The sequence below is a fragment of the Kitasatospora sp. NPDC030952 genome (assembly GCF_055571335.1).
Window position 1 is genome coordinate 56,292 of record NZ_JBVIFM010000024.1, and the last position, 54,300, is coordinate 110,591.

53 protein-coding genes and 2 pseudogenes (2 of these 55 running past the window's edge) are annotated in these 54,300 nt (G+C 74.3%); 32 read left to right on the top strand and 23 right to left on the bottom strand.

All coding sequences use genetic code 11. The annotated features are described in order from the left end of the window. Both ACZ47G_RS32110 and ACZ47G_RS32115 read right to left on the bottom strand, forming a co-directional pair. Positions 1-521, bottom strand: partial view of a chitosanase gene (locus ACZ47G_RS32110; RefSeq protein WP_465748750.1) — the 5' portion only. 379 nt of this gene lie to the left of the window's left edge; the window shows 521 of its 900 coding nt (coding positions 1-521); its start codon is at positions 519-521; its stop codon lies off the left edge, out of view. A gap of 461 nt (positions 522-982) precedes the next feature. Next, entirely contained in the window at positions 983-2,221 is a 1,239-nt protein-coding gene (locus tag ACZ47G_RS32115) for an alginate lyase family protein (protein WP_465748752.1), read from the bottom strand. A gap of 215 nt (positions 2,222-2,436) precedes the next feature. Here ACZ47G_RS32115 and ACZ47G_RS32120 point away from each other — a divergent pair, with 215 nt between their 5' ends. After that, entirely contained in the window at positions 2,437-2,580 is a 144-nt protein-coding gene (locus ACZ47G_RS32120) for a hypothetical protein (RefSeq protein WP_465748754.1), read from the top strand. Next, on the top strand, positions 2,570-2,734 hold the full coding sequence (locus ACZ47G_RS32125) for a hypothetical protein (protein ID WP_465748756.1): 165 nt from the start codon (positions 2,570-2,572) through the stop codon (positions 2,732-2,734). Before ACZ47G_RS32120 ends, ACZ47G_RS32125 begins: the two co-directional genes overlap by 11 nt. Before the next feature lie 88 nt (positions 2,735-2,822). Here ACZ47G_RS32125 and ACZ47G_RS32130 read toward each other — a convergent pair whose 3' ends face one another. After that, positions 2,823-4,109 (bottom strand): DUF5685 family protein, encoded by a 1,287-nt coding sequence (locus tag ACZ47G_RS32130; RefSeq protein ID WP_465748758.1) that lies wholly within the window; start codon positions 4,107-4,109, stop codon positions 2,823-2,825. A gap of 213 nt (positions 4,110-4,322) precedes the next feature. Here ACZ47G_RS32130 and ACZ47G_RS32135 point away from each other — a divergent pair, with 213 nt between their 5' ends. From ACZ47G_RS32135 to ACZ47G_RS32145, 3 genes are read left to right on the top strand one after another with little or no spacing between them, the layout of a single operon-like run. Continuing rightward, a complete protein-coding gene (locus tag ACZ47G_RS32135; RefSeq protein ID WP_465748760.1) occupies positions 4,323-4,886 on the top strand; it encodes a helix-turn-helix domain-containing protein in 564 nt (187 codons plus the stop codon). After that, the gene (locus ACZ47G_RS32140) at positions 4,883-6,388 is read left to right on the top strand and encodes an MFS transporter (protein WP_465748762.1); all 1,506 of its coding nucleotides are present in this window, start codon (positions 4,883-4,885) and stop codon (positions 6,386-6,388) included. Before ACZ47G_RS32135 ends, ACZ47G_RS32140 begins: the two co-directional genes overlap by 4 nt. 28 nt (positions 6,389-6,416) lie before the next feature. Continuing rightward, a complete protein-coding gene (locus ACZ47G_RS32145; protein WP_465748764.1) occupies positions 6,417-7,103 on the top strand; it encodes an alpha/beta fold hydrolase in 687 nt (228 codons plus the stop codon). Positions 7,104-7,432: 329 nt separating this feature from the next. Here ACZ47G_RS32145 and ACZ47G_RS32150 read toward each other — a convergent pair whose 3' ends face one another. Continuing rightward, a complete protein-coding gene (locus tag ACZ47G_RS32150) occupies positions 7,433-8,842 on the bottom strand; it encodes a DUF2252 domain-containing protein (RefSeq protein WP_465748766.1) in 1,410 nt (469 codons plus the stop codon). Between the two features lie 189 nt (positions 8,843-9,031). Here ACZ47G_RS32150 and ACZ47G_RS32155 point away from each other — a divergent pair, with 189 nt between their 5' ends. Further along, positions 9,032-9,475 (top strand): ribosomal maturation YjgA family protein, encoded by a 444-nt coding sequence (locus tag ACZ47G_RS32155; RefSeq protein WP_465748768.1) that lies wholly within the window; start codon positions 9,032-9,034, stop codon positions 9,473-9,475. Positions 9,476-9,487: 12 nt separating this feature from the next. On the opposite strand, the gene ACZ47G_RS32160 is transcribed toward ACZ47G_RS32155, so the two are convergent. Further along, a complete protein-coding gene (locus tag ACZ47G_RS32160; protein WP_465748770.1) occupies positions 9,488-10,270 on the bottom strand; it encodes an SGNH/GDSL hydrolase family protein in 783 nt (260 codons plus the stop codon). A gap of 222 nt (positions 10,271-10,492) precedes the next feature. On the opposite strand from ACZ47G_RS32160, the gene ACZ47G_RS32165 reads away from it, so the two are divergent. Both ACZ47G_RS32165 and ddaH read left to right on the top strand, forming a co-directional pair. Next, a complete protein-coding gene (locus tag ACZ47G_RS32165; protein ID WP_465748771.1) occupies positions 10,493-11,416 on the top strand; it encodes a 4Fe-4S domain-containing protein in 924 nt (307 codons plus the stop codon). A 241-nt stretch (positions 11,417-11,657) separates the two neighbouring features. Continuing rightward, the gene (ddaH, locus tag ACZ47G_RS32170) at positions 11,658-12,482 is read left to right on the top strand and encodes a dimethylargininase (protein WP_465748773.1); all 825 of its coding nucleotides are present in this window, start codon (positions 11,658-11,660) and stop codon (positions 12,480-12,482) included. 79 nt (positions 12,483-12,561) lie between these two features. Here the strand turns inward: ddaH and ACZ47G_RS32175 are convergent, their stop codons facing one another. From ACZ47G_RS32175 to ACZ47G_RS32195, 5 genes are all read right to left on the bottom strand, one after another. Next, the gene (locus ACZ47G_RS32175) at positions 12,562-13,215 is read right to left on the bottom strand and encodes a LutC/YkgG family protein (protein WP_465748774.1); all 654 of its coding nucleotides are present in this window, start codon (positions 13,213-13,215) and stop codon (positions 12,562-12,564) included. After that, the gene (locus ACZ47G_RS32180; protein WP_465748775.1) at positions 13,212-14,630 is read right to left on the bottom strand and encodes a lactate utilization protein B; all 1,419 of its coding nucleotides are present in this window, start codon (positions 14,628-14,630) and stop codon (positions 13,212-13,214) included. Before ACZ47G_RS32180 ends, ACZ47G_RS32175 begins: the two co-directional genes overlap by 4 nt. Beyond that, positions 14,627-15,388 carry a (Fe-S)-binding protein gene (locus tag ACZ47G_RS32185; protein ID WP_465748895.1) on the bottom strand — a complete coding sequence of 254 codons (762 nt, stop codon included), beginning with the start codon at positions 15,386-15,388 and terminating at the stop codon, positions 14,627-14,629. Before ACZ47G_RS32185 ends, ACZ47G_RS32180 begins: the two co-directional genes overlap by 4 nt. Before the next feature lie 92 nt (positions 15,389-15,480). Beyond that, positions 15,481-16,662 (bottom strand): globin domain-containing protein, encoded by a 1,182-nt coding sequence (locus tag ACZ47G_RS32190; RefSeq protein WP_465748777.1) that lies wholly within the window; start codon positions 16,660-16,662, stop codon positions 15,481-15,483. 169 nt (positions 16,663-16,831) lie between these two features. After that, the gene (locus ACZ47G_RS32195; RefSeq protein ID WP_465748779.1) at positions 16,832-17,275 is read right to left on the bottom strand and encodes an RrF2 family transcriptional regulator; all 444 of its coding nucleotides are present in this window, start codon (positions 17,273-17,275) and stop codon (positions 16,832-16,834) included. Positions 17,276-17,575: 300 nt separating this feature from the next. Between ACZ47G_RS32195 and ACZ47G_RS32200 the strand changes: the two genes are divergently transcribed. The 3 genes from ACZ47G_RS32200 to ACZ47G_RS32210 all read left to right on the top strand — a co-directional run bounded on the left by ACZ47G_RS32200 (position 17,576) and on the right by ACZ47G_RS32210 (position 21,098). Next, complete coding sequence (locus tag ACZ47G_RS32200; protein ID WP_465748781.1) at positions 17,576-19,186, top strand: YVTN family beta-propeller repeat protein; 1,611 nt, start codon at positions 17,576-17,578, stop codon at positions 19,184-19,186. Between the two features lie 116 nt (positions 19,187-19,302). Beyond that, positions 19,303-19,959 carry a helix-turn-helix transcriptional regulator gene (locus ACZ47G_RS32205; protein WP_465748783.1) on the top strand — a complete coding sequence of 219 codons (657 nt, stop codon included), beginning with the start codon at positions 19,303-19,305 and terminating at the stop codon, positions 19,957-19,959. A gap of 8 nt (positions 19,960-19,967) precedes the next feature. Then, positions 19,968-21,098, top strand: a complete 1,131-nt coding sequence (locus ACZ47G_RS32210) for an aminotransferase class I/II-fold pyridoxal phosphate-dependent enzyme (RefSeq protein WP_465748785.1) — start codon at positions 19,968-19,970, stop codon at positions 21,096-21,098. Positions 21,099-21,162: 64 nt separating this feature from the next. Here ACZ47G_RS32210 and nagB read toward each other — a convergent pair whose 3' ends face one another. Both nagB and ACZ47G_RS32220 read right to left on the bottom strand, forming a co-directional pair. Beyond that, complete coding sequence (nagB, locus tag ACZ47G_RS32215) at positions 21,163-21,945, bottom strand: glucosamine-6-phosphate deaminase (protein WP_380461201.1); 783 nt, start codon at positions 21,943-21,945, stop codon at positions 21,163-21,165. Between the two features lie 302 nt (positions 21,946-22,247). Continuing rightward, entirely contained in the window at positions 22,248-22,655 is a 408-nt protein-coding gene (locus ACZ47G_RS32220) for a hypothetical protein (protein WP_465748787.1), read from the bottom strand. Positions 22,656-22,984: 329 nt separating this feature from the next. Between ACZ47G_RS32220 and ACZ47G_RS32225 the strand changes: the two genes are divergently transcribed. The 3 genes from ACZ47G_RS32225 (at position 22,985) to ACZ47G_RS32235 (ending at position 26,518) form a co-directional block, all read left to right on the top strand. Further along, positions 22,985-23,770: a serine/threonine protein kinase gene (locus ACZ47G_RS32225; protein ID WP_380461199.1), complete on the top strand. Its 786-nt coding sequence runs from the start codon at positions 22,985-22,987 to the stop codon at positions 23,768-23,770. Further along, a complete protein-coding gene (locus ACZ47G_RS32230; protein WP_465748790.1) occupies positions 23,767-25,317 on the top strand; it encodes a serine/threonine-protein kinase in 1,551 nt (516 codons plus the stop codon). Before ACZ47G_RS32225 ends, ACZ47G_RS32230 begins: the two co-directional genes overlap by 4 nt. A gap of 91 nt (positions 25,318-25,408) precedes the next feature. Continuing rightward, positions 25,409-26,518, top strand: a complete 1,110-nt coding sequence (locus tag ACZ47G_RS32235) for a calcium:cation antiporter (protein ID WP_465748792.1) — start codon at positions 25,409-25,411, stop codon at positions 26,516-26,518. 297 nt (positions 26,519-26,815) lie between these two features. Here ACZ47G_RS32235 and ACZ47G_RS32240 read toward each other — a convergent pair whose 3' ends face one another. After that, complete coding sequence (locus ACZ47G_RS32240) at positions 26,816-27,874, bottom strand: LPXTG cell wall anchor domain-containing protein (RefSeq protein ID WP_465748794.1); 1,059 nt, start codon at positions 27,872-27,874, stop codon at positions 26,816-26,818. Positions 27,875-28,345: 471 nt separating this feature from the next. Between ACZ47G_RS32240 and ACZ47G_RS32245 the strand changes: the two genes are divergently transcribed. The 3 genes from ACZ47G_RS32245 to ACZ47G_RS32255 all read left to right on the top strand — a co-directional run bounded on the left by ACZ47G_RS32245 (position 28,346) and on the right by ACZ47G_RS32255 (position 31,254). Then, positions 28,346-29,659 carry a geranylgeranyl reductase family protein gene (locus tag ACZ47G_RS32245; RefSeq protein ID WP_465748796.1) on the top strand — a complete coding sequence of 438 codons (1,314 nt, stop codon included), beginning with the start codon at positions 28,346-28,348 and terminating at the stop codon, positions 29,657-29,659. A gap of 203 nt (positions 29,660-29,862) precedes the next feature. Then, the gene (locus ACZ47G_RS32250) at positions 29,863-30,522 is read left to right on the top strand and encodes a TNT domain-containing protein (RefSeq protein ID WP_465748798.1); all 660 of its coding nucleotides are present in this window, start codon (positions 29,863-29,865) and stop codon (positions 30,520-30,522) included. A gap of 99 nt (positions 30,523-30,621) precedes the next feature. Beyond that, positions 30,622-31,254, top strand: a complete 633-nt coding sequence (locus ACZ47G_RS32255; RefSeq protein ID WP_465748800.1) for a GNAT family N-acetyltransferase — start codon at positions 30,622-30,624, stop codon at positions 31,252-31,254. Between the two features lie 19 nt (positions 31,255-31,273). Here ACZ47G_RS32255 and ACZ47G_RS32260 read toward each other — a convergent pair whose 3' ends face one another. Next, positions 31,274-31,663, bottom strand: a complete 390-nt coding sequence (locus ACZ47G_RS32260; protein WP_465748802.1) for a VOC family protein — start codon at positions 31,661-31,663, stop codon at positions 31,274-31,276. After that, positions 31,660-32,715 carry a hypothetical protein gene (locus tag ACZ47G_RS32265; RefSeq protein ID WP_465748804.1) on the bottom strand — a complete coding sequence of 352 codons (1,056 nt, stop codon included), beginning with the start codon at positions 32,713-32,715 and terminating at the stop codon, positions 31,660-31,662. Before ACZ47G_RS32265 ends, ACZ47G_RS32260 begins: the two co-directional genes overlap by 4 nt. 218 nt (positions 32,716-32,933) lie before the next feature. Between ACZ47G_RS32265 and ACZ47G_RS32270 the strand changes: the two genes are divergently transcribed. From ACZ47G_RS32270 to ACZ47G_RS32285, 4 genes are all read left to right on the top strand, one after another. Continuing rightward, complete coding sequence (locus ACZ47G_RS32270) at positions 32,934-33,377, top strand: HAD family hydrolase (protein WP_380461550.1); 444 nt, start codon at positions 32,934-32,936, stop codon at positions 33,375-33,377. A 67-nt stretch (positions 33,378-33,444) separates the two neighbouring features. Further along, positions 33,445-33,906: a hypothetical protein gene (locus ACZ47G_RS32275; RefSeq protein WP_465748806.1), complete on the top strand. Its 462-nt coding sequence runs from the start codon at positions 33,445-33,447 to the stop codon at positions 33,904-33,906. Positions 33,907-33,940: 34 nt separating this feature from the next. Continuing rightward, complete coding sequence (locus ACZ47G_RS32280; protein ID WP_465748807.1) at positions 33,941-34,237, top strand: PRC-barrel domain containing protein; 297 nt, start codon at positions 33,941-33,943, stop codon at positions 34,235-34,237. A gap of 3 nt (positions 34,238-34,240) precedes the next feature. Continuing rightward, positions 34,241-34,825 carry a type 1 glutamine amidotransferase domain-containing protein gene (locus ACZ47G_RS32285; RefSeq protein WP_465748809.1) on the top strand — a complete coding sequence of 195 codons (585 nt, stop codon included), beginning with the start codon at positions 34,241-34,243 and terminating at the stop codon, positions 34,823-34,825. A gap of 144 nt (positions 34,826-34,969) precedes the next feature. On the opposite strand, the gene ACZ47G_RS32290 is transcribed toward ACZ47G_RS32285, so the two are convergent. The 4 genes and pseudogenes from ACZ47G_RS32290 to ACZ47G_RS32305 form a co-directional block, all read right to left on the bottom strand. Beyond that, positions 34,970-35,824 (bottom strand): ATP-dependent DNA ligase, encoded by an 855-nt coding sequence (locus ACZ47G_RS32290; protein ID WP_465748897.1) that lies wholly within the window; start codon positions 35,822-35,824, stop codon positions 34,970-34,972. 96 nt (positions 35,825-35,920) lie between these two features. After that, positions 35,921-36,790, bottom strand: a pseudogene (gene ligD, locus ACZ47G_RS32295) (non-homologous end-joining DNA ligase); the annotation flags it as partial. A gap of 276 nt (positions 36,791-37,066) precedes the next feature. After that, a complete protein-coding gene (locus tag ACZ47G_RS32300; protein ID WP_465748811.1) occupies positions 37,067-37,486 on the bottom strand; it encodes a VOC family protein in 420 nt (139 codons plus the stop codon). A gap of 25 nt (positions 37,487-37,511) precedes the next feature. Next, a complete protein-coding gene (locus ACZ47G_RS32305) occupies positions 37,512-38,396 on the bottom strand; it encodes a helix-turn-helix domain-containing protein (protein WP_465748813.1) in 885 nt (294 codons plus the stop codon). 132 nt (positions 38,397-38,528) lie between these two features. Here ACZ47G_RS32305 and ACZ47G_RS32310 point away from each other — a divergent pair, with 132 nt between their 5' ends. After that, entirely contained in the window at positions 38,529-38,963 is a 435-nt protein-coding gene (locus ACZ47G_RS32310; protein WP_380461555.1) for a CBS domain-containing protein, read from the top strand. 209 nt (positions 38,964-39,172) lie between these two features. Here the strand turns inward: ACZ47G_RS32310 and ACZ47G_RS32315 are convergent, their stop codons facing one another. Then, positions 39,173-40,060 (bottom strand): helix-turn-helix domain-containing protein, encoded by an 888-nt coding sequence (locus ACZ47G_RS32315; protein WP_465748815.1) that lies wholly within the window; start codon positions 40,058-40,060, stop codon positions 39,173-39,175. A gap of 142 nt (positions 40,061-40,202) precedes the next feature. Between ACZ47G_RS32315 and ACZ47G_RS32320 the strand changes: the two genes are divergently transcribed. Beyond that, complete coding sequence (locus ACZ47G_RS32320) at positions 40,203-40,787, top strand: pyridoxamine 5'-phosphate oxidase family protein (protein WP_465748817.1); 585 nt, start codon at positions 40,203-40,205, stop codon at positions 40,785-40,787. A 247-nt stretch (positions 40,788-41,034) separates the two neighbouring features. On the opposite strand, the pseudogene ACZ47G_RS32325 reads toward ACZ47G_RS32320, so the two are convergent. After that, positions 41,035-41,421 (bottom strand): annotated as a pseudogene (locus ACZ47G_RS32325) (transglycosylase family protein); the annotation flags it as partial. Positions 41,422-41,898: 477 nt separating this feature from the next. Here ACZ47G_RS32325 and ACZ47G_RS32330 point away from each other — a divergent pair. From ACZ47G_RS32330 to ACZ47G_RS32355, 6 genes are all read left to right on the top strand, one after another. Next, complete coding sequence (locus ACZ47G_RS32330) at positions 41,899-42,444, top strand: universal stress protein (RefSeq protein WP_465748819.1); 546 nt, start codon at positions 41,899-41,901, stop codon at positions 42,442-42,444. Between the two features lie 131 nt (positions 42,445-42,575). Continuing rightward, positions 42,576-44,030 carry a MocR-like pyridoxine biosynthesis transcription factor PdxR gene (gene pdxR / locus ACZ47G_RS32335; protein WP_465748821.1) on the top strand — a complete coding sequence of 485 codons (1,455 nt, stop codon included), beginning with the start codon at positions 42,576-42,578 and terminating at the stop codon, positions 44,028-44,030. Positions 44,031-44,226: 196 nt separating this feature from the next. Further along, the gene (locus ACZ47G_RS32340; protein WP_465748823.1) at positions 44,227-44,736 is read left to right on the top strand and encodes a hypothetical protein; all 510 of its coding nucleotides are present in this window, start codon (positions 44,227-44,229) and stop codon (positions 44,734-44,736) included. A gap of 554 nt (positions 44,737-45,290) precedes the next feature. Next, a complete protein-coding gene (locus tag ACZ47G_RS32345) occupies positions 45,291-46,697 on the top strand; it encodes a family 2B encapsulin nanocompartment shell protein (protein WP_465748825.1) in 1,407 nt (468 codons plus the stop codon). Positions 46,698-46,932: 235 nt separating this feature from the next. Continuing rightward, positions 46,933-47,862, top strand: coding sequence for a hypothetical protein (locus ACZ47G_RS32350; RefSeq protein ID WP_465748827.1), 930 nt, complete (start codon positions 46,933-46,935; stop codon positions 47,860-47,862). A 156-nt stretch (positions 47,863-48,018) separates the two neighbouring features. After that, entirely contained in the window at positions 48,019-48,789 is a 771-nt protein-coding gene (locus tag ACZ47G_RS32355) for a bestrophin-like domain (RefSeq protein WP_465748829.1), read from the top strand. A 64-nt stretch (positions 48,790-48,853) separates the two neighbouring features. Here ACZ47G_RS32355 and ACZ47G_RS32360 read toward each other — a convergent pair whose 3' ends face one another. Beyond that, entirely contained in the window at positions 48,854-51,235 is a 2,382-nt protein-coding gene (locus tag ACZ47G_RS32360) for a glycosyl hydrolase family 18 protein (RefSeq protein WP_465748831.1), read from the bottom strand. Positions 51,236-51,570: 335 nt separating this feature from the next. On the opposite strand from ACZ47G_RS32360, the gene ACZ47G_RS32365 reads away from it, so the two are divergent. From ACZ47G_RS32365 to ACZ47G_RS32375, 3 genes are all read left to right on the top strand, one after another. Next, positions 51,571-52,206 (top strand): class I SAM-dependent methyltransferase, encoded by a 636-nt coding sequence (locus ACZ47G_RS32365; protein WP_465748833.1) that lies wholly within the window; start codon positions 51,571-51,573, stop codon positions 52,204-52,206. Next, complete coding sequence (locus ACZ47G_RS32370) at positions 52,203-52,859, top strand: hypothetical protein (RefSeq protein WP_465748835.1); 657 nt, start codon at positions 52,203-52,205, stop codon at positions 52,857-52,859. The genes ACZ47G_RS32365 and ACZ47G_RS32370 overlap by 4 nt, the downstream gene beginning before the upstream one ends. 163 nt (positions 52,860-53,022) lie before the next feature. Further along, the gene (locus ACZ47G_RS32375; RefSeq protein ID WP_465748837.1) at positions 53,023-53,610 is read left to right on the top strand and encodes a TerD family protein; all 588 of its coding nucleotides are present in this window, start codon (positions 53,023-53,025) and stop codon (positions 53,608-53,610) included. A gap of 59 nt (positions 53,611-53,669) precedes the next feature. Here the strand turns inward: ACZ47G_RS32375 and ACZ47G_RS32380 are convergent, their stop codons facing one another. After that, positions 53,670-54,300 carry the end of an ABC transporter permease gene (locus ACZ47G_RS32380; RefSeq protein ID WP_465748839.1) on the bottom strand. 1,034 nt of this gene lie beyond the right edge of the window, so 631 of the gene's 1,665 nt are visible here — the last part of the coding sequence; its start codon lies off the right edge, out of view — the gene reads right to left on this strand; the stop codon is at positions 53,670-53,672.

Sequence of the window (54,300 nt, forward strand, 5' to 3'; positions counted from 1 at the left end):
ACCTGGTCGTCCTGGACCTGCCGGAAGGCCGGGTCCTGGGCGGCCTGCCGCCAGGCGGCGATGTAGTCGGCCTCGGGCAGGCCGCTGGTGTCGCCGCTGCCGGCGGCGGCCAGGCGTTCCAGTTCGGGGATGAAGCGGGAGAGCGGGTTGTCGGGGGAGACGGCGGTGTAGGCGCGGACCACCTTGAGGGCGTCGCCGTCGTTGGTGGTGAACCCGGCCCGGCCGGCGGTGACGCCCCGGCCGTCGTTGATGTTCTCGGCGTAGCCGTACTGGATCTCGGTGGTGCTGTTCTCGAAGACGCTGACCAACTGGTCGGCGCGGCGGCGCTGGTCGGGGGTGAGCCCGCCGGCGGCCACCCGCTGGGCGGTGGCGGTGGCGGTGGCGGTGGCGGTGGCGACGACGGTCGGGCCGGCTGGGGCCTCCGGCGTGGCCTGCGCCGAGGAGGCGGCGCAGCCGGTGCCGGCGGTCAGCAGGACCACCGCGGCGACGGCCGCGAGGCGGTGGGTCCGGGAAACTCGCATGGGCCTGCTCCGATCTCCGGGGGTGCAACCGCCGGAGGCAGTGGGGTGGCGCGGCAGCTCGTCGCGGTGACGCCGTGGGGGACGAGCGCGAGCTCGCGGCAGCAGATTAGAGGCCGGGGCGGGCGGCAGTCCATATGGTAAGGAAACTTTCCTAATAAAATTGCGTAAGGGCCCGCACGACTCCGCATGGGCCCCGCACGGCCCCGAGCGGAGCCGCTCGGTCGTCGCCGAACGGGTCGCGCCGGTGATACCAGCCGACCGGGACGAGGCCTACGAGACGGGCGACTTGGGCGCCGACACCACCGTCCGACGCCTGGACGACGCCCGGCTGCTCGGCCGGCCGGCCCCCAAGCCGGTGGGCCGGCACGCCGAGCTCTCGGCGGACGACCTACTGGCAAAAAACTGGTCCGCCCGGCGTCTGTCGCCCGCCGTCCGCCGCCCACTTGGAGCGGCGCCCGGGCTCAGGGCGCGTCGGTGTGGGTGAGGGTCTCCCAGCCGATGAAGTAGTCGGCCCCGAAGGGGCTGTGCGCCGCCACGTACTGCTCCGTCTGCGGCATCGCCAGGCCCTCGCGCAGGTGGTACTCGTTGTAGGCGAGTTGCACGGCCGGCCCCAGGCCGGTGTTCACCGAGCCGTCGCACAGCCAGTCCGGGGCGCTCGCGCCGTTGTCGTAGGCGGTGTGGAACTCCAGGGCCTTGACCAGCCGTTCGCGCCCCTCGCCCCACAGGTCGAGGCCCTGCAGCCGGGCCGTCTCGGCGGTCTGGGCGGCGGCCTCCAGGCCCCAGCCGGTGTGGCCGAAGTCCCGGCAGGTCTCCTGCGAGAGCCCGTCCACGAAGGTGGACTGGCCGTTCCAGTACTTGACCAGCGCGGACTGTCCCTGGATCCCGGCCTTCGGCGGCGGCACCGGGAGGTCGCCGTCGGAGGAGAGGTAGACGTAGGCGGGCAGCCGGTGCCGCCACAGGTCCGCGGCCCGGTCGAACAGGCCGTGGTCGTCGAGGAAGACGGCGATGCCCATCAGGGCGTCGGTCTGGATCAGCTCCCAGTTGCCGTTCTTGCGCGGGCTGCCAGGGGTCAGCAGCGGCACGTAGACGGTGCGCAGCATGGTGGCGAAGCGGTCGACCGAGCCCGCGGACCAGCCGGCGTCCGTGTGGCGGATCAGCTCCGCGGCGCGGGCCCAGTTGTTGCCCGACCAGCCGGTCTGCAGCGGGGCGTTGGTGTTGGTGTGCTCCCGGATGACGCCCGACCAGGCGTCCATGATGGCGATCGCCTTGTCGGCGTGGCGCCGGTCGCCGGTGAGGGCCCACTGCAGGGCGTGGGCGTAGGCGGCCATCGAGTCGTCGCGCTCGTCCGAACAGCCGTTGTTGGGGTGGGAGCTGGAGCCGCACTCGACGGTGGCGCGCGGCTTGGGCTGCCAGTCGAGCGAGGCGTACTTGCCGGCCCGCAGATCCGCGAGGGCGGAGGTCCAGGGCTCGACACCGTCGGCCAGTTTGCCCTTGACGAAGGCGAGTTGCCGCGCGCCGACCAGCACTCCGGGGTGCTGGAAGGCGGCGGCGGGCCGGCTGCCGACCGTCGGGGTGCGGGCTTCGGCGGGGGCGCCGGCGGTGGGCAGGAGCAGCGCGGCGAGGGTGGCGCCGGCGATCAGCGTTCGGACAGCGCTGCGGGCGGTGCTGCGGGTGGTGTTCCTGGTGGTGGTACGACCCATGGGAAGTCACCTCTCGGCGGGGGAGGAGGTCGTGCTCAGGTTCGGGGGTGGGAAGTTAGGAAACCTTCCTAACTGCCTACCGCAGGGCATTGAACCACCAACGCGTGAACACGCCAAGCCGCCCCGCGCCGCGCGCCCTTGCGGGGCCGGGCCCCGTGCGTCCCACCAGTCCCTCGTTTATCGCCCGTTGATCGCCGCCGCCTACCGTCGGTTCCATGGACGACAGGACGGCCGAGTGGCCGGGGGCGGCGCCCGAGGGGCGGATGACGGAGCAGGACACCGAGCGGTTCCGGCAGTTGCTGGCCGGGCTGGAGAACTCACTGGCGGCGGACCGGGAGGTGGCCGGGCGTGACGCCTGAGGCCGCCGAGCCGGTTGACCCGGTGGCGGTGCTGCCGCTGTGGCGGCGCGGCGCGGAACACCAGGACGCGGATCGGCCCGGGGTGCTGCGGGGGCACCCCGGGCCGGTGGAGTGGCTGTCCGATCAGTCGGCGGCGGCGCCGGACGAGCGCTGACGGATCGAGCGCCGACAGCTCGAATGCTGACGGAGAGGTTGCGGGCGGAGAGGCCGCGGGCGGAGCTGACGGGGCAGGCGGCGGCTCACTAGCAGTCGCAGCCGCAGCCGTCGCAGCCGCAGTTGTCGCAGCAGTCGCACCCGCACTTGCAGCAGTCGCAGCAGTCGCCGCAGCCGCTGCAGTCAGAGGCGTCGCAGCAGTCGCAGCAGTCGTGCCGCTCGCAGAAGCCCTTGCGGCGCTCCCGGGTGAACGGGTCGTCGTGCTCGCAGCAGAGCAGCTGGCAGGAGCAGGCCATCAGTGCCCACACCGCGCACCCGGCGAGCAGGTTGCGCGGCTGCGGCGGCTTCCCGCCGGGCGGCGGGAGGAAGCCCGGCCCCTGGGGTACCCACGGGGGTACGGGCGCCTGGTCCGGGGCCTGACGCGGCGGAGCGTCCTGCGGGTGCTCGGCGGTGACGCCGGTGGCGGCCCCGCCGGTGGCCCCGCCGGCGGCGCCGTGGCGGCAGCTCCTCCCGCGCCCGGCCCGGCCGAAGACCCGGTCCACCGCGCTCTCCGTCTCGTGCCCGAGCAGGACGTGCACCAGGGCCCGGTCGGTCAGTTCGACCTCGCGCAGCGCGAGCCGGATGCCGTGCACGGCGTCCCGGCAGAGCCGCTCGGCCTCGGCGCGGTCGGTGCCGGTGGCGGTCAGCGGGTTCCAGGCGCCCGAGGCGGCGTCGGCGTCCTGGTCCTCGGCGGCGTCCAGGAGGTGGGCGAGCCGGCCGAACAGCCGCCCCGCCTCGGCGAGCGGGGCGGCGTTGCCGGGCCGCCCGGCGATCACGGCGGTGTGGGCGAAGGCGGCCGAGGTGGCGGTCTCGGTGGGCTCGGTGACCAGCAGGACGGAGCTGCCGGGCAGCAGCGTGCGCTCCAACTCGCCCTGCCGGGAGGCGGCGTCGAGCAGTACGGCGGTGTCGAAGCCGACCGTGGAGGCGCTGCCCGCGCTCTTGCGGTCCCAGCGGCGGGTCACCGCGCGGGCCCCGGCGGCGACCGGCCGGCGGGCGAACACGCCGTCCCGGTCCTCGACGTGGTCGCGGATCTTCACCGAGGCGAGTGCCAGCGAGACGGCGGCGGCCAGCCGGGCACCCTCGCCCTTGGCCACCGAGGCGGTCCGCATGCCGCGTAGCGGGCAGGGCCCGGCGGTGCGGCGCCAGGAGGAGTCCTCCCGCTCGGCCTGGGCCTCGACCAGGACGGAGATGATCAGCCCGTCGTAGTTGGTGGCGGTCCGGGCGAGCTGCCCGTGGTCGTCCCGCAGAGCGAGGCAGAGCCCGCAGAGGTGCGCCATCCAGGAGGTCTGGAGGCGCTCGGACAGTCGGTGCCTGCACGGCCTGATGATGCCGAACACGATCGTTGGTCCCCCTCGCCGATGGGCCGCTGACCGGCCACTTTGTCGGCGGACATCATATGAGCATGCTGCGGCCGGGGCTCCAGGGACGGGTGGGGCCGGCCGAATCGGAGCTGAAGCGAAGCCGAGCCGTCGTCAGACCGTCACCGGGTCCGAGGGAACCACGTCGGAAAGTCGGGAGAACGATCCCATATTCGGGATAGCATCGCGGATATGGGAATCGACACCGCCGCCGATGAGCGGCTGGCACAACGGCTCGCCGAGTTGCGGGTCGAACGCGGCTGGACCCTGGAGGAGTTGGCCCGGCTCGCCGACGTCAGCCGGTCCACCCTGTCCCGGGTGGAGCGGGCCGAGGTCAGCCCGACCGCCGCGCTGCTCGGGCGGCTGTGCGCCGTGTACGGGCGGACGATGTCCCGGCTGCTCGCCGAGGTGGAGTCCGGCCCCGCCCGGCTGGTCCGCGCCGAGGACCAGCACTCGTGGCAGGACGAGGCCACCGGCTTCGTCCGCCGCGCGGTCTCCCCGCCGCACGGCTCGCTGCACGCGGAGATCGTCGAGGGCCGCCTCCCGGCCGGTGCCGACATCGCCTACGACCGGCCCTGCCTGCCCGGGCTGGAGCACCACCTCTGGCTGTTCGAAGGGCAGTTGGAACTGAGCCTGGACGGCGAGCCGCAGCTGCTCGGCCCCGGCGACTGCCTGCGCTACGGCTCCGGCACCAGCCGCTTCCGCAGCCTCGGCCCCGGCGCGGCCCGCTACGCCCTCGTGGTGGTCGAACCGTGAGCGCCGCCGACGGCCCCACCGGGCCGATAGCCGAGCGCCCGGTCGCCGCACCGCCGAAGGAGCGGTTCGACGCCGCCGGGCGCCGCGTGCTGCTGGTCTGCGTCGCGGGTGGCTTCACCACCCTGCTCGACCAGTCCGTGCTGAACACCTCCATCCCCGCCCTGCGCGAGGCCCTGCACGCCCAGCCCGCCCACCTCCAGTGGATCGTCGCCGGGTACTCGCTCGCCTTCGGCCTCGCGCTGATCCCCGGTGGGCGGCTGGGCGACGTCAAGGGCCGCAAGTGGTTCTTCGTCACCGGCCTCGCCCTGTTCACCCTGGTCAGCCTGGTCTCCGCGACCGCCGGCGACCCGGTGGTGCTGATCGCCGCCCGGCTCCTCCAGGGCGTCGGCGCGGGCCTGGTCAACTCCCAGATGATCGGCACCCTGCAGGACGTCTTCGACGGCCAGCTGCGCGCCCGCGCCCTCGGCATGTACGCCGTGACCGGCAGCCTCGCCTTCGCCCTCGGCCCGCCGGTCGGCGGCCTGGTGCTGGCGGCGGCCGGCCCGGAACTCGGCTGGCGACTCACCTTCCTGCTCAACGTCCCGTTCGGGCTGGCGACCGTCCTGCTGGCCGTCCGGCACCTGCCCAAACCCCGCCCGGCCGCCCGGAACGCCGATCTCGACCTGCTCGGCCTGCTGCTGGTCGGCGCGCTCACCCTGGTCCTGATGCTGCCCTTCGTCCAGCCGCCCGGCCCTGCGGGCTGGCTGGCCTTCGCGGCCGGCGCACTGGCGCTGATCGGCGCGCTCGTCGGCTGGCAGCGCCGCTACGCCCGCACCGGCGGGAACCCGCTGGTCCACCCCGCGCTCACCCGCTCCGCGCCGTACGCGCTCGGCACGGCCACCGCGATGGCGCAGTTCGGCTCCTCGCTGGCCGCCTCGCTCGTCCTCACCATGTTCCTCCAGGACGGCCTGGGCCTGTCCCCGATGGGCGCCGCCCTGGTCTCGCTGCCCTCGGCGCTGGCCATGGCGACGGCCTCCGCACTCGCCTGGCGGGTGGTGCAGCGGCTCGGCCGGCGCACCGTCACCATCGGGATGACCGGATCCGCACTGGCCATGCTGCTGAGCGGCGCCGTCGCCCACTGGGCCCCCGCCGCCGTGCTGCCCTGGCTGCTCGCCCTGCTCCAACTGCTCAGCGGCGCCTCGGTCGGACTGATGGGCTCCACCAACCAGGCCTACGTGCTGCGCCACGCGCCCGCCGAGGCGGCCGGGGTGAGCGGGGCGATCCTGCAGATGGCGCAGCGGATCGCGGCGGCCGTCGCGGTCTCCGCGCTGTCCGGGGTCTACCTGCGGGAGACCGCCGGGGGCGGCGGCCACCGCTCCGCGTACCTGGCGGCCAGTCTGGTCTGCGCCGCGGTGGCCGGACTCGCCGTGCTGGCCTCGGTGTTCGCCGGCCGGGCCACCGGCGGGGAACGGGCGCCCGGGGAGCCGGCCGCGCTGAGCCGAGGGCGAACAGCCGTCCGCTGACCGCCGACCGTCGCGTACGGTGGCGGGCATGACGACAGTACGGACGGTCCGGCTCCCCGAGGTCACGCTCGCCTACCGGGAGAGCGGACGCCCCGACGGCCCGCCGCTGGTGCTGCTGCACGCCCTCGGCGAGCGCGCCGCCGACTGGGACACGGTGCTGCCCGACCTCGCCCCCGACCACCACGTGTACGCGCCCGACCTGCGCGGCCACGGCGACAGCGGCCGCACCGCCGAGTACGGCCTGGAGCGGATGCGAGAGGACGTGCTCGCCTTCCTGGACGCGCTCGGCCTGGACCGGGTCGACCTGGTCGGCCACTCGATGGGCGGGGCGGTCGCCTACCTGCTCGCCCAGGCCGCGCCGGAGCGGGTGAACCGGCTCGTCCTGGAGGAGATCCCCGCCCTGTACCCGCGCCCGGCCAGCGTGCCGCCCGAGGGCGAGCAGGAGCCGGCGCACTTCGACTGGGCGATGGTCCGGGCGATCAAGGCGCAGCTCGACGACCCCGACCCGGCCTGGCGGGCCGGGCTGACCCGGATCACCGCCCCCACCCTGGCGGTCGCGGGCGGGGCCGCCAGCTACATCCCGCAGGAGCGGATCGCCGAACTCGCCCGGCTGGTCCCGGACTGCCGGCTGGTCACCATCGAGGCCGGGCACCTGGTGCACAGCGCTCGGCCGGCCGAGTACATCGCCGCCGTGGCACCGTTCCTGACGCCCTGACGCCCTGACGCCCTGACGCCCTGACGCCCTGACGCCCTGACCGTCCTGGCCGGCCCGGCCGTTCACCCGAAGAGGATCGCCCGCCCGCTCGCGAGACTGGCCCGGCAGGCCCGGTACAGCTGGTGCCAGGCGAAGACCTCTCCCGCCATTCCACGCCCTCCGCCGCCAACGCCCGGTGCAGCACCTCGGCCTCGGCCCGCAACTCCGGGGCGCCGAGCGCCCCCACGCTGATCGTCAGTCCCATGGCCCGACAATCCAGGGCCTGTCTTCGAACCCCCGTCTGCGGGAGTTCGAGGACAGGCCCTGGCCCCGCCCTACGACAACCGTCCTCAGACCCCCTGCTCGGCGGGGAGGCGGCCGTTGCGGACGGCGGTGAGCAGGTCGGCGTGGTCGGCCTCGGTGCGGTCGGCGTAGGCGACGGCGAAGGCGGCGATCGCCTCGTCGAGGGCCTCGCCCTTGCCGCAGTAGCCCGCCAGCAGGCCCGGGTCGGCGGTGTGGGCGTGGGCCCGGGCGAGCAGGGCGCCGGTGATCCGGGCGTAGTCGTCGAGCTGGCCCGGGAGCAGGGCGGCCGGGTCGACGCTGCCCTTGCGGTTGCGGAACTGCCGTACCTGGTACGGGAGTCCGTCGACGGTCGTCCAGCCGAGCAGGGTGTCGCTGACCACCTGCATGTGCTTCTGGCCGAGCACCACGCGCCGGCCCTCGTGCTCCTCCGGCGGCTGCCCGGGGCCGCCCAGGTGGGGCAGCAGGGCGGACGGCCGGGCCTCCTTCACCTGGAGCACCAGCGGCTGGTCCCGGTGGTCGGTGAGCAGCACCACGTACGAGCGGGTGCCGACGCTGCCGGTGCCGACCACCCGGAACGCCACGTCCTGCACCCGGTAGCGGGACAGCAGGGTGCGCACCTCGGCGGGCACCGTGGCCACGTACGGGCCGAGCGACTCGGCCACCGCCCGGGCGGTCGCGTCGGTGACCCGGGTGAGCACCGGCGGGGCCGCCGTGAAGCGCCAACCGCCGTCCGCGGTACGGGTGGTGCTGCGGGCGGCGAACCGGGCGCTGGTGTTGCCGAGGGCCTTCGTCCCGACCTTCCGCAGCACCTCGGCGAGGTCGTGGGCCTCGGTGAAGACCACCAACTGCTCGTCGGCCACGGCGTTCCAGGCGTCCAGGGCGGGCAGCTTGGCCAGGGTGCGCATGGTGCGGCGGTAGGAGGCGGCCGCGTGCTCGGCGGAGGCCCGGGCGGTGGTCTCGTCGGCCCCGGTCTCCCGCCCGGCCAGCACCAGGCTGGTGGCCAGCCGCTTGAGGTCCCATTCCCAGGGGCCGGGCACGGTCTCGTCGAAGTCGTTGATGTCCATCACGAGTTGGCCGCGCGCGTCGCCGTACAGCCCGAAGTTGGCGGCGTGGGCGTCCCCGCACAGCTGAGCGCTGACGCCGGTCACCGCCGTGCCCGCGAGGTCGGCGGCCATCAGCCCGGCCGAGCCGCGCAGGAAGGCGAACGGGGTGGCGGCCATCCGGCCCACCCGGAGCGGCACCAGCCCGGGGATCCGGCCCGCGTTGGAGGCCTCGATCGCCGCCACGGCGGTGGGCCGGTCGGGCGCGGGCGCGAACTCCGCGTGCCGCTCCCGGGGGACGCGCCCGCGCAGTGCCTTGCCCTGTTCGCGGGCCCGCAGGGCCCGGCCGTCCGGCCCGGTCGCGAATCCGGGGACGGTGAACTGCCGCCGCGTCGTGGTGTTCCCGTGGTCCGTCACTGTTCCCCGCCCGCCTGCCTTGCTCGAACTCCCGCCCGTGACCTGCACGGATGGCTCATCAGGGGGAGTGACGTCCGGCGTCGCGCGGTGGTTCCGGGGGCGGGGACGTGAAGGTGGGGCGTGTCTTCGAACTCCCGTCTGCGGGGCGTTCGAAGACACGCCCCAGAACGGGCACGTACCGTGGGGCGGGTGAACGATCTTCGAGGCGGCCTGCCCGCCCGGCTCCCCGCCGCCGCGGCCGCGGTGCTCACCGTGGCGGCCGGCCTGGGTGTGCGAGCCGTGCTCTCCGGCGACCGGGCCAAGTACGCGGGCGACGCGCTCTACACCGTGCTGGTGTACGCCCTGGTGGTGCTGATCGCCCCGCAGGTCCGCCCGGCGCGGGCGGTGCTGTGGGCGGCGGGGGTGAGCTGGGCGGTGGAACTGTTCCAGGCCACCGGGCTGCCGGACGCGTGGGGGCGGCACAGCGGGCTGGTGCACCTGGTGCTCGGGTCGACCTTCAACCCGCCGGACCTGTTCTGGTACCTGGTCGGCGCGGCCGGCGCCGCGCTGCCGCACCGGATGCTGCTGCGCCGGACACTGTCGCGCCGGGCACCGCGGACCGGTCCGGCCGCAGCGCCCGGCGCCGAGGGTTGAGTTGACGGAGCGTCAGAGCGGAAGCAGATCCGGCCGCTTGGCCTCGACGTGGTCGCCCGAGGACTCGCCGCGCAGGCGCCGGCCGACCCAGGGGATCAGGTACTCGCGCGCCCACTGGAGGTTCTCCCGCCGCTGGTCGGCGGGGGTGAGGGTCCGGGTGGTCGGCCACGGGGCCTCCGGGTCCTCCTGGGTGCGCAGGCCCAGCGAGCGGGCGGCCAGCAGGGCGACCCGCTGGTGCCCCTCCGGGGAGAGGTGCAGCCGGTCCTCGCTCCAGGCACGGCGGTCCTGCACCGCGCGCAGCGACCACAGGTCGGCGACCTTGCAGTCGTAGCGGTCGGCGACCGCCCGCATGTGGCCGTTGTAGGTGGCGATCTTGCCGCGGAGGTGCTTGAGCAGCGGCACCTCGCGGGTGTCGAAGCCGGTGCAGATCAGCACCGTCCCCGCGTTCTCGGCGAGTTGGGCGATGGCGGCCTCGAAGCGGCCGGCCACCTCGTCCGGGTCGCTGCCGGGCCGCAGGATGTCGTTGCCGCCGGCGCAGAAGGTGACCAGGTCCGGCTGGAGCCGGCGGACCTCCGGCACCTGCTCGGCGACGATCTGGTCCAGCAGCCGCCCGCGCACCGCCAGATTGGCGTAGCGGAACCCGCCCGGCGGCCGTCCGTCGGCGAGCAGCCCGGCCAGGCGATCGGCCCAGCCGGCGAAGGCGCCGTCGGCACCGGGGTCGTTCAGGCCCTCGGTGAAGCTGTCCCCGAGGGCGGCATACGAACTGAGGTCAAGGGTCTCCTGGAGGTTCGGCATGAAAGAGATAGTTCACCCAATCAAGTGACCTACGCCACCGTAGGTGCTCCTGGCGGCACGTGAGATGGGCCACGTACCCTGGCCGGCCCCTTCCGGGCCGCAGAGCGGCGTGCCCGGGAAAGCACAAGATCCGCGCCCCCTTCCACTTCCCGGCCGGTCGGGACGATGCTCGAAGTACGGCGCGTCGCTGCGGCCGCCGTTCCTTCCTGGGGGACATCAGCCATGAACCGATCCGAGAACTGGTCCGTCGACGACCGCTGCACCAACTGCGACGTCGCCCGCCAGCTCGCACCCGACCTGATCCGCGAGCACGACCGCAAGTCCGAGCTGATCCGCCAGCCGCGCGACGACGCCGAGCGCCGTCAGCTGCTGGCCGCCGCCCACGCCTGCCCGACCCGCTCGATCCGCCCCGGCACCGGCCGGCTCGACCCGGCGACCGACCCCTTCCCGCTCGCCCTGGACGAGGACGGGGCGGGGGACGGGCACACGGCGGGGGACGGGAAGACGGCGGGGGACGTGCTGATCCTCGGCCACAACTCCCGGCAGACCGCCGGCGCCACCGCCTACCTCTGCCGCCGCCCGACCGGCTGGGTCATGATCGACACCCCGCGCTACAGCGAGGCGCTCGCGGCCCGCTACCAGGCGCTCGGCCCGGTCACCGACGTCCTGCTCACCCACCGCGACCACGCCGCCCACGGCCGGGAGTACGCCGACCGGCTGGGCGCCCGGCTCTGGATCCACGAGGGCGACCTCGCCGCCGCGCCGGACGCCGACCGGGTGCTGCGCGGCACCGACCCGGTGGAGATCTCGCCCGGCCTGGTCGCCCACCCCTTCCCCGGTCACACCCTCGGTAGCGTGCTCTACGTCGCCGACCGGCGCTACTGCTTCAGCGGCGACAGCCTGTACTGGTCCCGCACCAACCAGGACATCGAGGTGCAGGAGGCCGTCACCTGGTACTCGATCGAGGAGCAGTCCGCCTCCCTGGACCGCAGCCTCGACGCGCTGCGCTTCGAGTGGCTGCTGCCGGGCCACGGCGACAAGCGGTGGATGTCCGCCGAGGAGGCGGACCGCCGGCTGCGCGCCCTCGCCGTCCGGGCCCGCGCACTGCGGACCGAACCGGTCGACTTCGCGGCAGTGCGCTGGTGAGCGTGGCGCGCTGGTGACGGCCGTGAGCCGGTGAGCGTGGCGCGCTGCTGACGGCGGCGCGCCGCTGATCGTGGTGCGCCGGTGAATACCGTGCGCCGGGGCTCGCGCCGGGTGCGCGGGGGGTTGCGCCCGCCGGGGGCGCCCGCGCGGGTGTGCGAACGGGGGCGGCGGGGCAGCCCGCCTCTGGAGCGACACGGTACCCGTGCAGACCAACTCCCCGCGAACCGAGGACGGTTGAGCAATGCCCACGCACACCCCGGCACGTACGGCGCGACCCCGGCGCTACCTGATGTGCCGGCCGACGTACTTCACGGTGGACTACGCGATCAACCCGTGGATGGACCCGTCACAGCCCACCGACACCGCACTCGCCGTCCGCCAGTGGGAGCGGCTGCACCGCACGTACCGCCGCCTCGGCCACACCGTCGAGCTGATCGACCCGGTGCCCGGACTGCCCGACATGGTCTACGCCGCCAACGGCGCGACGGTGCTGGACGGCCGGGCCCTGGTGGCGACCTTCCGCTACCCCGAGCGGGCCGCCGAGTCCGACGCCTACCAGTCCTGGTTCCGGCTGCACGGCTACCGCGCGGTGCGCCGCGCCGGGCACGTCAACGAGGGCGAGGGCGACCACCTGGTGGTCGGCCGCCGGGTGCTCGCCGGTACCGGCTTCCGCACCTCGCGGGCCGCGCACGCCGAGGCGGAGCAGCTGTTCGGCGTGCCGGTGGTCAGCCTGACCCTGGTCGACCCGCGCTTCTACCACCTGGACACCGCGCTGGCCGTCCTCGCCGACGACCACGTCATGTACTACCCGGAGGCCTTCGACGCCGACAGCCGCTCCGTGCTGCGCGCCCTCTACCCGGACGCGATCCTCGCCGACCGGGCGGACGCCGAGGTGTTCGGGCTCAACGCGGTCTCGGACGGGCGCCGGGTGCTGCTCCCGGAGGCGGCCAAGAACCTGGCCGGCCGGCTGGCCGAGCACGGCTACGAGCCGATCCCGGTGGACGTCTCCGAGCTGCTCAAGGGCGGCGGCGGGGCGAAGTGCTGCACCCTGGAACTCCGCCCCTGACCGCTCAGCCCCTGACCGCTCAGCCCCTGACCGCTCCGTCCCTGGCCACTCCGTCCCTGGCCACTCAGCCCGTGACCGCTCAGCCCGTGACCAGCAGCACCTCCAGGGTGCGCGGCCCGTGCACCCCCTCGACCCGGTCCAGTTCGATGTCACTGGTCGCCGAGGGCCCGGAGATCCAGGTCTGCGGGCGCGCCGGGTCGAGCCGGGGCAGCGCCAGCGGGACGGAGGCGACGACCTGCTCCGGTGCCCGGACCACGCACAGGTGGTGGTCCGGGACGAGTGACAGCAGCCGCCGGCCCTGGCCGGGCCCGGCGTCCAGCACGATGGTGCCGGTCTCGGCGATCGCCAGCGCGCAGCCGGTGACCACGCTGTCCACGGCGTCCAGCCGGGCGGCGGTGAGGCTCCCGTCGTCCGGCACCGGCGTGACCCCGGTGGCCGCGGCGAGCCAGCCGTCCGGCAGTCCGGCCGGCACCGCGACCGTACGGCTGCCCCGCGCGGCGAGCAACTCCGCGATGAGCTCCGGGAGTCGTGCAGCGGTGCAGCGGTGCACCAGGGCCCGGTAGTCGGCCAGGTTGCGGTGCAGCAGGTCGAGCAGCGCGGCCGGCTCGTCGGGGTCCAGGTGCGCGGTCGAGTAGTGGCGCGCCACCGGCTGTTCGGCCGTCGTGGCGACGTCCCCGAGCGCGGCCCGGATCCGGCCGAGGATCAACTCCCGGGCGTCGGAAGGTGTGTTCATGTGCGGTTCCTCCGCCACCAGTCACGGAACGGCTCGGCCGGCACCTCCGGCAGGTCCCGGCTGTCGGTCCAGGCCCGCCCGGGGCCGGGCAGTCGGCGCGGGTGCAGGGCACGGGTGCGCCCGGCGAGTCGCTCGGCGGCCGCGAGGGCCGCCGGATGGTCCAGCAGGTACCCGGCGGCGGCGACCGCCGCCCGCTCCACCGGGTGCCCGCCCTGCTCGGCGACCCGTTCGCGCAGGTGCACCAGCACCTCGGGGATGTCGATCGCCACCGGGCACACCTCGTAGCAGGCTCCGCAGAGCGTGGAGGCGTACGGCAGCGAGGCGTCCACCGGGCTCGCGGTGCCGCGCAGTTGGGGGGTGAGGATGGCGCCGATCGGTCCCGGGTAGACCGAGCCGTAGGCGTGCCCGCCGGCCCGCTCGTACACCGGGCAGACGTTGAGGCAGGCGGAGCAGCGGATGCAGCGCAGCGCCTGCCGGCCGACCTGGTCGGCCAGTGCGGTGGTGCGCCCGTTGTCCAGCAGCACCAGGTGGAACTCGGACGGGCCGTCGCCCGGCGTCGTCCCGGTCCACAGCGAGGTGTACGGGTTCATCCGCTCGGCGGTGGAGGAGCGCGGGAGCAGTTGGAGGAAGACTTCGAGGTCCCGCCAGGTGGGGACGACCTTCTCGATGCCGACCACGGAGATCAGGGTGCGGGGGAGGGTGAGGCACATCCGGCCGTTGCCCTCGGACTCGACCACCACCAGGGTGCCGGTCTCGGCGACCATGAAGTTGGCGCCGGAGACGGCCACCCGGGCGCGCAGGAACTTCTCCCGCAGGTGCAGCCGGGCGGCTTCGGCGAGTTCGGCCGGGGAGTCGGTCAGGCCCTCGGGGGCGGGGCGGCCCCAGTCGGCCATCCGTTCGGCGAAGATCTCCCGGATCTCGGCGCGGTTGCGGTGGATCGCCGGCACCAGGATGTGCGAGGGCCGGTCCTCTCCCAACTGCACGATCAGTTCGGCGAGATCGGTCTCGTAGGCGGTGATCCCCGCGGCGGCCAGCGCCTCGTTCAGCCCGATCTCCTGGGTGGCCATCGACTTGACCTTCACCACCTCCGTCTCGCCGGTGGCCCGGACGAGTCCGGCGACGATCCGGTTGGCCTGCTCGGCGTCCGCCGCCCAGTGCACGGTGCCGCCCGCCGCCGTGACGGTCTCCTCCAACCGCACCAGGTAGCGGTCGAGATGGCGCAGGGTGTGGTCCTTGATCGCCTTCCCGGCCGCGCGCAGCTCGGCCCAGTCGGGCAGTTCGGCCACGGCCCGGGCGCGTTTGTCGCGGATGGTGTGGGTGGCGTGCCGCAGGTTGGCGCGCAGCTGCCCGTCCCGGACGGCGCCGGCGGCGGCCCGGGGGAAGGCGGGCATGCCCAGGAAGGTGCCCGAACTCATGACGGCCTCCAGGGGTGTTCCTCGGTGGCGGCCAGGATCTCCGCGAGGTGCAGCGGCCGCAGTGGGTCGCCCCGGCGGCGCAGGGTGCCGCCGAGGTGCAGCAGGCAGGAGTTGTCGCTGCCGCACAGGACTCGGGCGCCGGTGCCGAGGGCGTTGGCGAGCTTGTCCTCGGCCATCGCCGCCGAGACCGCCGCGTTCTTGACCGCGAAGGTCCCGCCGAAGCCGCAGCACTCCTCCGCGCCGGGCAGCTCCACCAGCTCCAACCCCCGTACGGCGCGCAGCAGTCGCAGTGGCCGCTCGCCCAGCCCGAGCAGCCGCAGGCCGTGGCAGGAGGGGTGGTAGGTGACGGTGTGCGGGAAGTGGGCGCCGACGTCCTCGACGCCGAGCACATCGATCAGGAACTCGCTGAGCTCGATCACCCGGGGCGCCAACGACAGCGCGGCGTCGGTGAGTTCGCCGCCCCGGCCGTCGGCGGCGGCCCGGGCGCCGATCCGGGGGTAGTTGTCCCGGACCATCGCCACGCAGGAGCCGGAGGGCGTCACCACGTGGTCGTACCCGGCGAAGGCCCGGGCCGTCCGGCGCACCAGCGGCTCGCAGGCCCGGCGGTAGCCGGTGTTGTACTGCGGCTGCCCGCAACAGGTCTGCCCGGCGGGGAAGTCCACCGTCACGCCGAGGCGTTCCAGCAGGCGCACGGTGGCGATCGCGGTGGCGGGGAACAGCGCGTCGTTGACGCAGGTGGCGAACAGCGCGACCCGCACTCCGAGCTCCTCACGTCGAAACGGCACCGGTCCGCCCGTGATCGTACCGAGCGGACCGGTGCCGGCGGAGGAATCCGACGGGATCGACGGGATCAGGCGCCGAGCCAGAGGTCCGGCCCGAAGACCTCGTAGTGGATGTCGGCGGCCGGGACGCCCGCCGCGAGCAGTTGCCCGCGCACGGCGCGCAGGAAGGGCAGCGGGCCGCACAGGTAGGCGGTGGTGCCGGCCGGGATCTCGACGGTCGACAGGTCGACCAGGCCGGTGCGCTCGGTGGGCCACTCGCCGAGCGGCTGCTCGTAGAAGACGTGGGCGGTGGCGTCGGCCAGCTTGGCGGTGAGCTGCTCCAGGTCGGCGCGGAAGGCGTGGCTGAGCTGGTCGCGGTCGCCGTGGACGGAGACGACCCGGCGGGTGGAGCCGGTGGCGGCGAGGTGGTCGAGCATCGCGGTCATCGGGGTGTTGCCGATGCCGGCGGAGGCGAGCAGCACCGGGCCGTCGCCGTCGGCGAGGAAGATGTCGCCCAGCGGGGGCGCCAGTTCGACGGTGTCGCCGGCGTGCAGGTGGTCGTGCAGGTGGCCGGAGACCTCGCCGCCGGGCTCGCGCTTGACGCTGAAGCGCAGGGCTCCGTCGGCGCGGCCGGAGAGGCTGTACTGGCGGATCTGGTGGGCGCCGTCGGCGAGTTCGGTGCGCACCGAGACGTACTGGCCGGGCCGGGAGGCCGGGGCGGGGCGGCCGTCGGCCGGGCGGACCAGGTAGGTGGTGACGCTCTCGGTCTCCTGGTGGCGGGCGACGACGGTGTACGGGCGCCAGAGGTCGGCCGGGTCGCCGCCGGCGGCGACCTCGGCGCGCAGCCGGTCCTCGACGGCGATCAGCGCGTTGGCCATCAGCCAGTAGACCTCGTCCCAGGCGGCGGCGACCTCGGGGGTGACGGCCTCGCCGAGCACCTCGACGATCGCGGCGAACAGGTGCTCGTGGACGACCTTGTACTGCTCGCTGTCGATGCCGACCGAGACGTGCTTGTGGGCGATCCGGGCGAGCATCGCGTCCGGCCGCTGGTCGGGGTGGGCGATCAGCGCGGAGGCGAAGGCGGCTATCGAGCCGGCCAGCGCCTCGCGCTGGGTGCCGTTGGCCTGGTTGCCCCGGTTGAACAGGTCGCGCAGCAGTTCCGGGTGCGCGGCGAACAGCCGGTCGTAGAAGCGCGGGGTGATGTCACCGATCGCGGCGCCCACGACGGGCAGGGTGGCCTCGACGACCTCGGCGGACTTCGCGGACAGCATCAGAGGAGCTCCTGACTGGTAGCTGAGAACGGCTGAGAACTGGTAGCTGAGAACTGGTAGCTGAGAACCGGCAGCTGAGAACCGGCAGTTCAGAACCGGCAGCTCAGAATTGGTATCTGAGATGCGTATTAAAGGCCGTGGGCGCCGACTGACCCCCGGGGGGATGGGGTCAGGCGGCGGGTCCGGGGGTGAGGCTGAGCAGCACCGGCCCGGTGGGGGAGGCCACCAGGTCGTCGATGCTGAGCGGGTCGAGCGCGGCGAAGAACGCCTCCTGCGCGGTGCGCAGTGCCCCGCGCAGCCGACAGGCGGCCCGCAGCGGGCACGGCGGGTCGTCCTCGCAGCCGACCACGTCGCCGATGCCCTCCAGCTCGCGCAGCAGCAGGCCGAGCGAGCCGGTCCGCCCGGCGAAGGTGATCATCAGCCCGCCGCCGCGTCCGCGCCGGGCCTCCACCACCCCGAGGTGCTGCAGCCTGCTGACCACCTTCGCCGCGTGGGTGTACGGCACGCCGACCGACTCGGCCACCTCGCGGGTGGTCGGGTTCTCGCCCTCGCCGGCCACGGCCAGCCGCATGGCGATCCGGAGGGCGATGTCGGTGCTCTTGGTCAGCCTCACGATCGAAACGCTAGCGAATACGACTCCACAACTCCAATTTCCTGCACGATCCCGACTGAGACCCTGGTCACCCCGGGGCCGGATCGCGGGGGAGTCCGGCGCCGAGGGGGGTCGTGGCGGCCGCTTCCCGGTCGAATCCGAACAGTTGGCGACATTACCGATCAGCTCCTGACCCGCCATCAGCAACCGCTCTACGCTTCCTGCGGCTCCGGAGCCACGTCCTTCACCGCACCCCTGCCTGCCGACTCCCCTGGAGATCCCTTGAGACCACGTCGTGCACCCCGGCGCGTCTGGACGGCCGTGACGGCGATATCCGCCGCCACGGCCGCACTGCTCTCCCAGCCCGCCACCGCCGGGGCCGCCGCGCCGCCGCCCACCGTGACGGCCCAGGTGCCGGTGGCGCCGTACCCGGCCGGGGTGGCGCTCACCCCGGACGGCTCCCGGGCCTACGTGACCAGCCAGAGCAGCGGCACGGTCAGCGTCCTGGACACCGCGAGCAAGGCGGTCACCGCCGCCTTCACCGCCGGGACGGGCTCCTACGCGGTCGCCCTCTCGCCCGACGGCCACCGCGCCTACCTGACCCACCACCTGGACAACGCGGTCAGCGTCGTGGACACCGCGAGCAACACCGTCACCGCCACCGTCCCGGTCGGCGCCGAGCCCTGGGGCCTGGCGCTGTCGCCGGACGGCGGGCGCGCCTATGTCAGCAACGCGGGCGCCGGCACGGTGAGCGTGCTGGACACCGCGAGCAACACCGTCACGGCGACCGTCCCGGTCGGCGCCGAGCCGCACGGGCTCGCCGTCTCCCCGGACGGCAAGCGGCTGTACGTCGCGGCCTCCGGCGCCAAGGCGGTGAACGTGGTCGACACCGTGAGCAGCACGGTGAGCGCCACCGTTCCGGTCGGCCACAGCGCCTTCGGCCTGGCGCTCAGCCCCGACGGCAGCCGGCTGTGGGCAGCCGACGGGGACGACACCACGGCGGTCGTGCTCGACACCGGCGCCGGCACCCTGCTGGGCACCGTCACCGTCGGCAACGGCCCCTACTCCGTCGCCCTCGCCCCGGACGGCTCGACCGCCTACGTCTCCAACTACGCCGACAACACGCTCAGCGTCATCGACGCGGCCAGCCGGACCGTCACCGCGACCGTCCCGGTCGGCGCCAGCCCGTACACCCTGGCGCTGAGCGCCGACGGGCGGCGCGGCTACCTCGCCGACTTCACCGGCAACGCCGTCGAGGTGCTGAACTTCCCGCTGCCGGTGCCCGCGGTGACCGGGATCAGCCCCAACGGCGGCTCCGGACTGGGCGGCACCACGGTGACCGTCACCGGTACCGACCTGAACGGCGCCACCGCCGTCACCTTCGGCGCGGCCGGCCCGGCCACCTCGTTCAGCTGCACCAGGACCAGCTGCACCGCGACCGCGCCCGCCACCACGGTGACCGGCCCGGTGGACGTCCAGGTCACCACGCCCGGCGGCACCAGCGCCGCCGTCCCGGCCGACCGCTTCGGCTACACCGCGCCCAGCGCCCACCTGGCCGTCGCGCTCGCCGCGAGCCCGGTCTCCGGCCTGTTCGGCAGCCGGGTCGACTACACGGTGACCCTCACCAACCAGGGCCCCGACCCGCTCACGGGAGCCGTCGTCTCAGCCGCCCTGCCCGCCGGGCTGACCACGACGTCGAGCGACTGCACCGTGGCCGCCGGCAAGCTCGGCTGCGCCCTGGGGGCCCCGCTCGCCAAGGGCGCCGCCACCACCCGGCACTTCTCGGTCGCCGTCGGCCCGCTGAGCCTGATCTCCTCCTGGGACGTCACGGTGGCCCGTACCGCCGGCACCCCCGCCGACCCCTCGCCCGCGACCAGCCGGGACACCCGCAGCTGCACCTCGGTCCTCGGCCTGCTGATCACCTGCCGCTGACCGGCCCGCTCGGGAGGCCCCGTCCGGAACGCCCGGGCGGGGTCCTCCCGTGTCCGGGGGCGCGATCCCACCGTTGGCTCTGGACGGAGTGTCCGAACCGGACGTACAGTCCGTCCATGCCTGCCGAAACCCCCGACCCGCGCGTGTCGACCTGGTCACCGGTCTGCCGCGCGGTGGCACTGCTGCTCGGGCCCTACGCCGAGGTGGTGCTGCACGACACCGCCACCGACCGGGTGCTGGCGATCTGGAACCCGATGACCGTCCGCGCCCCCGGCGACCCGTCCCTGTTGGGCGAGCTGGACGGCCTGGACCCGTCCGCGCCGGACGTCTACGGACCGTACGAGAAGCTGCTGCCGGACGGGCGGCGGCTCTCCTCGGTCAGTGCGGTGCTGCGCGACGCCACCGGCCGGCCGTCGGCGGTGCTCTGCGTCAACCTGGACCGAGGCCCGCTGGACCAGGCCGCCGCCCTGCTGGCGAACTTCGCCGCGCCCACCGCGCCCCGCCCCGAGCCGCTGTTCGAGCGGGACTGGACGGAGCGGATCAACGACGTGGTCGGCGGCCACGTCCGCGCCCGGGGCCGCCCGCTGGAACGCTTCACCCGGGAGGACCGGCTCACCGTGCTCCGCGAGCTGGACGCCGCCGGGGTGTTCGCCGTCCGCCGCGCCGTACCCGTCGTCGCCGTCGCGCTGCGGATCTCCCGCTCCACCGCCTACGCCCTGCTCGCCGAGCTCAAGCACCCGGCCGGCCCAGGCGTCGGCCCCAGGAAGGACTGAGGAAACAGATGACCCAGCTGCCCGACTTCCGGTTGGAGGCCTACTTCACCCGCTGGGAGTTCAGCGCCCGCCACCACCTGACCGCCTCCGACGCCCAGACCATGACGATGGCCGAACTGCTCGCCCTGGCCGGCCCGGAGGACCGCGAGGCCTGGGACACCCTGTCGCTCGGCTACAGCGAGACCTTCGGCGACCCGGGCCTGCGGCAGGCGATCGCCGGGATGTACGAGCGGGTCGAGGCGGACGACGTGATCTGCTTCGGCGGCGCCCAGGAGGGGATCAACCTTGCCATGCAGGTGCTGCTCGGGCCGGCCGACCACGCGGTGGTGCTGACCCCCAACTACCAGTCCGCGGAGACCATTCCGCTCTCGCTCTGCGAGGTCACCGGCGTCGCACTGGACGAGCGGCAGGACTGGGCGCTCGACCTGGACGCGGTGGAGGCGGCGCTGCGGCCGAACACCAGGGTCCTCTCGGTCAACTTCCCGAACAACCCGACCGGCACCCTGATCGACGCCGCCGACCTCGCCCGGCTGGCCGAGCTGTGCGAGGAACGCGGCATCCGGCTGTTCTCCGACGAGGTCTACCGCGGCCTGGAGCGCGAGCCGGGGCGCATCCTGCCGCAGGCCGCCGACCTCTCGCCCACCGCGCTCTCGCTCAACGTGACCTCCAAGTCGCTGGGCCTGCCCGGGCTGCGGATCGGCTGGATCGCCTGCCGGGACCGCGAGCTGCGCGGCCGGCTGGAGCGGGCCAAGCACTACACCACGATCTGCAACTCGGCGCCCAGCGAGGTGCTGGCCCGGATCGCGATCACCGCCCGGGAGCGGATCCTGGCCCGCAACCGGGGCATCATCGCCGAGAACCTGCCGCTCTTCGACGCCTTCTTCGCCGAGTTCCCCGAGCTCTTCGAGTGGCGGGCCCCGGACGGCGGCTGCGTCACCTACCCGCGCTACCTCGGGGCGGACGGCGTCGAGGACTTCTGCACCGCGCTGGTCGAGCAGGCGGGCGTGCTGCTGATGCCGGCGAGCATGTTCCGCTCCGAACTCACCCCGACCCCGGCCGACCGCTTCCGGATCGGCGTCGGCCGCAGCGATCCGGGCCCGGCGCTGGAGGCCTTCGCCGAGTGGCTGCGCAAGCGCTGAAACGCGTCCGGGGCCGGGACACCCGCGCTGGGTGTCCCGGCCCCGGGTTGCGGGCGGACAAGCCCTAAAGCTTCTGCCAGGCCGGCTTGGCCGCGTAGGTGTCGCGGAAGTAGTCGGCGAGCTTGAGGCGGGAGGCGGCGGCCTCGTCCACCACCACGGTGGCGTGCGGGTGCAGCTGGAGCGCCGAGGCGGGGACGGCGGCGGCCAGCGGGCCCTCGACGGCCAGGGCGACGGCCTCGGCCTTGGCCTCGCCGGTGGCCAGCAGGACCAGGTGGCGGGCTTCCAGGATGGTGCCGATGCCCTGGGTGATGACGTGGTGCGGGACCTCGTCGATGCTGTCGAAGAAGCGGGCGTTGTCCACCCGGGTCTGCCGGGTCAGGGTCTTGATCCTGGTCCGGGAGGCGAGTGAGGAGCAGGGCTCGTTGAAGCCGATGTGGCCGTCCGTGCCGATGCCCAGCAGTTGGAGGTCCACCCCGCCGGCCTCGGCCAGCGCGCGGTCGTAGGCGGTGGCGGCCGCGGCGATGTCGGCGGCGTTGCCGTCCGGGCCCAGGAAGGACTCCTCGGTCAGGCCGAGCGGCTCGACGACCTCGCGCAGCACCACCGAGCGGTAGGACTCCGGGTGCCCGGCCGGCAGGCCGACGTACTCGTCCAGCTGGCAGATCCGCGCCCGGGAGGCGTCCAGCCGGCCGTCCCGGACCCGGGCGGCGAGGGCCTGGTAGATCGGCAGCGGGGTCGAGCCGGTCGCGACGCCGAGCAGGGCCTCGGGCTTGTCGGTCAGCAGATCGGTGATCGCCGCGGCGATGAGTTCGCCGGCCGCTGGAGCGTCAGGGACGATCACGATTTCCATACTGGGTCCACCGTTCTGGGGCGAGGCTGAGGTCTAGACCTGCGCGGTCTAGACCAGTTTGCCGTGAACGTGGCCCCCAGGTCCACCCGGGGCCGGTGCCGGAGCCCGGGCGTTCTGCCTGGTCCGGGCTCCCGGTGCCGGACGGACGGGGAGCCGGGGCCCGAAAAAGGCCCCGGCTCCCTGCGCCCTGTCGTACGGGCTGCCCTGTCTTACTGCCTGTCTTGCTGCCCTGTCCTACGGATGGCGTTCCACCGGTGAACGGTCGGGATGTTCCGAGCTCCCCGACCGAACAGGGGGCCGGATCAGAACGGGTTGGTACAGGTGGTCACCTGCTTGCTGACGTCCAGCGCCGGGCCGGCGGTGGCGCAGATGATGCGGGGGGCGGTCGCGGTGACCTTCGGGGTGACGGCCTGGGCGGAGCCGAGTCGGACGGTCGTCGCGCTGGCGACCGTCTCCCACGGGCTGCCCCAGGCCTGCTGGGTGCGCACCTCTACCTGAACCATCGTCAACTGGGTGGGGTCCGCGTTGACCTGGGCGATGCCGACGATGCCCTCATCGTCGGCCTGGTGCGTGATGCAGGGGCGGTTGAGCACCGTGGCGCAGGCGACGGTGCCGGCCTCGGACGTCGCCGTGGCGGCCATGGCGGGCGCAGCCGACAGCCCTGCTATCCCTGCCACCGTCATCATCACGGCTGCAATCCGAGCGCGCATGATACGAACCTCCTTGGAAATTAAGGGAATCTCACTCCTTGAGATGAGTGTTGCACACATCCTGGAATCGGCGGGTGTGCGATGCGTCACACTCATGGTGACGGTTCAACTACTGGCTGCAATCGTTCGTCGGATGTTCAGCGCGCGGACGAGTTCCGGACTGACGGCCGATCAGTTCGTGGGCGGTGCGAAGCCCTCCTCCCTGCGGCGGAGCCAACTCCCCGCCGATCCTCCGGCGTTGGCCCTGGTCCGTCACTCGTCCGGGTGGCGCATTGCCACCGGGGCGAATCGGACGGATACCATCGAGCCGATCCCACGGAGGTGGCTGCGTGGACACGGTCATCGTGCAACTGCCCGGCCCGGGGCCGGACCTGGCGCCCGGCGCGGCAACCGGTACGCCCTCCGGCGCCGCACCCGGACTGCTGCGGATGGGCCCCGGCGAGACCGCGGTGTTCGGACGCGGCGAGCCCGCCCGCCCGGTCGCCATCCCGCTGCCCGACCAGGGCGTCTCCCGCCGCGCCGGCGAGGTGGTCGCCGCCGAGGACTACTGGCGGCTGTCCAACTTCAGTGCCACCGCCACCTATGTGGTGGAGAACCTCGAAGGCGCGGGGGAGCACATCAAGGTCGCCCCCGGACGCCTCGGCGCACCCGTCCCCTTCGAGCTCTCCCGCGTCCTGCTGCCCGCCCTCGGCGAACCCGCCGCCTTCAAGGTCTTCGCCCCGCAACACGCCTACCTGGACGGCCAATCCGGCGGCGCCGACGGCGAACGCACCGTCAGCCCCTTCGCCCTGGACCCGACCGCCAAGTACTTCCTGGTGCTGCTCGCGCTCTGCGAGCCCCGGCTGCGCTCGCCCTCCACCGCCGCCGTCCCCGGGGTGACCGAGGTGCTGGCCCGGCTGCGCGCCCTGCCCTCCTGCCGCGGACTGACCCGCTCGGCGGTGAACTACCACATCGACTACCTGGTCGGCGCCAAACTGCGGCTGCGCGAGCCGTACGAGGAGGGCCCGGCCGGCGGCAAGCGCGAGGAACTGGTGGCCCTGGCCCTGCGGTTCGACCTCGTCCGGGAGGAACACCTCCCGCTGCTCCCGCCCCGGCGCCCGGTCACCCGGCCGTGAGCCCCGCCGACCGACCGGGCACCGACCGACCGGACACCGACCAGCCGGGCACAGACCAGCCGGGCGCCTCTCGACCCGGCGCCGCGCGGCCGCCCTTCGAGGTCCCCGACGGCTACCCGCTGGCCGGCTACCGCACCGGTGCCTTCCTCGGCGCCGGCGCCTGGGGCAGCGTCTACGCCGCCGAGGGGCCGGACGGCACCCCGGTCGCCGTCAAGATCCTCGGCCCGACCCGCTCCAGCCCCGGACAACGCCGCACCATGGTCCAGATGGCCGCCGGCGAGCTGCGCTTCAGCCGCCGCGCCGACCACCCCCACCTGATCCGCACCCTCGCCGTGGTCACCGTCGAGGACCCCGGCCACCCCGAACTGGACGGCGCCGTCGCCCTGGTGATGGAGCGCGCCGCCCGCAGCCTCCAGGACCTCCTCGCCGACGCCCGCCCCGGCACCCCGCTGCCCGGCGCCGAGCGGATCCTCGCCGAGGTCTGCGCCGGGCTGACCCACATGCACCGGGTCGGCTGGGTGCACGGGGACCTCAAACCGGCCAACATCCTGCTGATGCCCGACGGTACCGCCAAGATCGCCGACTTCGGGCTGACCGCCGAACTCGAGGGCACCCACGCCTACGCCCCGCCGCTCGGCTCGCCCGACCACGTCCCGCCCGAGTGGTGGTCCCAGCGGACCGGCGCGCGCGGGGTCGCCGTACGCCCCAGCGCCGACGTCTGGGCCTTCGGGGTGATCGCCCACCAGCTGCTCACCGGCGGGCTGCACCCCTTCCTCGGCGCCACCGCCCGGGCCCGCTCGCTGGCCGCCCAGGCGTACGCGCGCGGCGCCGCCCCGCTGCGGCTGGACCAGGCGCTGCCGACCCGCTGGCGGCCGGTGGTGGCGGCCTGCCTGGCGCCCGGCCGGGAGGAGCGCGCCCGCACCGACCTCGCCGCGCTGGTCGCCCGCGCCACCGCCCGCCCGGCGGGCCGCCGCCGGGTGCTGCGGGCCGGCGTCGGCCTGCTGGCCTGCACGGCCGTGCTGCTCGCGGTGACCGGCGGCCCCGAGCCCGTCCGGCCGGGCACCCACCGGGCCGCACCGCCGCTGCCCGGGGCGATCCCGGCCGGCTCCGACGTCCCGACCGCCTACCGGAGCATGATCGAGGACGCCGCCCGGCGCTGCCCGGAGCCTGAGGTCACGCCGGTCCTGCTGGCCGCGATGCTCAAGGCGGAGAGCGGGTTCGACCCGAACGCGGCCCGTCCGGAGACCGGCGAGTACGGCATCGCGATGTGGACGCCCGCCGTCTTCGAGGCCTGGGCCAAGGCCGCCAACCACGCGGGCCCCAAGTCGTACCTGGACCCGGGCGACGCGATCGCGGCGATGGGCAACTACGTCTGCTGGCTCGACCAGCAGCTCAAGCGGCACGGCTTCGCCCGGGACCTGCCCGCCCTGGTCACCGCCGCCTACCGGACCAGCGACAAGACCGTGGCGGCCGCGGGCGGCGTCCCGGAGCGGGTCCGGCCGCACGTCGACAAGGTGCTCCGCTATCTGGCCGACTACGGCGGGTGACGGTGCGAACCGGGATGAGTTGTGCCACATCCCCCCGTATCCCGGCGCGGGCACCCGGAGGACCGGCCTCCGGTCTGGGATCCTCGGGCGCATGATCACGAAGCTCCGCGCGGCCACCGCGCAATGGACCGTCGTCGTCCCGGTGGCGGCGTTCGTCGTCCTCGCCCTGACCTGGCACGAGGACCTGCCCGGCTGGGTGGTGGGCGTGGTCGCCGTGTTCCTGATCGGAGCCGTGCTGGCGGCCGTGCACCACGCCGAGGTGATCGCGCACTGGACCGGGGAGCCGTTCGGATCGCTGGTGCTCGCGGTGGCCGTCACGGTGATCGAGGTCGCGCTGATCGTCACGCTGATGGCCGACGGCGGGGACAAGTCCGCCACCCTCGCCCGGGACACCGTGTTCGCCGCCGTGATGATCACCTGCAACGGGATCATGGGCCTGTCGATCATCGTGGCCGCGGTCAAGTACCGCACCGCCGTCTTCAACGCCGAGGGCACCGGCACGGCGCTCGCCTGCATCGCCACCCTCGCCACGCTCAGCATGGTGCTGCCGACCTTCACCACCAGCACCCCCGGCCCGCAGTTCTCCACCACCCAGCTGACCTACGCGGCCATCGCCTCGCTGGTGGTGTACGGGCTGTTCGTGACCACCCAGACCCTGCGGCACCGGGACTACTTCCTGCCCGTCACCCCGGAGGGCAAGGTCCGCCGGGTCGAGGACGAGGAGGACCACGCGGCGCCCCCCACCGTCCGGGCCGCCGGGGTGAGCCTGCTGCTGCTCGCCGTCGCGCTGGTCGCGGTGGTCGGTCTGGCCAAGGGCGTCTCGCCGACCATCGAGTCCGCGGTGGACAGCGCCGGGCTGCCGCACGCCGTGGTCGGCGTGGTGATCGCGATGATGGTGCTGCTGCCGGAGACCATCGCGGCGCTGCGCTCGGCCGTCCGCAACCGGGTGCAGACCAGCCTCAACCTGGCCCTCGGCTCGGCGCTCGCCAGCATCGGCCTGACCATCCCGGCGGTCGCGATCGCCTCGGTCTGGCTGTCCGGCCCGCTTGTGCTCGGCCTCGAACCCTCGCACCTGGTGCTGCTGACCCTGACGGTCGTGCTCGGCACCCTGACCGTCATCCCGCGCCGGGCGACCCTGCTGCAGGGCGCGCTGCACCTGGGGGTGCTGGCGGAGTTCGTGGTGCTGGCGGTGAATCCGTGACGAGGGTGAACCGCTGAGGCCCTCCGGGCCGTAGAACCGAACGGAAGCCCCTGGCACGTCCCCCCGTGCGGTCAGGGGCTTCCGTCGTCTTCGGCCGCGACCGGCCTGGGAGCGGGCTGGTCACGGCCCGGAGCCCCCGGCCCGCCGGTGGACGGCGGGCGGGGACTCCGTGACGGCCGCGGCTCAGACGCGGCCATGGCGGCCTCCGGGGGGCTCAGACCCCCGGAGGCGGCGTCGGGGTACCTCGGGAGGCGGGGTACCTCAGGAGGCAGGGCTACCCCGGGAGGTGGGGCTGCCTCAGGCGGAGGTGCGGCGACGGCGGGCGTAGACCACCGCGCCCGCGCCGGCGACCAGCAGGGCGGTGCCCGCGCCCGCGTACAGCAGGGTGCCGTCGCTACCGGTGGTGGCCAGCTTCTTGCCGTCCGAGGCGGCGCCCGGGATCGGGGTCGGGACGCTGACCTTGGCCGGGATGACCAGCGGCTGGTCCGGGGTGACCTTGGTGCCGGTCCCGGGGTGCACCGGGACGGTGGCGGTGGGCGGGGTGGTCGGGCCGGCGCTCGGCACGGTGCTGGGGGCGTCGGTCGGGACCTCGGCGGCCGGGGTGGTGGGCGCGGGGGTCTTCGCGGGCTCGGTGGCCGGGGCGGTCGGCGCCGGGGTCTTGGCCGGCTCGGTGGCCGGGGCGGTCGCGGGGGTGGTCGGCGGGGTGGTCGGGGGCACCACCGGCGGGGTGCTCGGCGTGGCCGAGTGGGAGGGCGCGGGGGTGTGCGACGGCGACGGGGTGTGGCTCGGCGACGGGGCGTGCGAGGGGGTGGTGCTCGGCACGGCGGTCGGGCTCGCCGACGGGGCCTTGGTCGGGCTCGCGGAGGGCTTGCCGGTCGGGGCCGGGGTCTGGCCGCCGCAGTCGACCTTGAAGACCTTGTGCTTGGGGTTGCTGACGTCCGGGTGCTCCGGCAGCTCGCCGTCGACCAGCGGGACGGCCTTCCAGAACAGCTTGTAGTGGCCGTCCGCCAGGTTGATGTCCTCGGTGCGGATGTGACCGTGGTCGTCGACCGGGAGGTCACCGAACACGACCGGCTCGGTCATGTCGCTGTTCATGTCGAAGATCGCCCAGAGCACGTCCTGGTTCGGGTCGAAGCCGAAGGAGTCCAGGTAGAAGGTGCAGACCTTGGGCTCGTTGCGCACGTCCTCCTGGCCGGTGGCGGCGTCGTGGATCTTCACGGTGCCGTTGTTGCCCGGGGCGCCCTTGCCGTTGCCGTTGCCGCCCGCGGCGGCGTGCGCGGCGGGGGCGAGCAGGAGCAGGGCGGCGGCGGTCGGGACGGCCACCAGGGAGCGTGCGGCGGTGGAGCGGATGCGCATGTGTGTTCCATCGGGTGCGGCAGGCCGGGACGAGCCTGTGGGGTGGGAGGGAGTCTCCGGTCGGCCGCTGGACCGGGGGCGGCCGCGTACGACGTGAGGGGCACAAAAGTTCCCCTAGTGGGAAACGTGACGCAAGGGAGGTTTGGCCGGAATGCCTCGTCGAGGGCGATTGGTCCGGCTAGTCCCTCGCAACGATCCGATCACCCGGTTGTGGGGAAATCGTGCGTCCCGCAGGTATCCGCGGCCGTCACGGGCGGCCGGCCCCAGCCCGGCGGCCGGAACGGCGGCCCCGCGGGTGGCCGGTATTGGCCGGTCCGCGGCACGGGTCCGCGTGTCGGGGCGGCGGGCGGAAGCCGGGGTTCTCTATCGTCCGTCTGGAACCGCCCAGCCCGCCGATTCCGTGGTGCGCGCGGCCGATCGCGCGAGCAGCCGGTCGAGCCGGCCGCCCATCCGACCCAGGGGGAGTGCTCGATGCCCGGCCCAGAGCAGCAGGTGCGACCGGAGCGGCAGCGGCCCGCCCGGACCGAGGACAGCGCCGACGTCATCGTGGTCGGCGCCGGACCGGCCGGCGCCACCGCCGCCTACCACCTCGCCCGCACCGGCCTGGACGTCCTGCTGTTGGAGAAGTCCGCCTTCCCGCGTGAGAAGGTCTGCGGCGACGGCCTCACCCCGCGCACCGTCAAACAGCTGGTCGACATGGGCATCGACGTCTCCGAGGAGGCCGGCTGGCTGCACAACAAGGGCCTGCGGCTGATCTCCGGGCACCGCTCGCTGGAGTTCGACTGGCCCGAGCTGTCCGCCTACCCCGGCCACGGACTCGTCCGCCGCCGCGCCGACTTCGACGAACTGCTCGCCCGCAAGGCCGCCGCGGCCGGCGCCAGGCTCGTCGAACGGGCCAACGTGGCGGGGCCGTTGACGGGCGAGCGGTCCGGCCGGATCACCGGTGTCAGCGCCAAACTGGGCGAGGCCCGCGAGCCCGTCGAGTACCGCGCCCCGATCGTGGTGGCCGCGGACGGCAACTCCACCCGGCTGTCCGTCGCGATGAAGCGCTACCGGCGCACCGACCGCGCGATGGGCGTGGCCTACCGCACCTACTTCACCACCCCGCGCCACCAGGACCGCTACCTGGAGGCCTGGCTCGACCTGCGCGACCCCACCGACCCCGCCCACCGCCTGCTGCCCGGCTACGCCTGGGTGTTCGGCATGGGCGACGGCACCGCCAACGTCGGCCTCGGCGTCCTCGACACGGCCGGGACCGACCTCGACTGGCGGGATCTGCTGCGTCGTTGGTGCGCCGACCTCCCGCCCGGCTACGAGTACCACCCCGAGGCCGTCACCGAGCCGATCCGCGGCTCCGCGCTCCCGATGGGCCTCAACCGCCAACCCCACTACGCCGACGGCCTGTTGCTGATCGGCGACGCGGGCGGCACGGTCAGCCCCGGCACCGGCGAGGGCATCGCCTACGCGATGGAGTCCGGCCGCTACGCCGCCGAGACCATCGTCCAGGCGCACGCCCGCCGCACCGACCGCGGTCGCGAACTCGCCCTGCGCGCCTACCCGCAGCGGCTGCGCTCCGCCTACGCGGGCTACTTCGCGCTCGGCCGGCTGGCCGCCGACCTGCTCGGCCGCCCCCGGCTGCTGGGCGCCGCCGGGGCCGCCGGGCTGGGCCACCCGGCGCTGCTGAAGGTGGCGTTCCGGCTGATGGTCAACCTGACCGAGCCCAACTCCAAGGACGCCCTGGATCGACTGCTCCACCTCGTGGGGAGGGTCGCCCCGGGGCGGTGAGCCCGGCCATCCTGCCGGGCGGGGGAGGCCGGTGTCCCGGGTTCGGCCGGAATCGGGGAGCATGACAAGCCGTCAGCTGAATCTATTGACGGACGATCAGTCGATCGGATTGCCTGGTGGCGAACCGGCCACGGAGGGTGAGCGAACGCCCCTCCGTGGCCGGTTCCCTGACAGCCCCGACCGCCCCGATCGACGGAGACACCGTGCGCCTTCGCCTTCGCCTGCTCGTCGCGCCCCTCGCGGCCACCGCCGCCCTGACCGCCGTGACCGTCCCCGCCGCGGCCGCCACCCAGGGCACCGCCACCCCGGCCGACCAGTGCTCGGCCGCCTACCGGCACGACGACGCGCGCCTGGGCCCCCAGGACCTCCCGAGCAGCGGCCCGGTCGGCCGCCAGCTCCTCGGCTACCAGCGCACCGGCGGCGCCGCCGACCAGGACTTCCTGGCCGACTACTACGACCCGGGCGCGAACGGCGGCAAGGGCGGCTGGAAGTACCCGCCGTCCGACGGCTACGTCACCCTGCCCGACGGCAGCCCGGTCGAGTTCGACCTCACCCTCTACCCCAACCAGAACATCGACCGCTACGGCAGCGAGTACGGCGCCTTCCTCGCCCCCGAGGGCCTGCCCTACGCCAACCGCGCGATACCCCCGCAGAGCCTCGACGGCACCCCGGCGGCCGGCTGCAACTACCACGACTACAAGGTGGTCAAGTCGTTCAAGGTGCACGCCGGGCCCATCGCCCCCTGGTTCAACCAGCCCGGCTGGGGCCTGCAGTACCAGCTCGACGCCACCCTCCTCCCCGGCGGCCCCACCAAGCTCAACGTGCTCTGGCTGGTGGAGAACGGCTACCTCTCCCGGATCTGACCGGACGGCCGTCCGGTGGCCGCCGCGCCACCGGACGGGCCCGCGGCCCACCCGGATATTCGCTGGCGGCGGCGGCGCGGCCGACGGTAGGAAGACGGGGTGACCACCAGCGACCCGGCGACCGACCGGCGCCTCTTCCAACCCGCCGTCCTCGACCTCGGCGACGCCCTGCTCCGCCCCTGGGGCCGCGCCCTCGACCTGCCCGGCGGCACCCTCGCCGCGCTCTCGGCGGCCGCCGCGGACCAGGAGATCGCCCGCTGGAACCCGCTGCGCGAGGCCACCGACCCGGCCGGCGCCGCCGCCTACCTCGACCGCGCCGAGGAGCAGTGGGCCGACGGCGGCACCGCCTGCTTCGCCGTCACCGACGCCGCCGACGGCCGGCTGTGCGGCAACGTCGCCCTGAGCTGGACCGACCGGGCCGAGGGCGTCGCCATGGTCGGCTACTGGCTGCTCGCCGCCGCCCGCGGCCGCGGCCTCGCCACCCGGGCCACCACCGCCGTCACCCGCTGGGGCGTCCACACCGCCGGCGTCCGCCGCATCGAGCTCTACCACGCCGTCGGCAACACCCCCTCCTGCCAGGTCGCCCTCCGGGCCGGCTTCCCGTACGAGGGCACCCTGCGCGACTCCTACCGCCACGCCGACGGCCCCTACCACGACGAACACCTGCACGCCCGCCTGGCCACCGACCCCGAGCCGGCCACCGGCGGCCCGACGGCGCCCGACGGAACGTGAGGAGCGCTCGGGCCGGCGACTACCGGTGGAACTGGGCGAGTTGGATGAGGTTGCCGCAGGTGTCGTCCAGCACCGCGATGGTGACCGGGCCCAGCGCCGTCGGCTCCTGGGTGAACCGCACCCCGAGCCGGTGCAGACGGTCGTACTCCGCGTGCACGTTGTCCACCGCGAACTGGGCGGCCGGGATGCCGTCCTCGACCAGGGCGGTCTTGTACGGGCCGACGGCGCGGTGGCTGTCGGGCTCCAGCAGCAGCTCGGTGCCGTCCGGCTGTTCGGGGGAGACCACGGTGAGCCAGCGGTACTCGCCGAGCGGGACCTCCTCCTTCTTCACGAAGCCCAGCACCTCGGTGTAGAAGCGCAGCGCCTTGTCCTGGTCGTCGACGAACACGGTGGTCAGGTTGATCCTCATGGGGAGCCCTCCGAAGTGCCCGGGTGGTGGCGGCGGTTGCCGAGCCGATCGTAGATCGCCCGTAGCCAGGGCTGCCGGACGGCGGGCAGCCGGGCGAGGCGGTGGCACAGCAGGTACCGGTCGGGCTCGAACAGCCGGTACGGGCGCAGCGGCAGCGGGTCGTCGCGCTCCTCGCCGGCGGGCAGCCTGGTGGTGAGCCGGGCGGGCGGGAAGGCCAGGTACGTCCACACCCCGGCGTCCAGCGGGACGGGCAGCGCGCCGAAGCCGGCGGGCGGCTGCCAGGCGGCGCCCGTCCACGGGTGGCGGGGGACGAGGGCGATGGCCGGGGCCCGGGTGGGGATGGGGGTGGGGGCGAGGCCGGGCCCGGCCAGGCCCAGGGCGCGGGCCGGGGGGCCCGCCGGGAGCAGCCGCTGGAGGGTGCGGCCGAAGGTCTCGGTGAGCAGGCCCGGCGGCACGGCCACCGGCTCTCCGCCGGAGGCCGCCAGCACCTCGGCCAGGGCCGTCCCGACGGTGGCGGTCCAGCGCGCGTTCCACCAGCCGGCCGGCTCGACCGGCGGCAGTGGGGGCACCGTCCAGCCGTCCCCGGCCGGGCGGGCCGGGCCCTCGACCGGCAGCCGGCGCACGGCCCGCGGGTGGAGCCACACCGCCTGCCAGCGGAAGCAGTCGTCGATCCGGGCGCCGACCGTGCGTCCGCACCCCGCGCAGGCCAGGTTCGAGCCCCCGGCCGCCGCGCAGCAGCCCTCGCACTCCTCGGGGATCAGCACGGTGGCGCGGGTGTCGCCCGGGGCCAGCAGCACCGCGCCGCCGGGCCCGCACCACAGGCCGTGGACCGGCGCGTACACCCCCCGCACGGCGGCCTCCGCCGCCGTGACCTCGGCCCAGGGCCGCCAGGGCGGTTCGGACGGCTCCGGGTCGACGGCGAAGGTGCCCGGGTCCAGCAGCGGCGGCAGGTACCGGTCGCCGCCCTCCCGGTGGGTGTGCGGCGGCAGCGCCACCTCCGTCACCGGCACGGACAGCTCCGTGCCGCACCCCGCGCACGCGAACACCGCCACGCGCTCTCCTCCCGTTCGCCCGTGAACACCGGGAGTCCCGCGAACACTGGCAGTCCCGTGAACACCGGGAGTATCGCGGCCCGGGCACCGCGCGCCAAGCGGTTTTCGCCCGGCGCGGGGCCGGTTCCCGGCAGGCTGCGCGCCGGGCCGGGGAGCGTCCTAACCTGGAAGGGCGCGCACGGTGCGTGGCCTGCGGCGGAGGCACGGGAGAGGTGGCCATGACGGTGATCTCGGCGGCCCTCATCGGTACCGACTGGCGGCCCCGGCTGCCCGGCGGCGCCGAGCTGCTGCGCGAGTGCGCCGCGCGGGGCTGGACGGTGGTGCTGACCGGCCCCGGGCCGGCCGGGGCGCCCGCCCTGACCGTGACCGCCCCCGGCGGCGATCCGGTGCGGGCCGCGCTGGCGCTGGTGGACGGCGCTCCCTCGCACGCCGTGGCGGTGGCCGGGAGCGTGCGCGAGGTGCGGGCGGCGCGGCGGGCCGGGGTGCCCTGCGTCGCCCTGGAGGCCGGCGGGGACGCCGGCCCCGAGCTGCGGGCGGCCGGCGCGGCCGAGGTGCACCGGGACGCCGCCGCCCTGCTGCGTGTCCTGGACGACAGCCTGCTCGCCCGTCCCCGGGCCTTCGGGCGCGTGGCCGCCGCAACAGGCGGTCCCCGGAACGGTTAACGCCGGCCCGTACCGGGCAACCGCCCGGGTGCGGAGCACGTCACCGGAAGTGTCGGAGGTGACCGAGATGGACGGACCCGCGTTGAGCGGATGGGAACGGCGGCTCCTCGAGGAGATCGAGTCCGATCTGCGCCAGGACGCGCGCCTCGACCGGAAGTTGAGCACGATGGGGGCGAAGCGGCCGAACCGGGTGCTGGCCGCGCTGCGCGGCGTCGGGCGCCGGATCTCGGCCGGGGTGCTGCTGACGGCGCTGGTGATGACGGCGATCTGCGCCGGCATCGCCGTGCGCACCCCGACGACGGCGGTGCTGGTCGCCCTCGGGGTGGTCTGGGTGGCCTCGGTGGCGGCGGCGGTGGCCGCCACGGCACTGCTGCGGCGGCGCCGGGGAGCGGGCCGGACCGACAGCGCCGACCCGTTCCGTTCGGACCGCCCGGACCGTCCGGAACGGAGGGAACGGCGCGAGCGCCGTGAGCGCGGTGATGGCCGGGAAGGACGTGAACGCCGGCCCTGGGACCGCCCGGAGGCGTGACGTGACGAGGGGACCGAACCACCGAGAGGTGCGCATGAGTACCGACCTGTGGGAGTACCGCCCGGGCTCCCACCCCGCCGCCGACCCCACCCTGGTCGGGTACGAGGTCCAGGCCACCGACGGCCCGCTCGGCCGGGTCGAACAGGAAGCCGGAGACCACCTGACGGTCGACGCCGGCCCCTGGGTGCCGGGCACCCGGGTGCTCGTCCCGGTCGGCCTGGTCGCCCGGATCGACCACCTGGACCGCGCCGTCCACCTCGACTGCCCGCGGGCCCGGCTCGCCGCCGTCCCGCCGCCGGCCGAGAACCTCACCGCCCACCGCCGACACTGAGACATGGGCTGGCCGTCCACCACCCTGACCGGCCGGACGATCGCCTTCCTGGTCGCCCCCTACGGCGCCGAACAGCAGGAACTGGCCTCGCCCTGGCAGGCGGTGGTCGAGTCCGGCGGCCTCCCCCGGCTGCTCTCCACCGCCCCGGGCCGGGTCCAGGCCGTCCGGGGCGGGGCGCTCGGGGACACCTTCGCGGTGGACGGCCTGGTGGCCGAGGCGGATCCGGTCGGCTACGACGGGCTGGTGCTGCCCGGCGGCGTCGCCAACCCGGACCGGCTGCGACTGGACCGGGCCGCGATCGACTTCGTGCACGCCTGCTGCGCCACCGGCCGCCCGGTGGCGGCGATCTGCCATGCGGCCTGGACGCTGATCGAGGCCGACGCCGTCCGCGGCCGGACCCTCACCTCCTGGCCCAGCCTGCGCACGGACCTGGTCAACGCGGGCGCCCACTGGGTGGACGAGGAGGTGCACGTCTGCCGGGACGGGCCCGGCCCACTGGTGACCAGCCGCAGGCCGGGCGACCTGCCGGTGTTCGAGGACACGTTCGTCACCGAGTTCGCCCACGCGGCGGCCGCGCGGCCCAAGTGAGCCGTCCGCGGGGGCCGTTGGGGCCTAGGGCCTGTCCGGCGGATCTTGCCGGGCGCACGACGCTGGGCAAGATCCGCCGGGCAGACCCTGGTGCGGAGTCGGCAGCCGGGAGGACCGCCGCCGGAGCCGGAGGCCCCGCGCGGGTCAGTCCCCGCGCAGCCGGACGAAGGTGGCGGTGGGCGGGCGGCCGGTGAGGGTGAGTTCGGCGCGCAGCGGGGCGGTGAGCGGGTGCACCGGGCCGTGGTCGGGGTCGGTGACGGGCGGGCCGAGCAGCGGGCCCGCCGCCCGGGCGACCTCGCGGGCCTGGACGGGGGTCAGCCGGGGGCTGGTCAGCATCACCCGGCCGTCGTCCAGCCGCAGCACCAGCGCGTGCGGCCGGGCCGCCGGGCCGGTGAGGGCGCTGACGGTGGCGTCCAGGGTGTCGGAGCGCCGGTACTTGACCCAGACGTGGCCCGCGCCGCGCGCGCGGTACGGGGCGGCCGCGGCCTTGCAGACCAGGCCCTCCACGCCGGTGTCGGCCAGCTGCGCCATCCACTCCAGGGCCTCCGCCCGGTCGGTGGTGGCCAGGACCGGCTGGATCGGCGGCGGGACGTCGGCCAGGGCGGCGAGCAGCAGCCGGCGCCGGTCGGTGAGCGGGAGGCGCCGGACGTCGCGGCCGGGCAGGGCGAGCAGGTCGAAGACGATCAGTCCGAGTGCGACGTCCGGGGCCGCGGCCCGGGCCCGGCGGGTGTGCAGCAGCTCCTCGAAGGCGAACCGCCCGCCCCGCCAGGCGACCAGCTCGGCGTCCAGCACCAGCCCCTCCGGCAGTCGGGCGACGGCGGCGGCGATCGGCGGGAACTCGGGGGCGAGGTCGCGGCCGCTGCGGGACTGCAGGAACGCCGGGCGGTCGCCGCGGGCGAAGGCGAGGCAGCGGAAGCCGTCCAGTTTCAGCTCGTACTGGACGCCGCCCCCGCCCAGCCCGTCGGCGGGCGGTACGGCGCCGACGGCGACGGGGCGCATCACCTCGACGGGCGGGTGCAGCACCTGCCGGGGCTGGGCGGCGGCCGGGGGTGCGGTGGGTGCGGGCGTCGAGGGCGGGCCGGTCGAGGGGGCGGCCGGCAGCGGCCGGGCCTGCTCCGGGTCCAGCAGCGGCGCGAACAGGTCGCCGTGCGCGGCCAGCCGTCCCGGCAGCTCGGCCAGGGTGAACACCAGCTCCGCCTCCCCGCGGGCCCGCTCCAGCTCGGCCCAGCTGAGCGGGGTGGAGACGGTCGGCAGCGGCCGGGCGCGCAGGGTGTACGGGGCGGCGGTGGTCTTCTTGGCGTTGTTCTGCGACCAGTCGACCAGCACCCGGCCGCGGCGCCGGGCCTTGGCCATGGTGTGCACCGCCAGCTCCGGGTGCTCCGCCTCCAGCGCGGCGGCCAGCGCCTTCGCGTACCCGGAGACCTCGGTGCTGGGGGTGGGCTCGATCGGCACCAGCAGGTGCAGGCCCTTGGAGCCGGAGGTCTTCACCCAGGCGGAGAGGCCGTCCGCGGCCAGCCGTTCGCGCAGCAGCAGCGCGACTTCCCGGCAGGTGAGCACGTCGGCGCCCTCGCCCGGGTCGAGGTCCAGGACCAGCCGGTCGGCCAGGCCGGGCGCGGCGGCGTGCCACTGCGGGACGTGCAGCTCCAGGCAGCCCAGGTTGGCCACCGCCAGCAGGGCCGCGCCGTTCTCCAGCACCACCTGGCGCAGCCGCTCGCCGCTGGTCGGCACGTCCACCGTGCGCACCCAGTCCGGGGTGCCGGGCGGCGGGTTCTTGGCGACGAACACCTCCGCCTCGACGCCGTCCGGGCAGCGCAGGAAGGACACCGGGCGGTCGCGCAGGTGGGGGAGCAGGGCGGTGTGCACGGCGGCGTAGTAGCGCAGCACCTCGCCCTTGGGGGTACCGATGCTCGGGTAGTACACCTTGTCGAGGTGGGACAGTGCGAGGGTGTGCCCGTCCACCGTCATCTGCGGCACGGTCGGTCTCCGAAGGCTCCTGTGGGTGGCCCCCGCAGCCAGTCTGCCCCGGCGCGGCCGATGCCGCCCGGGGCAGGCGGGCACCGCCCGGGGCAGGCGGTCACCGCACGGGGCCGACCAGGGCGTGGGCGTCCGCGAGCGGGTCCTCGATCCGCGCCCGGCCCGGCTACCCGTGGCTGACCCGCTCCTCGACCTCCGGCAGCGCCGGGCAGAGCGCCCGCAGCCGGTCCACCGGGACGGGCGTCATCCGGTCCACCGGGGCGGGCGTCACGAGGACGGGACGGGCCGGGGCGCGCCCGGGTAGGTGCCGAAGAACCAGTGGTTGCCCTCCGGGTCGGCGGCGGCGAAGTCTCGCGAGCCGTAATCCGTCTCGGTCAGCCCGGTGGTGATCCGGGCCCCGGCGGCGACGGCCCGGGCGTGCACGCCGTCCGGGTCGGCGGTGACGATGTAGGCGCTGAAGGTGCCCGGCTCGCCCTTCCAGTCGCCCGGGGCCGTCTCGCGCGCCGAGCCGAGCATCACGCCGCCGCCCTCCGGCCAGGCCAGCTCGGCGTGGGAGACGAAGTCGCCCTCCCCGTAACTGACCACCTCCAGGAAGCCGAAGGCGTCCGACAGGAAGCGGATCAGGGCCCGGGCGTCGTTCGCGCGCAGGGTGGGCCAGACCTGCGGGGCGGGGGTCTCGGTGTCCATGGTGGTCACTCCTCGGGTGGGGTGGTTACGCCTCCCACTCTGCGACCGCCCCGACCGCCCCGCCTTGGACGTTTCGGAACTTCCCCGCCTCCGGCCCCTCCGCCGCCAGCCAGGCGCTCGGCGCGGCCCCGGCCAGCGCGCGGAACTCCCGGGCCAGGTGCGCCTGGTCGAAGTAGCCGCAGTGGGCGGCCAGTTCCGCCAGCCGGGGCGGCGGCGAACCGGCCGCGAGCAGGTGCCGGGCCCGGTCGAAGCGGATCACCCGGGCGGCGGCCTTCGGGGTCAGTCCGGTTTCCCGGCGGAACCGGTCCTGAAGGTACCGGGCGCTCCAGCCGGTCTCCCGGGCCAGTTCGGCCACCGGCAGCGCTCCGCCGCTGCGCCGCAGTGCCCGCCACGCCCAGCCCACCTCCGGCGGCACCAGCCCGGACGGCCGGGCGGCCCGCAGCAGTGCCCCGTCCAGTACCGCGAACCGCTCCGCCCAGCCGTCGGCCGCCCGCAGCCGCTCCTGCAACTGCGCGCCGAGCCGCCCCAGCACGTCCTCCGCCGGGAGGTCGATACCGGCCAACTCCCCGGCGGGCAGCCCGAACAGCGCCCGGGCGGCGAGCGGGTGCACGGCGATCTGCACCCCGGACTGGGCGCCCTCGTGGGTGATCAGTGCCTGGGAGGTGTGCAGGCCGCCGAGCAGCGTCGGGTAGCTGCCGGGCGGCTGCGCCGGATCCGGGTGGCCGGCGATCACCAGCGGCTCGTCCAGGGTGAGGATGAAGGTCAGGTACGGGGAGGGCAGACCGCGGTGCACGGCCGGTGCCAGGCCGCGCTGGCGGTAGCCGGAGTACCAGGCCACGTACGGTCGCAGGGCCGTCGCGGGCCGGGCGCGGACGGCCTCGTCGACCGCCCCGGTGGCTTGCGTCGTCACGGGCCCAGTATCGGCGTCCGCGGTCGCGGGCGGGAGCGGGGTTGCCTATGGTGAGGGCACGGTCACTCCGCGATGCGCGCGGTGCGCCGCGGGGGAGGACCGTCGGGGGGTAACAGCGACGAAGGAGTCCCCGTGACCACTGCCCGAGACATCATGCACACCGGCGCCCAGTGCATCGGCGCCCACCAGACCCTGGACGAGGCCGCGCGGATGATGCGCGAGAAGAACGTGGGCGCGCTGCCGATCTGCGGCGACGACCAGAAGCTGCACGGCATCATCACCGACCGTGACATCGTGGTGCGCTGTCTCGCCGAGGGCAAGGACCCGGCCACCATGACGGCCATCGAACTGGCCGGCCACCTGCACTGCGTGCGGGCCGACGACAGCATGGACGCGGTGCTGAAGAAGATGGAGCAGCACCAGATCCGGCGCATCCCGGTGATCGACGGCGAGCGGCTGGTCGGCATGATCAGCGAGGCCGACCTGGCGATGGGCCACCGCGACGGCCACCGGCTGACGGACCAGCAGATCATCGAGTTCATGGACGGCGTCTACATGAAGCGGTGACCGCCGCGCGGGGCCGCACTGCGGCCCCGCTTCGGCGGCGGCCCCGCCCGTGCGCCCCGTGACCGGCCGGTCCCCCCGTACCGGCCGGGCCTTCCGAGGGTGGCGGACGGGGCCGCCGCGCGTCTTGTAAAAATGCGCACTTCCAGCACTTCCAGCGGTTCCAGCAGTTGCAGCAGGCGCGCGGCGCTGACCGGGCCGGGCCGGAGCGGTCAGCCGGCGTCGAGCACGGCGCTGGTGACCCGCCCGACGACCCGGTCGGTCGGCTCCGGCGCGGCGGTGGAGCGGCGGGAGGCCAGGAACTCGCGCGGCGAACAGCCCACCATGGCGCGGAAGGTGCGGTCCAGGTGGGACTGGTCGTAGTAGCCGCAGAGCGCGGCCAGGTCGGCGCGGGCGAAGCGGCCGTCCGGGGCGGTCAGCAGCCGGAGCGTGCGTTGCAGCCGCAGGATGCCGGCGGCCTGTTTGGGGGCCAGTCCCAGCTGTTCGCGGAACCGCAGCTCCAGCCGGCGGCGGCTCCAGCCGGTGCCCTCGACCAGCGTCCGCACCGGCACCCGCCCGTGCGAGCGCCGCAGTTGCTGCCAGGCCCAGGTGACGTCCGGCTCCCAGGCCGGGCCGTCGGCGAGCAGCGCGGTGAAGTAGCCGTCCAGCAGGGCGAACCGGGCCCGCCAGCTCGGGGCGTCGGCCAGCCGGGCGGCCAGTCGGCCCAGTCGGGGGCCCAGTACCTCACCGGCCTCGGTCCACTGGCCGCCGAGCTCCCCGGCCACCGGGCCGAACGCCCGGAACGCGCCCTGCGGGGTGAGCGAGACGGCCAACCCGTGCAGGGCGCCGGTGTGTTCGGCGATCGTCGCGGTGCGGCGCAGCCCGGCCGCGATCGAGCCGAGCGAGACGGCGGGGGCGGGTGACACGGCGTCGGTGAGCCGCATCCGGCCCTCGAAGGCGAGCGCCACCGTGACCACGTCGGTGGGCACCTCCAGGCGCCGGCGCGGGCGGCCCAGGAGCATCCGGTAGCCGTGGTAGTCGAGGACGTACCGGCGCAGCGGTGCGGCGGGCCGACCGAGCACGGTCACCGGCCCGGCGGTCGGGAGGGTGTCCTGGACCATCGCAACTCCCGTTCTCACAGCGGTCACCGGCGGTGTGCGGATCACCCGGCCGGATCATTCCAGGCCGGCCGGGCCGGTGCCCCGCGTCTCACCGTACGGAATCCTGGTTCTCACGTGTCGAGATGAGGGCAGACTGACGGACATGGGAAAGCAGTACGAAAGCATCGACGGCCGGCTGCGGCAGTTCATCGAACGCCAGCCCGTCTACTTCGTCGCGACGGCGCCGCTGGCCGCCGACGGACACGTCAACCTCTCGCCCAAGGGCCGCTCCGGCACCCTCACGATCATCGACGAACTCACCCTCGCCTACCTGGACTTCGGCGGCTCACAGGCCGAAACCATCGCCCATCTGCGGGAGAACGGCCGGATCACCCTGATGTGGTGCGCCTTCGACGGCCCGCCCACCGTCGTGCGGGTGCACGGCCACGGCGAACCGGTCTTCCGCGACGACCCGCGCTTCGCCGAACTGCTCGGCCGCTTCGAATCCGGCGCGGACGGCTCCGGGCTGCGGGCGATCGTGCTGGTCCGGGCCGAGCGGGTCTCCGACTCCTGCGGGTACGCGGTGCCGTTCATGGACTTCCGGGCCGACCGGGAGCTGCACGCCCAGTTCTTCGACCGCAAGGACGAGGAGGAGTTCGGCGACTACTGCGCGCGAAAGCCGCACGTCGGCACCAGCATCGACGGTCTGCCCGCCCTGCCGCTGCCGCTGCCGGCCCGGCCGGTCTGAAAGAGCCCGGGCGGCCGCTCCCTCGGTCGGGCTCGCGCTCGCGCTCGCTGAGGAGCATCAGCCGCTCCGGGGCCGGGTACGGCACGAACCCGGCCTTCGCGTACACCTCGTGGGTCGTCCAGGGTGAGGCAGCAGCCGCTTCAGCGGGTACGGCCGACGAAGTCGGCGCACGACGAAGCCGCCGCATCCCAGGGGAGGGGTGCGGCGGCTTGCGTGCGGGTGGGGCTAACCTGCGGGCTTACTTGCCCAGGCCGGCCTTGACGGAGCAGATCGGCCAGGCGCCGGGGCCCTGGGCGGCGAGGACCTTCTCGCCGATCGCGATCTGCTGGTCCTTGGTGGCCTGGTGGGCCTGGGGGGCGTAGGCGGTGCCGCCGAAGGCGGCCCAGGTGCTGGAGGTGAACTGGAGGCCGCCGTAGAAGCCGTTGCCGGAGTTGACGGCCCAGTTGCCGGTGGCCTCGCACTGGGCGACCTTGTCCCAGACGGTCGCCGGGGCGGCGGAGGCGCTGGTGGCCGTGACGAGGCCGGCCACCGGCAGGGCGGTGAGCGCCCCGGCCATCAGAGCCATCCGGACGCGGTTGCGGCGCTTCGGGGTGGCAGTGGTGGTGGCAGCGGCAGTCTCGTTACGGAAGGTCATGCGGTTCCTTTCGGAGGGGGTCTGCGAGCGTGCGGAACCAGGCCTTCGGGAGGCCGTCGGTTCGGGGTCGCGTCACTCGCGTGGTCCGGCACCGTTCCTGCTCGGGGGCGGTGAGGCCCGGCCGGAGCGGAATCGCTCGGTGCAACGAGTTCGAAGGTACGGGGGCGGTTGTGGCGGTTTCAAGGATTCGCAGGTTCAGGCACGTCAGAGGCTTGTTACCGCAGGTAGCGATCACGAAAATCAGGTGATTTCGACCGATTTTCACCTATTTCCAAGATCAAACCGCCCCCGGAAGTGGCCCCCGTCACCCCGGAGGCGCTGTGAGGCCGCGCACACCGTCGACAGCGCGTGACGGTCCACCCCGCCCCCCGTGCCGGAACCGCCGCCCCGCGCGCCCGCCCGGGTGGCCCGCGCCACAGCCCTCACCCGGAGTGCCCCCGCCATCCACTCCCGGTGGCGGGGCATAGCCTTCGGCCCATGAGCAATGAGAGCGATGCGGCGGACGCAGGGGCCGTCGACGACGCGGGCCGCCCGGCCGGCGAGGGGTACGGGGAGCACGAGACGGCCGCCGCCCCCAGCGGCTTCGAGCTGGGCACCGACGGACCCAAGGTGATCCTCGCGGGCCTGGACGGCTCCGACTCCTCCTGGCGCGCCACCGCCTACGCCGCCGGACTGGCCCGCCGGCAGGGCGCCGCCCTGGCCGTCGCCTACATCCAGCCGATACTCGGCGCCGCGACCGCTCTGGCCGGGGCCGCGGTGGAGGAGACCACCCAGGAGATCGCCGACGAACTCCTCGCCGCGCTGCGGGAGGCCGAGCAGCGGATGCGCGAGGTCTGGCGGGTCGACTGGCGCTTCCTCACCATGCGTGGCGACCCGTACACCGGCCTGGCCAAGCTCGCCGACGAACTGCGCGCCGACGCCGTGGTGGTCGGGGTGTCCGAACAGGCCGGGCACAAGGTGATCGGCTCGGTCGCGGTCCGGCTGGTCAAGGCGGGCCGCTGGCCGGTCACCGTCGTCCCCTGATCGCAGCCCCTGGCCGGCGTCCGTCCGGCGGATGACGGAGGTCCTGGCCACGGCCCGGTCCCGAGGCCGGACGGGCGCCGGGGCCGACCGCCCGCCGGGCGGCTCCGGCGCGGCCGGTAGGGTGCGTTTCCATGACGGAACCGCCGGGCGCGCACCCCACCGAGCCGGCCCACCTGACCGGCAACGACCTCCACCTGGACCTCCCCGCCACCGGCGGCCGCCGCTCCGCGCTGATGGCCGCCCTGCGCGAGGCGATCCGCAGCGGCCGACTGGCCCCCGGTACCCGGCTGCCGCCCTACCGGGTCCTCGCCACCGACCTCGGCCTGGCCCGCAACACCGCCGCCGAGGCCTACACCGAACTGGTCGCCGAGGGCTGGCTCACCGCCCGCCAGGGCTCCGGCACCACCGTCGCCGAACGCGCCGCGCCCGTACCCTCCCGACACGCCCGCCGCCCCGTGCGCCGGCCCGGGCCGGCGCACGACCTGCGCCAGGGCCAGCCCGACGCCTCCTCCTTCCCCCGCACCGCCTGGCTGGCCGCCGGCCGCCGGGCCCTCACCGCCGCACCCAACGAGGCCTTCGGGCCCGGCGACCCGCACGGCCGCCGCGAACTGCGCACCGTCCTCGCCGACTACCTCGCCCGCGCCCGCGGGGTGCGCACCGACCCCGACCGGATCGTGGTCTGCGCCGGCTTCGCCCACGCGCTGCGGCTGCTCTTCGACGGGGCCGCGCCCGTCCTGCCGTCCGACGAACAGGGGCCGCTGGCCGTGGAGGCGTACGGACTGGGCTTCCACCGCGGACTGCTGGGCGCCGCCGGGGTCACCACCGTGCCGCTGCCGATCGACGAACAGGGCGCCCGGGTCGGGAAGTTGGCCACCCGACCGGAGATCCGCACCGCCCTGCTCACCCCCGCCCACCAGTTCCCGACCGGCGGCCCGCTGCACGCCGGGCGCCGCGCCGCCGTCATCGACTGGGCGCGCGGGCACGGCGGGCTCGTCCTGGAGGACGACTACGACGGAGAGTTCCGCTACGACCGCCAGCCGGTCGGCGCCCTCCAGGGGCTCGACCCCGACCGGGTCCTCTACCTGGGCAGCACCAGCAAGAGCCTCAGCCCCGCGCTGCGCCTCGGCTGGATGGTCCTGCCGGACCACCTGGTGGACCGGGCGCTCGCCGCCAAGGGCGAACGCGAGGCCTGGGTCAGCGCGTTGGACCAGCTGACCCTCGCCGAGTTCATCGACTCCGGCGGCTACGACCGGCACCTGCGCCGGATGCGGCGCCGCTACCGGGACCGCCGGGACCAGCTGGTGGCCGCACTGGCCGCGCACGCCCCGCACATCGAGGTGTCCGGCATCGCGGCCGGCCTGCACGCCGTCCTACGGCTGGCCCCCGGCACCGAGCGGTCCGTCCTCAAGGCCGCCGCCTACCGGGGCCTGGCCGTCGAGGGGCTCGCCGACTACCGCCACCCGGCGGCCGATCTGGAGGCGGTGCCCGCCGTCGACGGCCTGGTGGTCGGCTACGCCACGCCGCCCGACCACGCCTACGCGGCGGCGCTCCAGGCGCTGTGCGACATCCTGCCGCCACCGTCCTGACCGGTCCGGAAGCGGGGGCGCCGGGGCCGGGGACAGGCTCTGGCGGGGGTGGGCGGCGAAGGATAGGCCACCGGAGGTTCCGCCGGGCCGGAACGCGTTCGGTCGGTCCCCGGCGTCCGCCCGCCGCTCGTGCGTCGGTACGGCTTCGGGCCGAGGGGGATGGCCTCGGCGGCGGCGCCCCCTACGCTCCATGGACATGCGCAGAACACATCTGAGCCGTGCCGCGCTCGCCGTGGGCCCGGCCGTCGCCGCCGGTCTGCTGTTGTCCGCGGCACCCGCCCAGGCGGACAGTCCGCTGCCGCTCACGGCCGTCTCCGACCGCCAGACGACCGCCCGGGGAGGTGAGTTCACGCTGACCCTGACGCTCACCAACCCGTACGACACCCCGATCCAGTTCGTCTACCAGAGCGTCCAGCAGACCTACGACACCAGTCTGCAGAAGGGGCTCAAGTTCACCGCCACGGCCTGCGGCCCCCAGACCAACGGCTGCAGCGACAACGTGCACGGCGGCATCGCCCGCTACGACGTCCCGCTCGCGCCCGGCGCCAGCAGTACCTTCACGGTCACCTACACCGTGGCCCCCGACTCGGCGTGCGGAGACGGCGTACGGATCGACTTCTACTCGTACCTCTACTACGAGTACCAGGGCGGCCTGGCCAACAACTCCGGCATCCTCGGCATCCCCGGCACCCAGGTCACCTGCTGATCCGACCTCTCCCCTTCCCTCCCCTCCTCTCCTCCTCTCCCTGGCGCGGCCCGTGCGGCCGCCCCCCTCGCACCCGTCAGGTGCCGGCCACCCCCGTACCGGCACCTGACGGGCCTTTCGCGTTCTCCGGCAGCTTCTCCGGCAGCTTCTCCGACAGCTTCTTCCGGCCGCCGAGTCGGAGCGGGCCGGGGCCGGAGCGGGCCGGCCCGGTGTGCCGGGTTGACGGCCGGGGGTGGTGCGGCGGAGGTGGGAGAGAGGCCGGGGGAGCCGGGGTGCGGGCGCGAACGGGTGTTCCGGTGACGGCTGGGGCGCGGGGGCGGATCGCGCGAGATTCACCCTATCGGGGGGTAGTCGGCCGCCGTACGGGCTCGGTCGGGTTCTGGTGATCTAGGGTTCCGGATGGGCCGCCGGGCGATGGCGGTCCCGCTCCCGAAACTCGCCAACTTCCCCACCAGTAAGCGGATCTGATGATCCGTTGCGGACGCGTGCGCCCAGGTCGGAGCGGTACGGCCCTGGTCGCGTGGTCCGACCCACACGAATGGAGACCCCTGCCGATGCCCGTGGACACGAGCCCGGAGACACAGCAGGACCGGCAGCAGAGCCTTGCGACGGCAGCTGCCCGCAACCTTGCCACCACCACCAAGTCCGCCCCGCAGATGCAGGAGATCACCTCTCGCTGGCTGCTCAAGGTGCTCCCGTGGGTCGAGGCCCACGGTGGCGCGTACCGGGTGAACCGACGGCTCACCTACACCGTCGGCAACGGCGTGGTGGAGTTCATCAAGACCGGCTCCCAGGTCCGCGTGATCCCGCAGGAGCTGGGCGAACTCGCCCTGCTGCGCGGCTACGAGGACGAGGAGGTGCTCACCGCCCTCGCCGACCGCTGCCAGCAGCGCGACTTCGGCCCCGGTGAGGTGCTCACCACCATGGGCGAGGCCGCCGACCGGATCTTCCTGATCGCCCACGGCAAGATCAACAAGATCGGCACCGGCAAGTACGGCGACGAGACCGTGGTGGGCGTGGCCGGTGACGGCGACCGCTTCGGCGACGACTCGCTGCTGAACCCGGACGCCGTCTGGGACTACACCGCGAAGACCGCCACCTCCGGTGTCGCCCTCACCCTGAGCCGGGACGACTTCGCCCGCATCCGGGACAACGCGCCCTCCCTCCAGGAGCACCTGGAGTCGTTCCTGTCCCTGCCGCTGCAGGCCCAGAACGAGCGCGGCGAGGCCGAGATCGCGATGTCGGCCGGCCACCACGGCGAGTACGAACTCCCCGGCGCCTTCGTGGACTACGAGCTCAAGCCGCGCGAGTACGAGCTGAGCGTCGCGCAGACCATCCTCAAGGTCCACACCCGGGTCGCGGACCTGTACAACCAGCCGATGAACCAGATCGAGCACCAGCTCCGGCTGACCATCGAGGCCCTGCGCGAGCGCCAGGAGCACGAGATGATCAACAACCCGGAGTTCGGCCTGCTCAACAACGCCGACTTCGACCAGCGCATCCAGACCCACTCCGGCCCGCCCACCCCGGACGACCTGGACGAGCTGCTCAACCGCCGCCGCGACCCCGACTACCTGCTGGCCCACCCCAAGGCCATCGCCGCGATCGGCCGGGAGTTCAACGCCCGGGGCATCTACCCGCACCACGTCGACCTCGGCGGGCAGCAGGTGCCGGCCTGGCGCGGGGTGCCGATCCTGCCGTGCAGCAAGATCCCGATCACCAAGGAGAACACCAGCTCGATCCTGGTGATCCGTACCGGTGAGGACAACCAGGGCGTCATCGGCCTGCACCAGACCGGCCTGCCGGACGAGTACCAGCCCTCGCTGTCGGTCCGCTTCATGGGGATCGACGAGAAGGCGATCATCTCGTACCTGGTCAGCGCCTACTACTCCTGCGCGATCCTGGTGCCGGACGCGGTCGGCGTGCTGGAGAACGTCGAGATCGCGCACCGCCGCCACTGAGCACCCGGAATCCGGAACAGCGAGCGCGGGCCGTAACCGGTCGGCGCGAAGATCGTTTCACCCGATGACGGACGGCCCGCCCCCGCAGGCGGGCCGTCCGCCTGATCGCGTCTGAATGCACTTGGTCGTGCCCGATCGGTTCTGACCGGTCCAGGCCGTTGCCGCCCGTTCCCGTCGGCTGATCAGACCGAGTCCTTCCGTCCTCCCCAGATGACCCGAGAGGTGTGTGGAACCCATGGCGCAGCGCCGGCAGTTCCGACGGATACCGCGGCACGGCGGCGGGGCCGCGGGCCCCGGGCGACGGATGCGGCTGATCGGTGCGGCGGTCGGCGCGGTGGCGATGTGCGCGCTGGTCGGCGGGGCCAGCGCCTCGGGGGCCGAACACCCCGGCGGGCACCCGAACGGTCCGGCCGTGGACACCTGCGTGTGCACCGAAACGGACCTGTCGACGTCGGTCGGCCCGGGCGGCAGCGTGGACGTCGGGGTGGACGTGGACGTCCAGGTCGATGTCAGCGTCGCCCCGGACGTCGGCCGGCACCACGGGCCGCGCCCGCCGCACGACCACGACGGGGACGGTGACCACGACGGGAACGGTGACCACGACGGGGGCTGGTGGCACCACCACCATCACCACCATCCGCACCCGTGCCCGAGCCCCACTCCGACGCCCACCCCCACTCCGACGCACACGCCGACACCGACGCCTACGCACACCCCCAGCCCCACACCGACGCCGACCCACACGCCGACACCGACGCCGTCCCCGACGGTGGCACCCCCCAGCCCGACCCCGGTGCCCACTCCGCCGCCGTCGTCCCCGGCGGTGCCCGCCGTGCCCGCGGCCCCGGCGCCCGCCGCACCCGCCCCGCAGGCGCCGCCGCCCGCCGTGGTGCCGGTCCCGGCGGTGCCCGACCCGGCGGCCCCCGCCGTGGTGGCGCCCAGCCCCGTGCTGCCGAGCCCGGACCGACCCAGTCCGCTGTGGCCGACCCCGTCGGCGCACCCGGTGTTCAAGGTGTGGCCCTCCAGGCCGATGCCCGTCGCGCAGCACCATCACGGTGCCTCGACGACCACCACGATGCTGCTGATCACCGTCCCCGCGGTCCTGGCGGCGGCGGCGCTGCGCCCGGGTGGCCGTGGCCGGGGCCGCGGTCGCTCCGGGTCCTGACGGCCCCGGCGTCCCTCATTTCCCCGGAGCCCGACGGCTTCCGGTCCGCCCGGAGGAGCTCCGGGCCCCGCCGGGCGGTTTCCCGGGCTCGACCGGCCGGTCGGGCCCCGGACTTCCCCGTTCACGTCACAAGCCAAGCCAGAGAAGGGAGTTCCCATGTCCGAGTGGGTGGCGCTGATCATCGCCTTGGCAGCGGCCTGTGCCGTTGTCTTGGCGGTGGTGGTGCTGAGGCGCCGTCAGCAGGGTGTCGTCGAGAACGCCGACGAGACGCCCGACGTCATCGAGTACATCACGATGATGATCGGCGTGGTCTACGCGATCGTCCTCGGTCTCGCCATCGCGGGAGTCTGGGAGGCGCGCGGCGCCGCCCAGGACGACGTGTTCCGCGAGGCGCAGTCGCTGCGGGAGGTGAGCGACCGGGCGGTGGTCTACCCGGTCGAGTTCCGTGACCAGGTCCGGGCCGACGTCGACGCCTACGTCACGTACGTGGTGACCGTCGAGTGGGACTACATGGGCAAGAAGGGCGAGATCACCGACAAGGGCACCCAGTTGCTGGACAAGCTCCAGAACGAGGTGGTCAGCCGGCCGCCGGCCTCCGACCTGGAGTCCCAGGCCTACCAGCCGATGACGGACCGGATCAGCCAGGCCTTGGACGCCCGCAACCAGCGCGGCCAGAACGCCGGGCCGACCATGCCGGGCGTGGTCTGGTTCGGGCTGATCGGCGGGGCTGTGGTGACCGTCGGGATGCTGTTCGCGCTCCAGATCAGGCGCACGCCAAGGGAGTTGATCCTGGCGGCGTGCTTCAGCGTGCTGATCGCCTTCCTGCTGTTCATGATCTGGGACTTCGACGATCCGTTCGCCCGGAGCGTCTCGGTCACCACCCAGCCGTTCACGGACCTGTTCCCCTCGCTCAACCTCACGAGCTGAGCGGCCCGGGAGCGTGCGCCGGTGGTCCCGAGCGGGGCCGCCGGCGCACGCCTGTGAGGCAACGTCAGCGCAGGCTGCTGTCCATCGAGTTGAGCATGGTGCCGGAGGCGTCGTCGTTCTCCAGGGAGAAGGCGAACAGGCCGCCCAGGCCCTTGCCCTTGGCGTAGGCCCCGCGCGCCTGGACGGCCTGCGGGGTGTCGCCGGTCCAGAAGTCGGTGCCGTCGTAGACCCAGCTGCTCTCCGTCACCGGATCCCAATGGGTCTGCGCGGCCGTCGGGTTGAGCTCCTTCCAGGCGGCCAGTCCGGCCTCCTGGCTGAGCGGCTTGGCGGCCGTCGGTCCGGTCGCGCTCTGGTACAGGCCGTAGCCGGAGCCGGCCGGGACGCCCGTCCAGCCGCGCCAGTAGAACGGGATGCCGAGCACGATCTTGTTCGCCGGGAAGCCGCCGGGGATGCCGTACTCGGGCAGGCCGGTGGTGTACGCGGTGAGCGTGGTGTCCACGTTGTACTTGCGGGTGCCGGGGGTGATCGGCGTGGTCGGGTCGGCCGGGCTGTCGTGCAGCGGGTCCTGGTGGTTGGTCGGGCCCTTGGCGTCCCAGGAGCCGTGCATGTCGTAGGACATCACGTCGGCGTAGTCCAGGTAGGCGCCGATCTTGTCGGTCTCCAGCTGGGCGATCTTGTCCTGGCCGCTGGGGAGCGCGGCGCTCAGCAGGTACCGCTTGCCCTGGGCGGCACCGAGGGCGTCCAGCTGGGTGCGGAACTCCTTGAGCAGCAGGGTGTAGTTCTGCTTGTCGGCGGGGGAGTAGTGGTTGCCGGTGTGGCCCCCGGCCGAGCCCGGGTACTCCCAGTCGATGTCGACGCCGTCGAAGATGCCGGCCGCCGAGGCCTGTCCGCCGGAGGCGTCACCGGCGACGCCGGTCGGCAGGTTCCCCTTGAGGAACATGTCGAGGCAGGAGGAGACGAAGGTCTTCCGGGAGGCGTCGGTGGCGGCCGCGTCGGAGAAGTACTTGGAGTACGTCCAGCCGCCGATCGAGATGGTGAAGCGCAGGTTCGGGTACTTGGCCTTGAGCTGGCGCAGCTGGTTGAAGTTTCCCTTGAGCGGCTGCTCCCAGGTGTCGCTGCCGCCGTCCACGCTGGTGCCGGAGTTGTAGTCGGACTGGTAGTCGGCGTAGGCGTCGCCCGCGCCGTCACCGGCGTTGGGGTCGGAGTCGTTGGCCGAGTCGGAGGCCTTCACCGCCTGGAAGCAGGTGAACTTGCTGGGGTCGATGTTGGCGAAGGCGTAGTGGATGACGTCCAGCTTGTTCGCGGCGCCGCTGGTGTCGACGTTCTTCGGGTAGTACGCGTTCTCGTAGATGCCCCACTGGTCGAAGTAGGCCGAGCGGACGGGTTGTTGGGCGGGCGCGGCGGCGGTCGTGGTGCTCACCGGGGCGGACTGGGCGGAGGCGTGGCCGCCCGAGTAGCCCTGGACGCTGAAGGTGTAGCCCCGGCCGGGCAGCAGGGAGCTGACGGCCACCGAGGTGCCCATCGAGGTGGCGACCAACTGGCCGTTGGACCACACCTTGTAGGAGACCGGGCCGTCGCCGGTGCTCAGGGTCGAGGGCTGCCAGGTGAGCACGACGGCGCCGGAGGTGACCCTGCTGATCGTGACGCCGGTCGGGGTGGTGACCTTGCCGTCCCCGGCCGGGCCGCTCGCGGTGGCGGTCGCGGTGGGGGAGCCGGTGGGACTTCCGGTCGGGCTGCCGCTGGGCGAGCCGGTGGGTGAACCGGTCGGCGAGCCGGTGGCGGTCGGGCTGCCGCTGGGCGAGCCGGTGGGGGAGCCGGTGGCCGTCGGGCTGGCGGAGGCCGTGGGGCTCCCGCTCGCGGTCGGGCTGGTCGAGGAGGTCGGCCCGCCCGGGCCGGTCAGGGTGAGGTCGTCCGCGTAGTAGCCGCCGGTGCCGTACCAGCCGTGGGTGAAGACGGTGACGGAGGTGGTGGTGGCGCCGGTGGTGAAGGTGCTGCTCAGTTGGTTCCAGCCGGTGCCGCCGGGCGTCCAGCTGGAGGCGTTGACGCCGGCCCCGGTGGCGCCGAGGTAGACGTAGCTGCCCTGCACCCAGCCGGCCAGGGTGTACGAGGTGTTGGGCTGGACGGCGACGGTCTGCTGGCACTGCGCGGTGTCGGAGCCGGAGGCGGCCCCACTGAGCGCGTAACTCCCGCCGTGCACCGGGGTGGTGACGACCGAGCCGTTGGAGCAGCTCCAGCCGGCCAGGGTGCCGGTCTCGAAGTCTCCGTTGGCCAGCAGGTTGACCGGGGTGGCGGCGGCGGAGCCGTAGGTGAGGGCGAGGGCGGCGCCGCTGGTGGTGAGCGTGGCGGCCAGGGCCAGGGCGGTGGCCCGTCTGCGCTGGGCGGCCCGGCGGGCGGCACGCCCCTGGGCGGGCGGCTCGGGCCGTGCGGGCAGGACGCGGTCGTACATGCGGGGGTCCTCCGGATGTGTGGGGGTTCCGGCGGTGCGTGGCCCGGGACGGGCCGTGGGGAGCCGGCCCGGGCGCGGTGGGGGCGCACGGGCGGGTGGCGCGGGCTGGACCGGTGACGCGGGTTGGACCGGTGACGCGGGTCGGGCGGGTGCTCAAGGCGTGCGGTGCGTGGCCGTGGCGGAGCCCGTGGTCCGGACGCGTCACGACAGAACAGATTGGACTGGACCAATATTCGCCGTCAAGGGTGTCCACCCGCTGGACGGCCCCGGGCCGGGAAGGGCGGTGCAACGGTAGGTTGACCGGGACGGAACAGACCCACCGAACGGAGGAGCGCATGGACAGTCAGGGCTGGGACGACCGCTACGCCGCGAGTGAACTGGTGTGGGGTACCGCGCCCAACCGGTGGGTGGTCCGCGAACTGACCGGACACACCCCCGGCCACGCCCTCGACCTGGCCACCGGGGAGGGTCGCAACGCCATCTGGCTGGCCGCCCAGGGGTGGGAGGTCACCGGCCTGGACTTCTCCGCCGTCGCCCTCGAGCGCGCCGAACGGCTCACCTCCGAACTCCCCGACGAGGTCGCCGACCGCCTCACCTGGCGGCACGGCGACGCCCGCGGCTACGAAGCCCCCGCGGCCGGCTACGACCTCGTCCTGGTCGCCTACCTCCAACTGCCCGCCGACGACCGCCGGGCCGCGCTGCACCGCGCCGCCGAGGCGCTCGCCCCCGGCGGCACTCTGCTGGTGATCGGGCATGACCTGAGCAACCTCACCGAGGGCGTCGGCGGCCCGCAGGACCCGGCGGTGCTGTACACCCCCGAGGACGTCCTCGCCGACCTCGTCGGGTACGGCCTGCGCACCGTACGGGCCGAGCGCGTCCACCGCGAGGTCGGCGCCGATCCCGGACACCGGGGCGCCGGGCCGGGCACCGCGATCGACGCGCTGGTGCGGCTCCGGCGGGGTGCCGAATGACCGCCCGCCCCACCCGGCGCCTGCTGCTCACCGGCCTCGTGGCCGCCGCCCCGCTGGCCCTGGCGGGCTGCTCCGCCGGGAAGAAGGACAAGGCCGGCAAGACCGGCCCGGTGGCGAAGGCCAGTGACCCGGGCGGCGCCGCCTTCGTGATGATCATCCGGCACGGCGAGAAGCCCGACGGCAGCCGGCCCGGCCTGGACGAGAACGGCAAGCAGGACGGCAAGTCCCTCACCCAGCGCGGCTGGGACCGCGCCAAGGCCCTGCCCACCCTGTTCGCCCCGCCCGCGACCGGGCTGCGCACCCCGGCCCGGATCTTCGCCGCCACCGACCAGGGCCCGATGGCCGGCGCCCACCGGATGCGGCAGACCGTCACGCCGCTCGGTGCCAAGCTCGGACTGACCGTGGACACCACCTACGCCGAGTCCCAGGAGTCCGAACTGGCCGGCGCCGCCCTCACCGGGGCCCAGCCGGTGCTGATCTGCTGGGAGCACTCCAGGATCCCGCGGATCGTCGAGGCGCTCGGCGCCGCCGACAGCGGGGCGCCCGCCGCCTGGCCGGACCGGTTCGACCTGGTCTGGGTCTTCTCCCGCCCGGCCGGCGGGGCCTGGACCTTCCAGGAGGTGCGCCAGCACCTGCTGGACGGCGACGCCTGACGGACGTCCGACCGGCGAATCCCTCAGTGTGCGGAGCACCGCCGGAAGTGAGGCCCGGGGGACTGCTGGGTAAGGGCCTCCCGAGCTGCTGTCCGATGATCATAGATTTCTTCGCGTGCGATAGGTTCGCAGCACGGACGGCGGTAGGAACGAGGAGAACACGATGACCGTTTCGCTGGCCAAGGGGCAGAAGATCAGCCTGGAGAAGCCGGGCGGTGGGCAGTTGAGCGTGGTCCGGATGGGCCTGGGCTGGCGGGCCGTGCAGCGCAAGGGCTTCCTGGCCAAGCTGCTGTCCGCCGGGCAGGAGATCGACCTGGACGCCTCGGCGGTGCTGTTCGCCGGCGGCAAGGCGGTGGACGTGGTCTTCTTCCAGCACCTCACCAGCAACGACGGCTCGGTGCGGCACAGCGGGGACAACCTGGTCGGCGGCGCGGGCGACGCGACCGACGACGAGTCGATCACCGTCGACCTGACCAAGGTGGCCGCCGAGGTCGACCAGATCCTGTTCACGGTCAACTCCTTCACCGGACAGACCTTCCAGGAGGTCGAGGCAGCCTTCTGCCGGCTGGTGGACGAGACCACCGGCACCGAGCTGGCCCGCTACACCCTGACCGGCGGCGGAGCCTACACCGCCCAGATCATGGCCAAGGTGCAGCGCACGCCGGGCGGTTGGCAGATGGCCGCGATCGGCCAGCCGGCCGGCGGGCGTACCTTCCAGGACCTGATGCCGGAGCTGGTCAAGCACCTCTGACCGGCTTCGGGTCCGGCACCCTTCGCCCCGGGGCGGCCCCGGTTCCGGCGCCGTGGACGCTACTCGACGTCCCGGCGCCGGAACCCGGCCAGCGCCAGCGCGATCAGCGCGGCCGCGACCAGGGTGAGCACGGCCAGCGGGGTCCAGTCCATCGGGGCCGCCGGGAGCCGGGGCACCCGGCCGAACGGGGAGAGCCGGTCCAGGCCCGCCGGGAGCTTCAGCAGCGGGCCCAGGTAGCCGATCACGAACGCGTACCCGGGAACGGCCCAGGCCAGCGGCAGCGCCCGGGGCAGCCAGCCGTAGACCGCGGCGGCGAAGCCCACCGTCACCCAGAGGGCGGGCGCGAAGGCCAGCGCCGCGCCGGTCAGCCGCAGGAACACGCCTCCGTCGCCGGTGGACAGCGCCCCGGCCAGACCGAAGCCCACGCCCGCCGCCAGCATCACGGCGGTCGAGCCCAGCAGCGCCGCCGCCAGGTGCGCGCCCAGCCAGCCGGACCGCGACACCCCGGCGGCCAGCACCGGCACCGCCCGCCCGGCACTCTCCTCGCCGCGCGGGCGCAACGTCGCCAGCACCGCGTAGACGCCGCCGACCACCGCGACCACCAGCATGGTCAGCGCGGCGAAGGAGTCGGCGAGGGTGTGACCGCCGAGCCGGGCCAGCGCCTCCTTGATCTGGTCGACGTCCTTGAGC

Bases quoted from the DNA above. Each gene is read 5' to 3' on its own strand.
- ddaH (WP_465748773.1), top strand. From the start codon at position 11,658: ATGCCCACGCACACCCCGGCACGTACGGCGCGACCCCGGCGCTACCTG.
- ACZ47G_RS32135 (WP_465748760.1), top strand. From the start codon at position 4,323: ATGGGAATCGACACCGCCGCCGATGAGCGGCTGGCACAACGGCTCGCC.
- ACZ47G_RS32300 (WP_465748811.1), bottom strand. From the start codon at position 37,486: ATGGACACCGAGACCCCCGCCCCGCAGGTCTGGCCCACCCTGCGCGCG.
- ACZ47G_RS32350 (WP_465748827.1), top strand. From the start codon at position 46,933: ATGGCGCAGCGCCGGCAGTTCCGACGGATACCGCGGCACGGCGGCGGG.
- ACZ47G_RS32180 (WP_465748775.1), bottom strand. From the start codon at position 14,630: ATGAGTTCGGGCACCTTCCTGGGCATGCCCGCCTTCCCCCGGGCCGCC.
- ACZ47G_RS32160 (WP_465748770.1), bottom strand. From the start codon at position 10,270: ATGCCGAACCTCCAGGAGACCCTTGACCTCAGTTCGTATGCCGCCCTC.
- ACZ47G_RS32290 (WP_465748897.1), bottom strand. From the start codon at position 35,824: ATGCGCCCCGTCGCCGTCGGCGCCGTACCGCCCGCCGACGGGCTGGGC.
- ACZ47G_RS32115 (WP_465748752.1), bottom strand. From the start codon at position 2,221: ATGGGTCGTACCACCACCAGGAACACCACCCGCAGCACCGCCCGCAGC.
- ACZ47G_RS32120 (WP_465748754.1), top strand. From the start codon at position 2,437: ATGGACGACAGGACGGCCGAGTGGCCGGGGGCGGCGCCCGAGGGGCGG.
- ACZ47G_RS32245 (WP_465748796.1), top strand. From the start codon at position 28,346: ATGCCCGGCCCAGAGCAGCAGGTGCGACCGGAGCGGCAGCGGCCCGCC.
- ACZ47G_RS32365 (WP_465748833.1), top strand. From the start codon at position 51,571: ATGGACAGTCAGGGCTGGGACGACCGCTACGCCGCGAGTGAACTGGTG.
- ACZ47G_RS32370 (WP_465748835.1), top strand. From the start codon at position 52,203: ATGACCGCCCGCCCCACCCGGCGCCTGCTGCTCACCGGCCTCGTGGCC.
- ACZ47G_RS32190 (WP_465748777.1), bottom strand. From the start codon at position 16,662: ATGCTGTCCGCGAAGTCCGCCGAGGTCGTCGAGGCCACCCTGCCCGTC.
- ACZ47G_RS32330 (WP_465748819.1), top strand. From the start codon at position 41,899: ATGAGCAATGAGAGCGATGCGGCGGACGCAGGGGCCGTCGACGACGCG.
- ACZ47G_RS32280 (WP_465748807.1), top strand. From the start codon at position 33,941: ATGAGTACCGACCTGTGGGAGTACCGCCCGGGCTCCCACCCCGCCGCC.
- ACZ47G_RS32375 (WP_465748837.1), top strand. From the start codon at position 53,023: ATGACCGTTTCGCTGGCCAAGGGGCAGAAGATCAGCCTGGAGAAGCCG.
- ACZ47G_RS32235 (WP_465748792.1), top strand. From the start codon at position 25,409: ATGATCACGAAGCTCCGCGCGGCCACCGCGCAATGGACCGTCGTCGTC.
- ACZ47G_RS32270 (WP_380461550.1), top strand. From the start codon at position 32,934: ATGACGGTGATCTCGGCGGCCCTCATCGGTACCGACTGGCGGCCCCGG.
- ACZ47G_RS32240 (WP_465748794.1), bottom strand. From the start codon at position 27,874: ATGCGCATCCGCTCCACCGCCGCACGCTCCCTGGTGGCCGTCCCGACC.
- ACZ47G_RS32355 (WP_465748829.1), top strand. From the start codon at position 48,019: ATGTCCGAGTGGGTGGCGCTGATCATCGCCTTGGCAGCGGCCTGTGCC.
- ACZ47G_RS32345 (WP_465748825.1), top strand. From the start codon at position 45,291: ATGCCCGTGGACACGAGCCCGGAGACACAGCAGGACCGGCAGCAGAGC.
- nagB (WP_380461201.1), bottom strand. From the start codon at position 21,945: ATGGAAATCGTGATCGTCCCTGACGCTCCAGCGGCCGGCGAACTCATC.
- ACZ47G_RS32360 (WP_465748831.1), bottom strand. From the start codon at position 51,235: ATGTACGACCGCGTCCTGCCCGCACGGCCCGAGCCGCCCGCCCAGGGG.
- ACZ47G_RS32315 (WP_465748815.1), bottom strand. From the start codon at position 40,060: ATGGTCCAGGACACCCTCCCGACCGCCGGGCCGGTGACCGTGCTCGGT.
- ACZ47G_RS32340 (WP_465748823.1), top strand. From the start codon at position 44,227: ATGCGCAGAACACATCTGAGCCGTGCCGCGCTCGCCGTGGGCCCGGCC.
- ACZ47G_RS32210 (WP_465748785.1), top strand. From the start codon at position 19,968: ATGACCCAGCTGCCCGACTTCCGGTTGGAGGCCTACTTCACCCGCTGG.
- ACZ47G_RS32320 (WP_465748817.1), top strand. From the start codon at position 40,203: ATGGGAAAGCAGTACGAAAGCATCGACGGCCGGCTGCGGCAGTTCATC.
- ACZ47G_RS32285 (WP_465748809.1), top strand. From the start codon at position 34,241: ATGGGCTGGCCGTCCACCACCCTGACCGGCCGGACGATCGCCTTCCTG.
- ACZ47G_RS32260 (WP_465748802.1), bottom strand. From the start codon at position 31,663: ATGAGGATCAACCTGACCACCGTGTTCGTCGACGACCAGGACAAGGCG.
- ACZ47G_RS32220 (WP_465748787.1), bottom strand. From the start codon at position 22,655: ATGCGCGCTCGGATTGCAGCCGTGATGATGACGGTGGCAGGGATAGCA.
- ACZ47G_RS32145 (WP_465748764.1), top strand. From the start codon at position 6,417: ATGACGACAGTACGGACGGTCCGGCTCCCCGAGGTCACGCTCGCCTAC.
- pdxR (WP_465748821.1), top strand. From the start codon at position 42,576: ATGACGGAACCGCCGGGCGCGCACCCCACCGAGCCGGCCCACCTGACC.
- ACZ47G_RS32165 (WP_465748771.1), top strand. From the start codon at position 10,493: ATGAACCGATCCGAGAACTGGTCCGTCGACGACCGCTGCACCAACTGC.
- ACZ47G_RS32275 (WP_465748806.1), top strand. From the start codon at position 33,445: ATGGACGGACCCGCGTTGAGCGGATGGGAACGGCGGCTCCTCGAGGAG.
- ACZ47G_RS32175 (WP_465748774.1), bottom strand. From the start codon at position 13,215: ATGAACACACCTTCCGACGCCCGGGAGTTGATCCTCGGCCGGATCCGG.
- ACZ47G_RS32205 (WP_465748783.1), top strand. From the start codon at position 19,303: ATGCCTGCCGAAACCCCCGACCCGCGCGTGTCGACCTGGTCACCGGTC.